Here is a 57,671-nt window from a genome sequence, read left to right as displayed (position 1 = left end):
AAGGAATCCGTTCTCTGCTAATATATGCAGATACTCTGCCGGCAATGCACGGTCTTGGAGCTACCTGCGTTTTGACATTTCAAGACATCACCAACCTCAAGCGGGTAGAAAAAGCGCTTTCATTAGGTTATAAAAGGCTTCAGCTTTTATTTGGCACCGCTAGCGATTTACTATCGAGCCAAGAACCAGTAACACTGCTTGATGGTTTATTCCAAAAACTTGCCGAGCAAATTGGTTTAGATGCTTATTTTAACTATTTAGTTGAAGAAAACGAATTAGTCTTGCGGCTAGCTTCTTATAGTGGTATTTCTGAGGAACTTGCTAAAGATATTGAGTGGTTGGAGTTTGGGCAAGCGGTATGCGGTACAGTTGCAATGGAACACCGTGCAATTGCTTTAGAGAATGTGCAGCAATCAAAGGATGTGAAAACAGAAATAATTCGCGCTATTGGCATTACCGCATATTATAGTTATCCGTTGGTAGCGCGGGGACGAGTTTTAGGTACACTTTCCTTTGCCAGCCGCAGTAAAGATAGCTTTAGCCAAAATGAAATTGGGATGATGCAAGCGGTTTGCGACCAGATAGCGATCGCAATGGAAAGAGCAAGCTTGATTAGTTCTTTGCAACAGCAAACAGAGCAACTTACAGAAGCAAATCGGATGAAAGATGAGTTTCTGGCAATATTATCGCATGAATTGCGATCGCCTCTCAACGCCATTCTCGGTTGGGCACAGATGCTACGTTCTTCACGCAAGCTTACCGAAACTCAAACCGCTAAAGCTTTAGAGACAATCGAGCGCAACGCTAGAGCGCAAACACAACTAATTGAAGACTTGTTAGATATCTCGCGGATGATTAGAGGCAAATTGCGTCTCAATGTCCGCAGTTGCGATTTAGTGCCGATTATTGAATCAGCAATCGATTCTGTACGTCTAGCGGCTGATGCAAAAGAAATTCACATCGAAACTTCAATTGACCGAAATACTGAACCAATCCTTGGCGATTCTGGACGCTTGCAGCAAATTATTTGGAATCTACTATCCAACGCAATCAAGTTTACACCCCAAGGCGGGCGCGTGCAAGTTAATTTGCAGCAAATTAATTCTCATGTGGAAATTACGGTAAGCGACACAGGCATTGGTATCAAACCGGAATTTATACCTTATGTCTTCGATCGCTTTCGTCAAGCAGATAGTTCCAGCACCAGATCCCACGGCGGATTAGGATTAGGATTATCAATCGTCCGTCATCTAGTAGAACTACATGGTGGTACTGTTTGTGTAGAAAGTGCAGGTGTTGGCAAAGGCTCCAAATTCACACTTAAACTGCCACTACTCAACGCCAACCTCGGACAAACAAACACACAGAACAACACTCCCGCTCTCCCCCTCTCCCCCTCTCCCCCTGCTCCCCTCCCCCCCTCCCTAAGAGGTGTCCGCGTGCTGGTGGTAGACGACGAAGTTGATATTCGTGACTTTATCACCACCGTACTCGAACAGTGCGCTGCCGAAGTTCAGGCGGTTGCATCAGTGCAGGAAGCCCTAGAAATTATAGCACACTCTCAACCAGATGTTTTAATTAGCGATATCGGAATGCCAGAAGAAGACGGTTACTCATTGATTCGCAAAGTGCGATCGCAACCCCCAGACAAAGGCGGAAATATTCCCGCAGCAGCCCTGACAGCTTATGCTAGAGCAGAAGATAGAATGCGAGTCATACAATCTGGTTATCAGCTACATTTACCTAAACCTGTTGAACCGGCTGAGTTAGCAACAGTAGTCGCGAGTCTTGTTGGACGCACATAAAGAAATTCCAAATTTGCTCATTCCAAATCATCGTAGGGGTACAGCATTTCTCTACCCCTACTTCAATATGGCTTGTGTCATATCGCACTTGTGCCGAGATCGGCACAATCCCAAGACAAGTTGCTAGTTAGTCGTAGTGACAATTTTTTCGCCGTTGTCCACGCTGTCGGATTTAGGCGCGTTCAGTCCAGGAATACCGTTTTTAAGAGCGTTCTGGTTGTTGGACAGGAAATTATAGAAAGGCAGGTGCTGGTGGAACACGTCCAGCGTACCAGCCGCTGTAGGACGCCGCCAGTCGGCTTGCAGGTCAGCAGTGATGGCAGCCCAGTTGACGACCTTGATCCCAGCCTGTACCATCCGCATACAAGACATCATTTCCGACATCTGATCCCAGCATCCAGAACAATCGTACACAGCGTACACGTCATAGCCCTGAGCCTTTGCTTGTAGTGCTGGAAACATTAGGCATACGTCTGTGGTTACGCCTGACATAATGAGTTTCTTGCGTCCCGTCGTCTCAACCGCCTGGACAAAGTTGGGGTCGTCCCACGCGCTGATCGGACCGGGGCGATATATGGTGGGCGCATCTGGAAACATGGCGGTTAACTCCTCCATCAGTGGACCATTGGGTCCTTCGGCAAAACTAGCGGTGAGGATAGTCGGCAAGTCGTGCATCTTCGCTGTTTTTGCCAGAGCCAGCACATTGCTGCGGAACTCGGACAGTTTAATGTCTTGTACACCCAACATCGTGCCAGTCTGATGGTCAATCATCAGCATCGCGCAGTTATCCTTTGTCAGGCGATCGTAGTAGATACTATCCATCGTAGTTTCTCCTTTACAGTTACAGGGTTATCTAGTGGCGTGATTCATTCATTGCGGTATGTTCATTCTTCGGAACCCTCAAATAGAGCCGGAGCGTTGACACGGCACATCGCTTCGTTTTATCTGCTGAAAGTATTGATTTTGTGGTCAGTAAACCCTGTTGCTAGGTGATGATATGCACCCTTGGGAACGCTCCACGCTCATAAGCGCTGCGGTGTCCGGCATATTAGTCGGGTGCATACCGACCTTTTGAAACAGCGTCATAATCTGTTCTTATGTAGATCGCTGCTGCCAAGCTATTGGTATTTCATGTCCGTTTCTCTTTCTGGTAAGAAGCAACACTCTTAGCCAGCAGGCGTTGCAATTTTGTCTTATCCATTTTTTTGCAGTAATAAGCGTCACATCTACTTTTTACGCAACCATAATACCTTAGGCTGTTGACACCTGTAAAGGAATAGTTTTCCAGTAATTAAAGGAGTAGATTTGGAATTTTCAGAGTTGCAGTTTCACAGAGCTAGAAGTTTAGGTTGATTTTAGCCAACATGGTACACACTACTTTCACCATTTCACTTTGGGAAAATGTTCAAAAATTGATAAATATATGAATTACGTGCTTATTTATTGGCGATCGCCCTTTTGGGAAAAGTTTGCGATCTGCTGAATGTAGAGACGTTCCACACAGAAACGTCTCTACGACGGTAGGTATGTTTTTATTACAGCTATTTTCAGCTTACTTAGACCACAGGTTCAAATAAATGAAAACTGCTGTAATGTTAATTCGACGGACTTGATACAACTCAGGGTGCATATGTTTATGCAAATCAAACTACTAAATAAATAGTGTTTTGATTGAAGCATTTATTATGATAAGCATAACAAACACATTAGCACCAACAGCCGTTGAATCACCAGAGCTAAATAATGCTAATTTGAAAACAAAACAACTAGATTTTTTACAAAAAGTAATTGAAGGCTTACAAGATGGCATCTTAATCTTGACGGAGATAGGAGAAATCGTTCATGCTAACGCATCTGCGAGAAGCATTTGTGGTCAAATAAGTCAAGGCATTTCTCAGGCTAACTTTGTACCACCAGCCATTTGGCATCATTGCAAATCGTTGATTGATTGGAGTTTATTTCCCAACCAACACGTCATTCTCTCTGATGAGATTGTGCTTAATAAGTTTAATATTTTTCGCTTGCGGGTAAGATGGCTAGATGTAGATCCGTTACAACGTCCTTGCTTGTTGGTGACAATCGAAAATAAATGTGAGACGTTAAAAAATGTAGCGATCGCTGAAGTCAAAAAATACGACTTAACACCACGAGAAGCTGAAATTTGGCTTCTTTATCGCTGCAACTACAGCTACAAAGAAATTGCCGTCCAGCTTTATATTAGCCTGAATACGGTCAAGAAGCACATGAAAAACATTCACGCCAAGCGACAAGCAAATATTCACACCCAGAACTAAGGAAATTCGACAATCCGAATTGATTAGTGAAATGTAATTATTCACTGCTTTGAGGAGCGAATTTCACGAATCAATTAAGATTGATATATTTGCAATGCCGAAAAAAATAACTCTACATTTAACCCCTCTGCGCTTGTATGAGGGGTTTTGCCGCAATTGTGCGTAATGCAGCAAACATCAAATTAAATACTGATATATTTATATACAAATTTATTGTTATGTCAGCGATAATTACAAATAGTTACACTTAAGTAATTTTTCATACAAACATACTTATCACTAGTAGCGCTATGAGTGCGATCGCACTCTTGATCATCAATTGCCTTCAGTGGGGAACAAGTAGTTAATTAAAAAAGTCACTAATTATTATTTACTATTAAATAATAAATATTTTTCCCCTGAATAAATCCAGGGGTACTAGTATGTAATCAGATAATTTTTAATTGTTACGAAAAATTTACTTAGAAAAACTAAGGTTTTTTTTGCAAATCGAGTAGTGTATTGTAAACTTCATCTTTTAATTTTTGATTACTTTGTAAGTCTCTAGTAATCTTGTTAAAATTATCAATGCTGAGACCATTTTGTTCAACTATTTGTTGCGAGCGATTACAATAATTTACCGCAAGTTCTCGCGCTTTGTTTGGCAAACCGTTGAGGCTGTTGGGGTTGCTACAAACAATCTGGGGAATTTCCCCGCCACCAATAAGTTTTTTAATTCCCTCAAATGTTCGGCGTCGCTCTGGCTCCATCGCTAAGACAGCTTTAGCATAATTTCTAATTTCAGTTGGAGTTTGGGCATCAACTTGGTAACTGAAAGCAAAAGCGCTAGAAGCAAGACCCACAGCGGCTAGAGCGCCAAATAAAAACGATTTTTCAAGCATTAGTTGCTTTCTTGATCCAAAAAAGAAATAGGATATAATTTTCATATGCGGTCTGACACGGAAACACAGTAGGGATATCTTAAGAACTTTGAATTATTTTAGAAGTTAGAAGTTCCAAGAAAAGGATAATCTATTGTCAGCTTTATCGGTATAACTGACAAAGTTCGATAACTTTAGTTTGCAGTGTTGATATCTCGGAAGCTCCTTGCTTGAGACTAACTTCTAACTCTAATAGTACGGGTAAAGTAGAAATAAGTTGTGGCAAAGAAACAGACTTTATTTCTTGCTGTAAAAAGTAAATGCGCTTAGGATTGCCTATCTCAGCAGCTTGAGCGATCGCTTGTTGATTTCGCTCTCCACTTTCAATCATAATTTTTACCCACAACCATGTGCGAAATCGACTAATCAGTGTAGCCACTATCCGCAAACCAGGTTCAGAAGCATTCATCAAATCCGCTAAGGTTGTTAAAGCTTTTGCCGTATCTCCCATAATGATTGCATCCGCCAATTGAAAGCTGTTTTGTGTGGTGTTTCTGACTAGCCGAGCAACTACGTCAACCTCTAAAGGCTGATTGCTGCCTTCAGTATAAAGCCGTAACTTCTCCAACTCATTGTATAACAGACGTGTATCATTACCTACAGACTCTGCTAAAAGTTCCGCACATTTGGGACTCAGCTTCACACCAACAATTTCAGCCGCTTGATTAACTGATTGCAGCAGCAAGTCTGTCTTCCAAGTTGGTATTAGCGGAAATTCCCGGAATTCTTTAGCATATTGTTTCAGTAATTTTGTCGATTTCAGGCGTTCATCTGGTTTATTGCGACTAGTGAGCAATAAAAATGAATCTTCGGGAATTACTGGCAGCGTTCTCTGTAATTCTGTTAATACATTCTCTGGGCAGTTCTGACTGATAGTAGTATTCATCAGCCATACCAAGCGTCCACCAGCACCAAAAATTGGTGTCATAACTTGATTTAGCGCTATTATCGCCGCATCGGGTTGATCTGGGGAAATAGAAGTGTAGTTAAAACCGATCCAATTGGGGTCGAGGATGCGATCGCGCAAAAGAGCGATCGCCTTTTCGATAGAAAAATCATCTTCACCCCAGTAAACGTAAACTGGCATAGAGCAACCTCAACTGAAAATATCATCGCTTCTTCAGCGCAAGAAAAGCTAAATACTTTTTAAATCACGATAAATTTCCCTAAAATCAATAAACGTGAGCGCGGGAGGCATTAAAGATTGGACGACAACTATCAAACTTACTTAAATCGGGTAGCAAGAATGACGCTGCCAGAAGCTTATAGATCCCAAATCCAGCATATCCAGGAATCGTCTAAGTTTCAGCCGCATGTTCAGGGACTTAGACAAGCTGTACCCTTTCCTGGATATACGATAATTACCCCACCGTGGGAGGATGAATCGGAAAACTCTGCTTTCTATACCAAATTACAAACTTACCAACAAGAACTGTTGCAGCTGCCAAAAAACGGTAATTTGATTATTCCCGTACCTTCTAGCAGCTTTCATCTAACTTTGGCAGATTTAATTTGGGACGATGCTTACCGCGATGCCTGCGAAAAAAATCCCGAATTTGAACAAGAGTTACGCTCTTGCATTGCCCAAATCTTTCAGCAATATCAACAATCCATCACAAAGGGAAATAATCTGATTTGCTGGCAGATGTTAGGACTAATTATAATGCCAAGAGCTATAGGCGTTTGTTTAGTACCCCAAGATGAAAGCTGTTACGAGCAGATTATTAACTTACGCCGGACAATTTATCAAAATCCCCAGCTAGTTGCTTTAGGCATTGAACAGCATTATCACTTTACAGCACACATTACATTAGGCTATTTTGGCGAGATATCGCCCGATTTAGACCGCACAAGCTTAAGTACAATGCTTTCTGAATTAAATCAACAATGGTTGGGAAATTCACCCGAATTTTTGGTAAATCGTGCCGAATTGCGAAAGTTTGACGACATGACCCGCTATTATCGCCAACCAGACTCGCCAGTTTTAGTTATTAGTCCGGGATAGTATTTAGGGACAAGGGAGACAAGGGGGAAAGAAGAGGGGGAAAGGGGAAGGGGGAAGGGGGAAAGGGAAGAAAAAGAAAGTTCTTTATTCCTTTACCCTTTTCCCTTTAACCTTTTCCCCTCTTTAAAAACCCCATTACCCATTACCCATTACCCAGCCTTAGGAATTGCATACTCTAAAATATTTAAAACTCTTCCACTTAAATTTGTCTTCTTATATTCTCTAATAATTTTGCCACCAAGCTTTTCAGGAATTCGACGACTGGGAATATTTGCTTTATCGGCACAATAGACAAGATATTGAAAATCTAAGTTTTCCTCAGCCCATGTTTTCAGAGCGATGATAGTCTCTAATCCATAACCTTTGCCATGTGCTGATTTCTTCAACCAAATACCCAGTTCTGGCTGATTACTATTTATTTGGTGGATTCCCGTACAACCCAAAAACTTGAAAGAATTATTATTTAAAATAACAAGTACAAGATTTTCACCTTTTTTTATTTCGCTGAGTGAGTTATTAATAAAATCTTCTGTCTCCGAAATATGTTTCGGAGGTTTGGTATACATATAAGTAGTAATTTCTTGATTAAATTCTTTAAAAATATCCTCTTGATATTTCATAGATATTGTTTGTAATAATAAACGACTAGTAGATATTTCTAACTCTAATAGTTCCATCTTTTCTATTTTTATTGCCTGATGTTATTGAGTTTACTAATTGATAAAATCATTTATACGCGAGTATAAGGTGATGTAATTTTTACTTAAAAAATTTTCCGTATTGCATTGTACCAAATCATGCTAGACATTCATCGAATCTTCAAAAAGAAAAAGTCATCAATCAGCTAAAGTTTTGTTAAGATGCAAATGTTAGTAGTTTCTTAACGAAAAACATCAATCAGGATGTGAAGAAAGAAATAGCACTAACACACATAGAGTTCGGAAGATAAAGCAATGAACACCTACATTTTTTTTAACGAAGCCCTCCAAATGCTTGTCAACGCTTACTTAGTATCAGCTGTACTGCTAATCGCAGCTTCTGGTATTGGGTTAGCAGTCATCGAAACGATTGAAAAATCAGGTCAACGCTAACCCCAACCTTAGTTGTAGACTTGTTTTCCACATCTTTGAGGTGCAAGTGTTCAATACTGAGAATTCTTGGGAACACTAAAAGCACTAAGGTCAAAGGAGTTATTTAAATTACCTAAGTATTACGTAAAGAACAGGTAACGACATCACTACTAAGACCTAAATGATGGAGCAAACTACAATGGGTTTAGTCGATAAAATGTTTAGCGCACATACTCAAGTCCAAGAAGCATTCAGTCCAGCAGAAGCCTTTGCTGCTATTACTCTAGCGGCATACGCCTCCGACGGTTATCTTTCTGAAGAAGAAACAAGAGAGTTCACGGCTACTCTGTCTCGGATGAAGCTTTTCAGAAGTTATCCCAATGATGTAATCAACAGGCTGTTTGACAAACTCCTAGGAATTCTCCAGCGGGATGGTATCAATACTTTATTTGATACAGCTAAAGAATCTCTGCCCCCCGACTTACGGGAAGCGGCTTTTGCGGTAACGGCGGATTTAATATTAGCCTCGGGTATCTTTACTGAAGAAGAAAATAGTTTTTTAAACGATTTATATCAAGCTTTAGGTATATCAAGGGACATTGCCATACAAGTTGTGCAGGTGATGATGATAAAAAACCGGGGATAAAGATAGAAAATCAGTTATAACTTATAAACTAAGTGTGCCAAAGGAGCGATCGCTTCTTTGGCATTGTTTTTGGTGTCAATGCCAATTTTATTGTACAGACGTTCCACACCGAACGTCTCTACGACTTCCGGAAGAGGTATTTCTCTCCAGAAGTTAATAAACGTATCGTTTGGAATACAAAAGTAGTAATATGCCCTGTTCTGCCACCTTAACTCAACTGGTTGAAGTTCTTTCTGCCCAGCCTGTAAACTTATCTGAAGCTGCGTTAACACAATTGGGTAGCGCCATTCAAACGGATACCCGTTTTTTGCAACCGGGTGAAGTATTTGTGGCTTTACGAGGGGAAAAGTTTGATGGACACGAGTTTGTACCAATGGCGATCGCCAAAAATGCAATCGCTGCGATCGTTGATTTTGAATACGAAAATCCGGGATTTCCTGTCTTGCAGGTAAAAGATACCCTCAAAGCATATCAACAAATCGCTTCTTGGTGGCGCGATCGCTTTCATATACCTGTAATTGGGGTAACAGGTTCTGTAGGTAAAACTACCACCAAGGAACTCATCGCCGCTGTTTTAGGAACTCGTGGACGAGTTCACAAAACTTATGGAAATTATAACAATGAAATCGGTGTCCCAAAAACTCTTCTAGAACTCAGTTCAGAACATGATTATGCCGTAATTGAAATGGCAATGCGCGGTAAAGGACAAATCGCCGAACTGACAGAAATTGCCCGTCCGACGATTGCTGTAATTACTAATGTGGGAACCGCGCATATTGAGTTACTCGGTTCCACGGAAGCGATCGCCGAAGCAAAATGTGAGTTATTAGCGCAAATGCCCTCATCTGGTGTAGCAATTCTCAACCACGATAACCCATTATTAATGGCAACGGCGGCGAAAGTTTGGCAAGGCGAAACTTTGACTTATGGCTTGTCTGGAGGCGATATCCACGGGCTTTTAATTGATAACCAGACTGTGAAAGTCGGGGAAATCCAACTTCCTTTACCTTTACCCGGACGCCATAATGCGACTAATTTTATGGCAGCTTTGGCAGTAGCGCAAGCTGTAAATATTGATTGGTCGTGCTTGAAAGCGGGTGTTGTCGTTGATATGCCTTCCGGACGATCGCAACGTTTTGCTTTGCCCAATGATGTGATAATATTAGATGAAACATACAATGCTGCACCAGAAGCTATGATGGCAGCGTTGCAATTATTAGCAGATACACCCGGAAAACGGAAGATTGCCGTATTGGGTGCAATGAAAGAATTAGGAGAGCGATCGCACTCCTTACACTCCTCAGTAGGAGAAATGGTGCGAAAGTTGAATTTAGATAATTTGCTAGTCTTGGTTGACGGACAAGATGCAGAAGCGATCGCCCATTACGCCAAAGGTATTCCATCCGAGTGCTTTGCAACTCATGCCGATTTGCTTGCTCGATTGAAAGAATTTGTCACAGAAGGCGATCGTTTACTTTTCAAAGCCGCACATTCCGTAGGTTTGGATCGCGTTGTCAATCAGTTTCGCGCCGAATTTAGTAATTGATACTAAGTACAAATTAAACGCAGAGTTTTTTGGAATTTAATTGGTTACTTTCTTTGTGCAAAGCTGTAGCTAGCTGCGACTAAAGCGCGATCGCCTAATTTAAGCCTGACCCAACTTTTTCCCGTTGCTCAAATAACTTGACGAAGCCAAGATTCGCTTTCCATCCGCTTGGCGATAGGATGTTTTGTCGTTGATCCAGGCTTAGATGTATCACGATGCCATCCTTGCCAAGTTTGGGCAGCGAGTTGAGAAAACTCACCTCGCACTTGGAACCAGGTAGGATTATCTTCTCTACTCCATAGGCTACAGAGCAAATCTAAAACTTTCTCGGAGGTGTGGTTACTCATTGGATTCAGTTTACCTTTGTTTGATTCAGTTAACTGATCTTCTTCCTTGAAGACCCTGCTAAGTCCTTCCTTAGTGCTGAAGTTGCCTAGCTTCTTTGAGCACCTCGAAATATTGAAGAGCGCATCACAAATCCGACGGTTCAAGCCTAAATATACAGACCCCTTAAGTGCCTTTAAAAAACACTCTAAAGCATTGGTCGGGTCATTTTGAATTAAGAGCAAATATTCTCCATCAAGCAAAGAAATTTCTGAGAGAACTGCTTGGCAAAAATTATGACTGTGACCAACTGTTAAATCAGTTTTAGCAAGTTGATCGGCAAATTTGGATGCCTGTTTTGGCAAATTATCATCTCCAAGTCTGACCCAAACTCGTCCTGCTAAAGCTAGCCATCGAGACATTCGCTGAGTTAAACCAATACGTGATGCATAGTAAGCTGCTCTAAGAAAATATTCTGCGGCTTTTGAGAGCGTACTTCTCTCATCGCAAAGGTAGAACTCTATCCGCGCAACATTTCCATAAATTTCAGACAAGGCTTGATAAATATCCAAACCAGGATCTTTGTAACAAGATTCTGGTTGAATTGCATCTCTAATTCTATCGTCCCATTCTTTCAATCCCAGCCACTTGCTCCTCTTGCTAGATTCAAATAAATCTGAATTATGCCCGCAGGAAAGCTCATATAAATAGACTTCTGACTGAATTAGAGCCTGGATAGGAACAAGTTCTTTTTTTACTTCTTCGTCTTCCTCAAGGACTTGTTTAATTTCTTGAATAAGCAATCGTGCGTTACTTATATTGCCTTGAGCATTGGATAGCCTTAGCTCTAGTCGTTTTGCGAGAAAATAGCAGCGGTAGAAGTTGAGTCGATATGAAAAGTAAATCTCGTCCTTGGGAATTTTCTTCAATTCATCCCTAGCTGTATCAGCAATCCTCTTAATTTCAGCGAGATTGCACTCTTCGCCAAGAAACTGAAATTTTTGAAAAGCCTTTCTTGCTTTAGTTAATTGCATTCTCAACTCAGAGAGAGCTTTAAATGCTGAATTGTAGATTTCTAAATTGAGTTCGCCACTCCAGTTTTTATCTGCTAGCCATGACTTTGCAGCACAGACTATCGCTTGCAGAATAGCGATCATTGAGTCGCGGTCAACCCAAATGCCTTGATAATGTTGTTGATTTCCCAGAATTACCGCTGTTTCAACTAAAGAATCAATACTGCTATCCAGAGTTTTTGTTGATAGGGTTATTTTAGCTACCTTCTTAGTTAAGCCCATGTGCAGGCTACAAGCACCGATAGCATTCTCCACCATTGTGTTGCTAGAGGTATACATCCATTCAAGAAATTCGCTCTTTTTGTCATCAGGGCTAAAGCTACAAGTTACTACAGCCATAATTACTGGACTAAGGGAGTCAAGAGACTGTACCTCTAATTGGGTTGTTAAGCCTACACCTGGATTTTTCAGAGCGCACTCTGCCTGATTAGCAATCTTTACGAATTTATCGTAAACTGAGTTATATTCTGCTTCTTTAGTAATAGACAGGGATAAAGTTCTAAATTCTAACTTTTCAACTCTTAAATGAAGGTTCGCTGGATATTTGGGCATTTGCTCTTTGATAGCAATGCTCAGGAAGAGTCCGATCGCCTCTTTTTGGGTGAAGTTTCTCTTTCCTCCAGCTTTAAGTCTTTTCCAGGTTCGTTGTAGTTTGTCAGTTACTTCCAGTCTCAGTTTTAAGCCCAGGGTTGGGTAAGATTTTTGTAGGTTCTCAATCAAGTATTCTAGAAAGTCATTCTCTTGATACTCAGAATACTCCCCAAAAAGCTTTTTACTGGCAATTGCTATCTTATTAGTGGCGATCGCTAAGAATTCTTGGGTTGTGGGCAGAAAATCTTCATAATCCAAAAACTCAAGCAATGCAACTACTTGAGCAACTTGAAAAAACTTTTCTCGGGTTACTCTAATAATACTAGTGTTCTCTGGCAAGAAACCAGCAGACTCCAGTAGTTCGTCAGCTCCAATCTCTCCCAATAACTTTCGTAGTTCGTCAGGATTAGATTCTATTTCTTGTGTTGTTTTTTTTACCTCTGTTTTTGATTTCCTTTTGGATATCCTACGGCTTTGAAGACTGTTGCACAGTTCGATCAAGCTTTTACGGTCAATCGGCAACCGTTGTTTCTTGTCTTTATTCAAAAAATTAATCACAACTGGTCGGCTAATACCCATCCCTTCTGAGAGTTCCACCTGCGTTGCTCCCATTTTGTCTAAGAAGAAGTGGAGCATGTCCCGTAGTTCTTCTTGATCTCCAGTGCTTTCTTTGTTCATAGCTTTTATTCTACGCATCGCCTACATGTAAATCATATTGACATTAAAATGCGACGCCTGTTAAGTTTTTGTGGTTGCTTATACAAAATTTTGCTAATCATGGCTTTCTTAAATAGCCCTTCAGGACCATATTTTACATGATTTTAGAAAAATAACTGCTTTTTGTAGCATATATTACAGTTTATTCAATAAATAAAATGTTTTTATGATTGACATGTATCTGAAATTTACAGTGTATGAATAATTTATGCCTCCCAAAGCGGTAGAGCAAATCCTCGACTCCTGCGAACAACAGATAGCTAGATTTCAGCAATTTAATAACACTGGACTTATGGAAATCCGGTGCTACCCTAATCAAGGTCAGTACAAAGTCGATTGCTGGTGTGGAAATTTTCAAAGTTTCCTGATTATGCCAGAAGACCTAGCTGTCTGGGAAACAAATCCGCTGTCTAGACAGCGGGAAAACCTAGAAACCGTGGAACAGGTTCTAGCTAAACTCGATAGCGCATTGTTTGAGACTTTTCGTCTACAGCAAGGTTATGCGACTATTGTGATACGGCATCGCGGACACGACAGTCGATACGGGTTCGAGTTTTCGCCATCAATAATCCACGGAATAAAGCGTTGTTAATCTTAGAGGTGATGACAGTAAAGTTCCACCTCATGAATTTTTGAAATGAATCTCGTGTGAGAGTGATTCTGAACAACTTAATAAATTTCTGCTAACACATCATCGAATCGATGGGAATAACCACGACGGATGCTGCTGAAGCTTCAGCTTCGCACATCCGTTTTTTGGTTTTTGATAACTAATACCATTTTAGATTTTAGATTTTGGATTTTGGATTGTGAAATGGTGATTGCATCTTTGTTTCAATAATCCATCTTCAAGATTCTATTTTCGCTCTTGGTACAACAAAACAAATTAATCACTTGGAGAGGAAAAAATGAATCTATCAAACTACAACTTTAAGTATTTTGCCTATTTAGCTTTGCTGACTATCCTTTTAGGCATACTTGCAAAGTTTGATGGAACTGTTACTGTGCAAGTTACGCCTTTAGGCTTACAAGTGCAAGTGAACAATCATTCTGCTGGGTGTCCAATTGACCCGCAACTGCTAGAGATCCAGCCTAAGCTTGAGCAGGAATTAGCTTAATACAGTATTTCACAAGTTCGTAACAGTGCTACTCACTGGGCTTTAAAAACGCTACGAATTTATGAAATGCTGTAGGAAAAAATAAGCGTGCTGCTACTAGGCAAAGTAAAAACCAAAACAATGGAGTTCATAGCCATGACAACAAATCAGTATAGTCGTCTGTTCAAATTGACTGCTAAGTTCCTCAAATATTTCTTGCTAGCAATATTCGGGTTTGCGATCGCCTATATTCTATCAATGAGTTTTGGGGCTTTGAATATTGTCGCAGTGCTGCTGCCCTTTGCAGGAAATTGGTTTTCTAAGCTGGGAATTCTCCTGTTGTGTTTGATGACAACAACAATAATCATAGAATCCCTGCGTTGAATTTGGCTGGAAGGATAATTTTGCCGCATCCACGTAGCTGCGATCGCTCCCTTGCTAAACTTATAGAGGAAAAAGCGGGCGATCGCTTATCATTCCCAGACAAATTTATCTGTGATTCGATTTCCCTACCCAAAACTGCTGCAACGACTGAAAAAGTTTCACAAACTTCTCCTCCAACCAAAGCAACGCTGCATCAAGCCATGCTAAAATTTGCTCTAAAGGATGCTTTTCATACCCGATTGATGTTGCTTTGGTTTCTATCCAATCTGGTTTAGCCTCAATTTCAGTTGTTTGCAAACGCTGCTTTTGAGAAGTTTCCATTTTGTTACTTTCAACCTGGGAAATCTTGGATTCACTTGATTTTATAGCAGCGACTTTTCCAGATGCTTTTTCAGTTCGAGTTAAATCGGTGGTTGGTTTTTGCTGTTTGACCAATTTGGAAGCTGGTTTTTTGGGGATATTTTGGTAACTATTAAGCCAGTTTTGTACTACATATTCTGGTGATTGATTGGCAGGCAAAGCCGGATTTGCTGTTTGTGTAACTTCTGACTCAATCGGTTCAAAATCGCCAAACAAATCATCCCAACTCAGCCAAGGATCTGCGACTAAATCTTGATTTTGCGATTGACGGCTAATAGGTAAAGCTGGGGAAACCTTACTTGCTGGTGGGGATGCGTCGAGTTTTTTGCCAGTGCGTCCAAAAAAGTAATTTACCGCAGCTTCGATTATTGCTTTAATTCGCAAGCGATCGCTTTGAATCTCTTCACCACGAACTGTTAATTCTTTCCCGTAAAGAAATATGTTTAACTGAGTTTGGGCAACTTTGATAATTTCCCGACTGCGTTGTTGTACAGTTAATGTGGCGCGAGACAAAGGAGTTAAAGCATTTGATTCTAACTTCGCCACAGATGCATCGAGAAATGCTAGCACTTCCTCAGACTTAACTAAAGCTTGTGTTTCCGTTTCTTCGGGTAGCGCAGGCGTTATAATACCATTACCTGTTAACTTTGTCAACAAGCGCTCAATTTCTGGTAAGACTTCTGTTTCTTTTTCTGTAGCCAACTGCCAATAATGCCAGTAATCTGCAATTTCGCCAATAATTCTATCTTGTAATTTTTCCTGTTGCTGGCGTGTTAAAATGTCGAGAATTTGATTATCGGCGGTGACAAGTACCAAATTGCGATTTTCCAGTTGGCTGGCTATTCCCTGCACTGTGGTCAGATGACGCTTGGGAATGTCTGTAACTGTTGAATCGGAAGTCAGACTAGATGCGCTGGGTTGATTTGGAAAAAATTTAAACCCCCAAAATCCTAAGAAGCTTGTATTTACATTCCCCTTGTCTGGTTGTCTCGCTGTCTCGAAGGGGTCTTCTAGCGCTTGTAACACTCGTTGAATTGGAGTATCAGCGGCTGGGGGAGTTTCTAGTTGAGAACGGATATTATTTGCTTCTAAATGTAACCTGTTTTGCGGCGTTTGGGGGTGCAGTTGTTTACCGACTGATTCGACTGCTTGTTGCACCAATATAACTACTGAATAAAGCAGTGCTTGTAATGACCATTTTGTAGCGACTTGCAGATGGCGAAAAGTGCTATTTAAGCGATCGCCTAAACGTCGCGATTGCCGATGGACAAAGTTAAATAGTCTGCTTTGATAACGATTGGAGGAAGCAGAAGGCATAATGATGAACTTTTATTGAGCGCTTTGTTATTTATTGGACTTGCGTCAAACAATAAAACGACAAGCTGTTAATTATAGTAATTGCCATCATCTTAGCGAAAATATGACCCCTCCTGTACTTTCATCTGATACTAAATTGATTGTCCAAGCAATTGAGGAATTGCGCTCTTGTTCTCAAGTGAATGTTCAGTCTACTTGGCTGTATAGTGAAGCTGATTTAACTGTTGCGGATATTACGGCATCTAATTTGTCTGTTTGGACACCTGTTGAGTTGAATGAGAAAGGACATGTTGCTTGGGGTGGGGGGCGAAAAGTGTTATGGTTGGCGCAAAAGTTGATAGTTCCTGAGAATTTACAAGGCTATCCTTTGGCTGGTTTGTGTTTGCGATTGGCGTTGACTTGGTGGGCGGATTCTGCTGAGGTTTATGTTAATGGTGAGTTGGCGGTTGAAGGTGATTTGTTTGATTGTTCGCCGAGGGTGTTACTGAGTCGTGAGGTGATGCCGGGGGAGGAGTTTTTTGTTGCTGTACGGTTGACAATTCCTGGACATTGTGATGGGGCTTTGATGCGATCGCTTTTGGTGTATGAGTCTGATAATGATTTAGATCCGGGTTTTGTGGCTGATGAGTTGGCTGTGTTGTTGTGTTTTTTGGAAAGGTTTGCGCCGGATAAGTTGGGTGTTTTGGCAAAGGTAACGAACCGCAGAGGCGCAGAGGACGCAGAGGAAGAGTTAGAGAGAAGACTTTTGGCGATGCGTCAAAGTCTTGTTGAATCCAAAATCGAAAATCTAAAATCCAAAATCTATTTGTTGGGTCATGCTCATTTGGATTTAGCATGGTTGTGGCGAGTGAGTGAAACTTGGCGGGTTGCACAAAGTACTTTTGAGTCGGTTTTGAGGTTGCAGGAGGATTTTCCGGAGTTGATTTTTTGTCATTCGACTCCAGCGCTTTATGCTTGGCTTGAAGAATATCGTCCTGATTTGTTTGCAGCGATTCAAAAAGCGGTTGCGGCTGGACGTTGGGAGGTTTTGGGAGGGTTTTGGGTTGAACCGGAACTTAATTTGATTTCGGGTGAAGCGATCGCTCGTCAGTTACTATATGGTCAACGCTATGTGTTGGAAAAGTTTGGCAAGGTTTCGACTATAGTTTGGGTTCCGGATAGTTTTGGTTTCTGTGCAACTTTACCGCAGTTTTTGGCTTTGGCTGGAATTGAGTTTTTTGTGACTCAGAAGTTGCGCTGGAATGATACGACTAAGTTTGATTATGGCGCTTTTTGGTGGCGATCGCCTGATGGTAGTGAAGTATTCAGTTACATGTCTGCGCTTATCGGGGAAGGCATCGATCCGGTTAAAATGGCATCATATGCTTGTGAATGGCAAATTCAAACTGGTTTAGAAGATTGTCTCTGGCTTCCGGGTGTCGGCGACCACGGCGGCGGTCCGACTCGTGATATGTTAGAAACTGCCCGACGCTTTTCAAAATCACCTTTCTTCCCCCAGTTAGAATTCACGACAGCAGAGAAATATTTGCAGCAGATTCGGGGACAAGGACGACTTGGAGGACAAGGAGGACAAGATGAATTTTCTTCTCCCTCATCTCCCTCATCTCCCTCATCTCCCTCATCTCCCCCCACTCCCCACTCCCCACTCCCCACTCCCTTCCCTACTTGGAATGACGAACTTTATCTAGAATTCCATCGCGGATGCTATACCACTCACGCGGATCAAAAACGTTGGAATCGCCGTTGTGAAGGTTTGTTGTATGAAGCTGAACTTTTTGCGGCTTTGGCGACAATCATCTGTAAAGCTACGTATCCGAAAGCGGAGATAGAAGCGGCTTGGAAAAAAATGTTATTTAACCAGTTTCACGATATTTTGCCCGGTTCTTCGATTCCGGAAGTTTATACGGATGCACTTCCTACTTGGGAGGAAGTCCAACAAGTGGGAACGGAGATACTGCAAAATTCATTGAGTGCGATCGCATCTCAGATTACTCTACCTGAACCACCACACCCTGACAGTTTACCGATTTTCGTCTTTAACTCCCTTAATTGGCAGCGTTCTGAGGTAGTTGTTGTTGATTTACCTGATTCTTTTCTAGACGCTTGCGTATACAATTTGGCTGGCGTTGCCTTGCCTTGTCAATTTAGGGAACCGTCTGAGCTTATTTTCCTTGCTGGGGATATCCCCTCTCTTGGCTATCGCATTTTCTGGCTCTGTCCTGCCAAACATAAAAATGACCATAGCAGTGCACATCCTGATGATAGCAAAACGGGTTTGCAAAAGCAAGAACATTTTTACCCAAAAAGTAGAGACGCGATTAATCGCGTCTTTACTTTAGAAAATGAGTTTTTGAGAGTCATTGTTGATGAAGAAAATGGTGATTTATCGAGTATTTTTGACAAGGTTAATCATCGAGAAGTTCTTTCTCAAACAGGTGGTAATCAATTGCAAGCTTTCCAAGATAGCGGACAATATTGGGATGCTTGGAATATTGATCCAAATTATGCCCAGCATCCTTTACCACCAACGCAGCTTAAATCTATTCAATGGTTAGAACAAGGTGTAGTCCAAAATCGCCTGCGGGTGGTGCGTCAAATAGGACAATCTGAATTTTGTCAAGATTATATCTTACAAGCTGGTTCACCTTTACTCAAAATTGCCACCACTGTTAATTGGCAAGAAAGTCAAGTTTTGGTGAAAGCTGCTTTTCCTCTGAATGTGAAAGCCGATTTTGCTACCTTTGAAATTCCTTGTGGTGCAATTCGCCGCCCAACCAAACGCGAAACCCCAGCAGAACAAGCAAAATGGGAAGTTCCGGCTTTACGTTGGGCTGATTTGACCGAGGAACAAGATGAGTGTATTTACGGTGTAAGTTTGCTGAATGATTGTAAATATGGTTACGATAGTCAACCGCAGCAATTACGGCTAACGCTATTACGCAGTCCCAAATGGCCCGACCCAGAAGCTGACCGAGGCTTTCATGAATTTACTTATGCCTTATATCCCCACGCTGGTAGTTGGGAATCTGCTCATACGGTAAGACGCGGGTATGAATTGAATACCCCATTGAAAGTTGTCTTAAACCCAGCCAGAACTGCAAATTCAAAACTCAGCAGGGCTGAAAGCATGAGTTTCTTGAATTTATCCGCTGAGAATTTGATTTTAATGGCGTTTAAGCAAGGCGAAGATGACCAACAGTGGATTCTCCGGTGTTATGAATGTCACGGAGAAACCGCTGAGTTAACTTTGACAAGCGATTTGAAGTTAAGTTTGGCAGATTCAGTGGATTTGTTGGAACGCTATTTGTCCACCGCTGAATCGTCATCTCATAGCATAAAGCCTTGGAAAATCTTAAGTTTCAAAGTTATTTGTGAGTTTTGATGTGTTCGTAGTAAGCGCTTCAGCGCTGAAGCGCCAACTACGAATGATTCTAATCTTCGTGGTCTTCAAAAGGATCGCTTAATTGCTTGCTTGGAGGACCAAAAGAAGTATAAATCGATGCTATGGTGATGGCGATCACCCCAGCACATACAGAAATGATAAGAACTGTTGCGGGTTCCATAATCAAAAAATAAATTATGAGTGCTATTCTTATAGAATATTACAGAAGATTAAAAAAAGATGAGTGCAACTCTAATTTAAAGGTGAATTATGGCACAACGGACTAGGTTGGGAGATGTCCTCAGACCTCTGAACTCTGAGTATGGTAAAGTAGCCCCTGGTTGGGGTACGACTCCTGTGATGGCTATTTTTATGCTGTTATTTTTCGTGTTTTTGCTGATTATTCTCCAAGTTTACAACTCCTCACTACTAATTCAGGATGTAAATGTAGATTGGCGGAGTTTAGGCAGCTAAGGAATGCGACATGACAAAGCTTGCACTACGCAAGCGATCGCACCCCCCGGCTTGTCCGGGTTTTTTTATAATTGGTTATTAGTGGGCATTGGGAATTGGGCATTGGGCATTGGGCATTGGTAATAATTCTTTTTCCAGTCCCCAGTCCAAGCGTCGCTTGTCCCCCTTGTCCCCTCTTCAAATTCCCACTATCCACGCTCCCAATATCCACTAACTATTTACTAAACTACATATGTGTGCCTCTGGAGCGATTTTTAAATTAACAGGAGAAAAATCATGAATATATTTGGTATTGGTTTGCCAGAAATGGGTCTAATTATGGTAGTAGCGCTGTTAATCTTTGGTCCAAAGAAGCTGCCAGAAATTGGACGTAGTATGGGTAAGGCAATTCGTGGCTTTCAAGAAGCTTCTTCGGAGTTTCAAAATGAGTTTAAGCAGGAAGCTGAAAAATTACAAGAAGCTGTGAAAACTACTGCTGAACTTGAACCGAAGCAAATTGAGGCGTCTTCAACACAGAAGGATACTGCTAGTTCTTCACAACAAAGCTAAAGGCAAAATGACAGAAGCTGTGACGATGGTAATTCCCCAACTAATTGTCGGTTTGGGGAATCCAGAACCTAAGTACGATAAAACACGCCATAATATCGGCTTTGCAGCTGTGGATGCGCTATCTCGTTCTTGGAAGATTCCTTTGGCAGAAAATCGTAAGTTTCAGGGTGAATTTGGCGAAGGAATTGCACCAAATAGAGAGAAAATCCGGTTGCTGAAGCCACTTACTTATATGAATCTCTCCGGACAGTCAATGCAAGCGGTGACAAGTTGGTATAAATTGCCGCCTGAGTCGGTGCTGGTGATTTATGATGATATGGATTTACCTTTAGGAAAAACTCGCTTGCGCTTATCTGGTTCCGCTGGGGGACATAATGGAATGAAAAGCGCGATCGCTCATCTTAGTACTCAAAACTTCCCCCGTTTGCGAATCGGCATTGGTAAACCAAAAAATGCTGAGAGTAGCGATGATTCCAATACTGTATCCCACGTTCTGGGGCGATTTTCTGCCAGCGAAACTAAATTGATGTCTGAGGTACTCGAATTCGTGGTTGAGTGTGTAGAACTCAGCCTAAAGCAAGGAGTAGAAAAGGCGATGAATCGCTGTAATAGCTATACTATCAGCAATTTGTGAATCTTGAGTTATTAATACTAGGTTGAGCTACTAGCAACAAAAATCTTGATGTGTTGGGTTTGGTTCCTCAAACGCCAGTCACTTCAACCAAGGAAATTTTTCAGGGGGCGCTAATCCAACCTATATAATTATGACTTACTTTATCTAACCATAATCACAATGAATGATACTTTTTGTACATCGCTGGTTTCAACGCACTCACACCCCTTTGAAGGGGTGCGATCGCGAAAGTTTGTTTAAAAATGATATTGAATGCGCTGTGGCTTGTTTAACAGAATGTTATCAAGCAACCCCAGCACAAAATAGGTTTATTTAAAACGGCGTTTGCGTCTAGCTGCTACTGCTTTACGTTTGCGCTTTTCTATGGGTGTTTCAAAGTGGCGATGATACTTGACATCGGCTAAGATTCCAGCTTTGGAAACCTGGCGTTTAAAGCGACGTAGAGCCGAATCTATGCCTTCGTTGTCTCCTAAAACCACTTGGGTCATTCTGACTAGTTCCTCATTATGAATAATTTCCATTGTAATAGTAGCCTCAATTTGATTGAAACTGCTTTTTTCATAATGATGATTAGACACAACTTATTGTGCCCAAGTCAGTTTTATGCACTTACTGGTAGTAAAATTACTACTCAGTTACATATCAGTCTTTATCGGATGTTGGAGAAAATCTACTTTAATCCTAAATTGGTGATTCTTCTCCACCGATTATGTCTTGTTCTATGATATCAGTCTCTTCGTCAAATGTTTTGATGGCAAGAGCGAGTTGATAAAGATGGCGACGGGGTAAGGATGTAACTTTTGCTAACTGACGGCTAGCTTGCGATCGCGATATTCCCTGATTCATAATCGCGATTAATTCTGCTTTTAGTTCGGCTTCGCTCAGTTGCGGTTTGTCGGGTGGAATTCCTGCCACTACTAAGGTATACTCGCCAATTGGTTCGCGATTTTGATAATGGGCGATCGCTTCGCCAATTGTAAAGCGCAAAAATTCTTCGTGTAATTTAGTTAACTCTCGCGCAAACACGATTTGGCGATTACTTCCGAAACTTTCTGCTAAATTTTGTAAAGTCTCTTGCAATCGGTGCGGCGATTCGTAGAAAATCAAAGTGCGAGATTCTGTCTGTAGAGATTCTAAATGTTCTTGCCGTTGTTGAGCTTTGGCTGGCAAAAAGCCTTCAAAGACAAATCTATCTGTAGGCAATCCGGCTGCACTCAAAGCTGTAATTGCAGCATTAGCACCAGGAATTGGTACTACTGCTATCTTCGCGTCAATACAAGCTTTCACCAATTCATAGCCCGGATCGGAAATTAAAGGGATACCTGCATCTGTGACTAGAGCGATCGCTTGAGCATTCTTTAAATGCTCTAATAATTCCGGGATGCGACTTTGACGATTATGCTCGTGGTAACTTATCTGGGGTGTTTTAACTTGAAAATGTTGTAACAGTTTACCAGTATGGCGCGTATCTTCTGCCGCAATTATATCTACAGTTTGCAAAATTCGCACCGCCCGGAAAGTTATATCTTCCAGGTTGCCAATTGGTGTCCCGACAATGTAAAGTGTTCCTGGTTTAGAATCTGTTTGCATTATTCATTTCTTTGGTTGATGGTTGATGGGCATTGGGCATTGGGGAGGCAGTGCGTTGGACGGGTTCCCCGGCTTGAAGCACCTGCCGTCATTGGGCATAGGTAATGGGTAATAGAATAAATTCTTCCTTGTCCCCTTGTCCCCTTGTCCCCTTGTCGGGTGTTGGGTGTCAAAAAATATTAATTATTTGGGATTGCTATATTTCTGTCATAAGGTAATAGAGGTTCCAAATCTTTGCAAAAACTCGGCTTGCCTTTTTTGAAGTCATTAAGCTCATATTTATAAAGCATTCCATGTTTGGCAAAGACTAAATTACCCAAAAAATCCCAAGTTACCCAGTCTACATTATAATCAAGCAGTTCAGGATACTCATCTATAGTAAACTTAAAAGTGTATCCAGATTGATTACCAAAATATCCTTGATAATACATTCTTAGTGTCGGATGTTTTTTAGTTGGTTGACAATACCAACCATCATCGCCAAGGCATTCAACAATATAGTTTTTAGAATTCTTAACTTTTCTATTTTCGCCGTAATTTTCGCCGCTTCTTTTCCAGCCATCCCGCTCTAAACGAGGATATAATACACCTAAATCTTCTCCCCCAAACTGAGAATTTAAGTTACCTAGTTGAAAAGGAATGCTTTTATTGGGTTCTGCCCAAGAACCATTTAATAATAGTTCTTTTTCAGTTTTCCAATAACCACCTCCAAACCAAGTTCCACAGTTTTCTCCTTCGAGGTAGGTTTTCAACCAAGGTAACTGACAAACTCCATTCCAAGTGTTACCTTTTGCACCCATAGCTAAATAAACCATCCATTGTCCATCAAAAGAGATATCACATCTTTTTGGATATAATTGACCTTTAAACCAAGAACCGTATTCCAGATTATCGTTTTGTGTATTCCAACGAATTATATGAAAAATTTTTGATGGCTTTCGTCGGATTACAGCAACATAGGGTGAACCTTTAGCTGGTAATAGATGTATTCTAGCTGGAATTTCCATTAACTTAAGTTTTCGATTTACCCAAGCGCTTAACTAATGACTAATTGTGGTTTATTTGTCGGTTTAGTAACTTTGGATTTGATTTACCTTGCCGAGTCTGCTCCGAAGAATAATCAGAAAATTGTTGCTGCTGATTATACTGTAGCAGCAGGGGGACCCGCAACCAATGCGGCTGTTACTTTCGGTTATTTAGGTAATGACGCTACGGTGTTGGGAATGCTGGGTTCTCACCCGATGACGCAGTTAATAAAAGGAGATTTAGAAGCATTAAAAGTAGCGATCGCTGACCTTGATAACAACGCTACCGAACCACCCCCCGTCTCTTCAATTATTGTCACGAAATCTACAGGCGATCGCGCTGTAATTTCGATTAATGCTGTGAAAGCTGAAGCAAACTGCGAATCTATTCCACCAGATATTTTACAAAATGTCGATATTGTGCTGATTGATGGACATCAAATGAAAAGTGGTAAAGCGATCGCGCAAATTGCTAAATCTGAGAATATCCCAGTTGTAATTGATGGTGGTAGCTGGAAACCTGGTTTTGAGGAACTTTTACCTTTTGTAGATTACGCGATTTGTTCAGCTAATTTTTATCCTCCTGGTTGTCATACAAGTCAAGAAGTTTTTGCATATCTTAATAAAATTAATATTCCCTACATTGCCATTACCCACGGGGAAAAACCAATAGAATATCTCTGGGAGGGGAAAACTGGGACTGTAGAAGTACCGAATATTCAACCAAAAGATACACTAGGAGCCGGAGATATTTTTCACGGTGCTTTCTGTAATTATATTTTACGAGAAAGTTTTGCCGATGCACTTGCACAGGCGGCTAATATCGCTGCTTATTCATGTCAATTTTTTGGTACACGTCGCTGGATGAATTCACACTAAGAATCGTGTATTTTTACGTGATTATTTATAAAAGAGAAATAAATGAAAGACATACAAGAAATATTAGCGATCGCTTGTTCTGTTGGTTGGGGGGCAGCCGATATACTACAATCTTATTACCACGGAACTGCAAAAAACTTCGATTTAGAAGTGCAATATAAGCAAAATGAGCCTGTAACTGTTGCAGATGTAGCTGTGAGTCAATACATTTTAGAGAAGCTACAAGCGAGTTTGGGTAATGAAGATTTTGGTTATATTAGCGAAGAAACTTATAAAGTACAAGCAGCGCTGACTCAAGAATTAGTATGGATAATCGATCCTTTAGATGGTACGCGAGATTTTATCCAAAAAACTGGTGAATATGCAGTTCACATCGCTTTGGTGAAAGAAAAACGCCCAATTTTAGCAGTAGTAGCTGTGCCGGAAGCAGAAAAATTGTATTATGCAATAAAAGGTAGCGGTGCATTTGTAGAAACACGCCAACGTCAAAGTAAAAAAATACAAGTTTCATCACGCGAAAACATCCAAGATTTAACTGTAGTAGTCAGTCGCAGTCACCGCAATCAAAGATTAGATTATCTGCTGCAAAAACTGCCCTTTGCTAATCAGAAAGCTGTTGGTAGTGTCGGTTGCAAAATCGCTACCATCGTTGAACAAAACGCAGATGTTTATATTTCCCTTTCGGGAAAATCTGCACCCAAAGATTGGGATATAGCTGCCCCAGAATTGATTCTCACAGAAGCTGGTGGAAAGTACACCCACTTCGACGGTACACCATTGCAATATAACACAGGTGATATTAATCAATGGGGTGGTTTACTAGCAAGCAACGGTCAATTTCATGAAGAACTTTGCCAACAAGCTGAAGCTATTTTAGGAGAATTTGATAAATTTAAAAATTGATTTATCCAGCTTTTAAAACTCAATATATTCACTCCTAATAACCCTCTTCTTCTCTTTCCTCTGCGCTCTCTGCGTCTGGAGCGGTAGCCTGCGGCAACGCCAAGGGCGAACGTTTCATATTATTTCAATCATCATTTGCAAAACTTGAGCATGAAAATCCCAAAATAAATTATCAACAGTTAAACTTTGCACACCCGTAATTCCATCTACAGCTAAACCTGCATTTACAATTGTTTCTAAAATGTGAAACTCAACATCTGGATTTAATCCCTCAAAAATTCCCGCTTTCCATTCCGGACGCAATAAAGAAATAGCCCCTAACAAAGCAGTTGCACCCCAATTAGAAACACCACAAACAATCAGATAATTGCAACTTGTTACGCAAGCAATTCGTTCTCCATAACGAATATTTTCCTTGATAACTTCTCTGGAAATATTTCCCATCCCTATTTCATTACCACCATCTCCAATTCCGATAGAGATAAATTTTGGATTATTAAATAAAAGATGCAAAAAAGCAGTATGATCCGTTATATCTTGTCCTTTCATATTGCGGATAATTCCATCGTCAGCAAGACCCGCTCTTTCAATCGAAATTATATGATAAACAGGCTTTTCTAGAGATGACCAGAAATTTAAAATGGAAGCGATCGCATCATTTGAGTTATCTGCAACAGGTACAATATCAAAAGGAACATTCGCCGGAACTCCAGCAGCAAAAACGGCAACTTTTACTGCATGAAAGCACATAGAATCTGTGACAATTCTCACAGGAATTCCAACGCGATGCAGTCCCGCAGCCAATTGAGCGCAACCTATCGGACCATCAGTTTCAGCAGCGGGTGGATTTCCATAAGGCATGAAAAAGCCGGTGATAATTGCGACATGAGGTGATGAATGTTCGGCGAGCGATCGCGCTTTCATCTCCCAAATGCACCGGCGCACCATGAGATTTGGGAAAACGACTCATAATGTCTACAGCGCGAATTGCATCGGCAGGTAACAAAGGACGCATCGAAACCACTAACGGACTAGAAAAAACGCCGGCAGACATGCAAGAAAGGTTAGTCTTATACATCGGCACATTTTTCTTTTCCTCAATATGTCTAACCGGTACACCAGCACTCAGCAACGCGGTTTCAAAAGAGAACGAACAGCCAATCAAAAACGCGACAAAATCATCACGCCACAATTGTTTAATATCCGTAACTTCCTCTATTAATTCACCGTGACGAAAAACACAGTAGCGAGGTAAATCAGTTCTCAAATCAGATCCAGGTGCAACCATTCGCGGTTCGGCATCGCCAACCTCAGTCACATCCAGTAAAGGACAAGGTTTGGGGTTGCGGTGACAAAACAGCAGAAAGTCAAATGCGACAGACTTTGGTAAAACGACTAAATTAGCTTGCACATATCCAGACGCAAAGCCAGGAGTGGGACTTTGAAATTTACCTTGACGACACAGTTGACGAATTTCTTTATGTGTGAATGAGTTCATGGTTGATCGCATATTGCAATCGTGCTTTAATTTTCAGACTTATATTGTCTCTTAATTAGTTGGAAAAATGCATTTTTGTTTTTTTTGTTAAAGTTCAAGGGAAAAATATATAAGTGCGATCGCATACATTCAAGACGGGCTTTTAGAAATTGCTATTATTAGCAAGCAATTTTTGTAAAAACTATTTTATGATTTATCTAAATGATAAGAATACTGATGAGTGGAAGCCAGAAACTTGAGAAAGTAAATTCACTGATAACCAGGTAATAATTAGTGATATTTTGGTTTGATGCGATCGCTTTTTCCTCTGAAAATAAAGACAATAAGCCATGTTTACTACATGCTCCAAAATCATACAGTAAGCGGCTTTCACCCAAGTAAGGGTCTAGGTCTTTTTCATCTTTATACAAAGTTTACAAACAATGTCTATATTGAACTTTGTGTTATAGTAGTGCATATAAGGATTATTTTCGGTTGGGAATTCGTTTTAAAGTTTTAAAAGGTCTCTCCGAATCTAACTCTCTACATTCTCTGGTTTGGGAGACAGCCAAATGTCAATTTACGTAGGTAACTTATCCTATCAGGTAACTGAAGAAGATCTTAAGCTTGCCTTTGCAGAATACGGAACTGTTAATCGAGTTCAGTTACCCACAGATCGCGAAACCGGTCGTCCTCGTGGCTTTGCATTCGTAGAAATGCAAACAGAGGCACAAGAGACAGCCGCAATTGAAGCACTCGATGGCGCCGAATGGATGGGACGCGATCTCAAAGTCAACAAGGCTAAACCCAAGGAAGACAGACCCCGTGGTGGTGGTGGTAGTTGGGGAAATAATACCCGTGGTGGTAATCGCCGTTATTAAGCTATTAGGTTAAAAATTTAAAATTTTAGAGTCTCCAGCAGATAAAGGCAAATGCTTGACTCTGCTGGAATATTTTATTTGTGCTATAACTTGCAACTATTGATTCATATATAGGAGGAATAAGCATGACGCAAGTAGTCTTAGGAGAAAACGAAGGAATTGAATCAGCTTTGCGAAGATTTAAGCGCGAAGTTTCTAAAGCAGGAATTTTCCAAGATATGCGAAAGAAGCGTCACTTTGAGACGCCATTAGAAAAAGAAAAGCGTAAAGCAATTGCAAGACACAAGCAACGTCGCAGACAACGTTCTCGCTATTAGGTAAGAAGGAAAAGGTAAATAAGTGCTTTTGGGAAATAAAACCAGCATCTCTTCATTACCCAATTAAAACGTTCTTTGTGGCGAGTCTCCCTTCCATAAAGTGCCAATACTCGTCAAAGGGCGGAAATGTTAAATTACAGGCGCTGGTTAAATTATTTTACCAGATTTACCTTGCTTCAAGAGGGCGCTAATAAGTATAGCTAACCCTCTTGTCTGATAAATAGAATAAGTTTGGTGTCTCAAGAACGAAGAATTAGATGAGAATAAAGCAGGCGATCGCTCTTTAATCTGCTACACATTTCAATTAAATAGCCCTGCTATTGAATCAAGCCAATTTCAGGGCAAAATCAGTATTAAGTAGACAGAAGAAAATCGATGCTAAATAACTGCTAACAGCATTTGCTCGTTCAGGTAAATCAGAAAACTCTCTAAACAATTTTATAAGTTATTGCACCAGTACTCTGATGATTGCCTATTTCTAGCAAACCTTCGGCACATAAACTTTCAAGAGTCTTCTTAATTTCTGGAATAGGTTTTCCAGTAGCTATCACGCAATCTGTAACAGATATATCCCCACCATTGTCTTTAGCTAATTGTAGAATTATCTGAATATCAGACTTGGCAGCGATTGACTTGTTATCGCTGACTTTTGGAGCAATGTGGTCAGCTACGTTAATGACAACTTGTTGAGTATTTGAGATATTATTCTGATTAGGACTCCCATAAAGCATTTTATATTTTAGATTTTTATCCTCAACCATTCCTGGTATGAGAGCCAAATCTATAAGCTGACCAATCCCAAATAACCCAAATGTAAACAACCACACAACTCCACTAAAATACTTACCAGTATAGAAGCGGTGGATTCCAGCAAATCCAAAAATAACAGTGAACCAAAGAAGGTAAGCGGCTCCTGTATTCCTCATATTCAGAATTCCTTTTTTATTTGCAGAGTTATTTTGTGTTTTTTTTAACCACAATTAACTCCAATATGTATTACGTATTAATTAATCTACAACTGTATTAATACTTACTTTTTGAGATTCTATCGCTCCCTTTATGGAGTATTAACACTAAAGCCTGCGCTCGTCTAGCTTCGTTCGTATAGCCCCACTGCCCTTCTAGGGTGAGGGCATCTTATACAATTACCTCTTTATTTGCCTTTTCAATCCAGAGATTTCAGCAACTAACTCTGAGGCTTTACTCATTAATTTAGTGTTAATATCAACTTGATAATTCCCCTGTTGTAAAACCCCCGTCACAACATCTTCTAAATCTGCATTTCCCTTTCTCGCACCCAAACCATTAATTGCACATTCAATTTGCCTGACGCCACAATTTAAGGCAATCAGGGAATTATTCACTGCCAAGCCTAAATCATCATGACAGTGAACTGAAACCACAGCTTGATCAATATTTGGCACGCGATTAAAAATCATTTGCAGAAGTTGCGAAAATTCTGATGGTGATGCCAAACCTAAACTATCAGGAATATTAATTGTGGTAGCACCACTCTTGATTGCAGTTTCAATAGCTTGACACAAAAAATCCGGCTCACTTCTTAAAGCATCAAACGCGCTCCATTCGATGTCATCGCAGTAATTTCGTGCCAGAGATACACTATCTTTAATTGTTGCTAATACTTGTGCACTGATAGATTGATTCTTAATATTTACCAAACTATAAGTATGAATTCTGCCTTGTTTTGCTGTTTTAATCGCTTCAGCAAGAGTGATTATTTCATCTTCATTTGCGCTTGCTAATCCGCAAATAATAGAGTTTTTAATGATTTGAGAAATCTGCAAAACTTCCTCAAAATCTTTTTGATAACTCCCTGGATAACCAACTTCAATAATATCTATTCCCATGTTTTCCAACAGTTGGGAAATGCTGATTTTTTGTTGCAAATTCATTTTGACACCAGGGGTAAGTTCTCCATCACGCATGGTGGTGTCAAAAATTAGCACTTTAGTCATTAGTTGTTAATTGTCAACAAATAAAATTTACCTATTACCTTTATGACTGTAGTGGGCACTTAAGTGCCCTTCCTAAGCGTTGAAACGCTTACTACGAGTAATGTGCTTTCGTTTACTCATCTTAATTCGCTGCTGATTGCGCTTCTTGATAAATTATTTCCTGAAACTGAATTACGTCTTTTTGCGGATCGGCGTGGCTCACTTTCACTAATATCTGTTCGCCTAAATTTACTGATCGCTTGAAAGACATGGGCAATTGCAAGCCTAAATCTTCTAAAAGAATTAATGCTAAATTGCTATCTTCTCTCAACCACATCAAAACGGTAACTTGCCAAACTTGCTGCGGATGACGCCGCAAATACTCTAAAGCCCAATATCTATTAGTTTGCCTTTCCACCATCGTTAATTCTTGAGTGATGGCAGTCACTGTCATCATCACTTCTTTGAGTTGATCTGCTGTGAAGGGCAGAACTTCACCGCGCAGGTGTGCCTTCAGCTGAAAGTGCGTGAGTAAGTCGCTGTAACGACGGATCGGGGAAGTCGCTTGAGTGTAGGTATCTAATCCCAAACCGGCATGACGCAACGGGTTGATGCTCATTTCACTTTTGGGCATACAGCGACGCATAGCGCAAGCGCGGACAAATCCGGCTGGTAGCAGTAGCAATTCTTGTTCGGGGGGCAATTCTGGCTGTGGCTGACCGCGAAAAGGCAGGGGAATGTTATTAGTTTTACCGTAGTGAGCCGCAACTTCACCGGCAAGAATCATCATTTCGGCTACGAGTTGGCGCGATTTGGAATCATCTAATATGTCGATGCTGATTTCGTCATTTTTGACTTTAATCATCGCTTCCGGCATGTTGATGCTGATTGCTCCTTGAGCATAGCGCCATTGTTTGCGTCTTGTTGCTCCGTTGGCGATCGCTTCGATTTCTGGTTCTGCGCCCAATTCAAGCATTTCATCGACATCTTCGTAAGTCAGCCGATAGGTGGGTTTAATTAAACTCGCATGTATGCTATAATCTTCTACTCCCCCAGCTTGATTTAAAATTATCCCAAAGCTGAGAGCGCAACACACCTTACCCTGAATTAAGCTCATGGGTCCGGTTGCTAATAACTCTGGGAACATGGGAATCATTCCCGTAGGCAGATAAACTGTACTACCGCGCTTTCTGGCTTCTAGGTCTAATTCATCTTCTGGCTCTAACCAGCGTGTGGGATCGGCGATATGTACCCACCAGCGTTCTCGTCCATCTGAAAGTCTTTCCCAACTCAGACCATCGTCTATTTCAGTGGTGCTTTCATCATCAATTGTGTAGACTTTCAAATGTGTGAGATCCAGGCGATCGCTATCTAAGTCAGCCGGCGGAAAATCCAAACGCTGTTGCGCCACTTCTAATACCTTGCTAGGAAACTGAACCTGAATTGACGATCGACGTAGGAATAAGTTCTCATGAGGACTCCACCAACCCAAATCAATCAATAGTTGAAAGGCTCCTTGGGGGGTGGCAGGACGCCCTAGCATCGTCATGGTTTCCAATACTGGAGCCGGGGGGGGATATGCGCGAGCCACTGTGTCATAATTTACACCCCCACGCACGATATCCGCAAGTAGAGCCGCATATTTTTCTACTGCTTCTATTCTATGGCGATCGTGCCGCCCCCACTCTACCGATTCACCTTTGAGCGCTTGTTCTACACGATCTAAAAATTCCTGCTGTCCCTTTGCTCTGAGTGCTTCTACTTCTAGCTGGTGTTTGCGTTCTGCAACAGCCGCAGCGCTTCTAGGTTCGTAAGCTTCTCCCTTTTGCTTGAAATACATTTTATCATCTGATAACAAGCAATGAGCCGCGTAACACAAAGTCGCATCTGAATCGGAAAACAGCAAATTCGCCAATTCTTTAGGAGTGACTGTTTCTCCATCCTCAACCAGTAATTCCCAAGCGATCTCCAAGCTTGATGGATCTAAATAATCCTTAACTTGTTCTTGAAAGCTTTTAATTTCTGTGGGCTTGTAGGTTTGCCCGCTAACAGTGTAAGTGATTTGTCTTGGCGCGAGGCTGTGTGACTGACTACGTTCATCTACCACAAACCAACGGGTTTTGCCGTCTGGTTTTTCTACTACACCCAGACGGCGATCGCCTTGAACTCTAAATTCAACTAGCGTCCCCTTCTCCACAATCGCATCTTATTAGTGAATAATTTAAATAGTTAAGAGTTCGGAAAAAAGTTAGGAGTGAAAAGTTAGGAGTGAGGAGTTTTTAACTCATAACTCATAACTCATAACTCATAACTCTTTTTAGCCTTCTGCATTGATAAAAGGCATCAATGCCACAATCCGGGAGCGTTTGATCGCTAATGTTAACTCTCGCTGTTGCTGAGAAGTCAGTCCGGTAATTCTACGTGGAAGTATTTTACCTCTTTCGGTGACGAATTTACGCAATAAATCGACATCTTTATAATCGATTGGTTCTCCAGGCTTAATCGGAGACAGACGACGGCGAAAATAACTCATGTTTTACTTGATTTCCTTGTGAACGGTATGTTTGTTGCAGTGGGTGCAGAACTTGCTCAGTTCTAGCCGATTGGTTGTGTTGCGACGGTTCTTAGTGCTGGTATAACGTGAAACACCAGCAGAACGCTTATCTGGATTTGACCGACACTCGGTACACTCTAGTGTCACAATTATGCGAGCACCTTTACTTTTAGCCATAATCTTACAAACAGTAAAGCCTGAAGAGAATTAACACAAATAACTATTTTCTCACATTACGTCGTGTCTTTTCAACTAATCGCTTGATTTTTATATCCAGCGAATAGCCTCGACGCGACGAAACTATCATAGTACCAGATACGCGATCGTGCAAAGCCTGCCGCATCTGGGTATCTGATAACGCAGCCCCACAGTCTATTGCCAGAGGAATCACTAGCACTATAGCAGTCGGGTTTCTAATAATGTTGCCGAGGGCAATTGATATTAAAAGCGCACCAAAACAGATTATAGCTTCTCTTTTGAGAAGAGACTGCAAATCTGGAATTCTGCCTACTACTTGTCCATCTTGGACTTCTAGCAGCTTCATGTCGAAAGCCCAACGTCCTAGACTCTGCCCCTGATTGTTGTACACTACCACCACTCGCGTTATTGCCCAAGCGATCGCAAAAACTAGTATTTGCACAACTTGAATGCCAATTTCACCGCTACCGAATACCGAACTGAGTAACCAGACACCAAGGAAATCGATTCCCAATGCCATACCGCGTCGCCCGATGTCAACTTTGGGATAATGTTTTTGGGGTACTCGGTCGATAGTCATAAAAATAAATATTTATATAAGGGTTGGGAGATGGTGTGCGTGTTTTTCCTCTATCTCAATTTTAAGGAACTCCCCTTAGTTTAGGGGATTGACGTTGTGAGTCGTTGTTCAATGACTAAGTTGTCTTGCATGTCTTCTGAGTAGAGAATATTGGCATTCACAGATAACGCACTCTTCACAATCAAATTATCCCAAAATGAAAAGCCGTATCGAGTTCGTAAACTAGACGCGCTCATAAGTATGTCACGATTTACCTCGACTACCATAACTCGGTTGCAGAAGGATTGTATAACTTGCCCAATTTGCTTTTCAGTAAATGCTGCTTTTCTATTTTGTGCGTAAGAGTGATCCATAAAAATAAATGCCCAGCCGTGTATTGAAATTATTCGTGGGTATCGAGGATCTAGGTTTGACGGCTGGGCATTTATTTCTTGGCAGTATGCTAAGTCCTGTTTTAATAAGACACGTATCTTTTCACTGTAATATATAAAACTAAAAGGGTTATTATACTTGGTTGTGAATTGATGCGAAATCCATGTTATGTTTTTTTAGTGAATTTTTAACTGGGATTTTACCCAGAGTTTAATTAAATCGCCGAACTGCATCAACAATTGTACTAATGTTAGATATCAAGCTACCAATTCACGAAACTTTTCAGAGTACAGTTCAAGGTGAAGGATACTGGACTGGTTCTTTGGTAGACTTTATTCGCTTATCTGGGTGTCCGGTGGGCTGCCCTTGGTGCGACACTGGTTATGCTGATGGTGGTGCCAAATTACCGCGAAAGGAACGCTTTATCCAGGAACTTTTAGCGGAGCTAAAATCTCCCAGAGTCGTAATCACTGGTGGAGAGCCATTCATTCACAAGCATTTACCTGACTTAGTGCAAGCTCTCTTGGCAGCAGGCAAGGAAGTCAGTATTGAAACCTCTGGAGCTTTTTGGCAAGAAATCTCTCCTGCGGCTTGGATTACTTTATCTCCCAAGGAACACGTTAACCCTAAATACCCAGTCCAAAAGCAGTTTTGGAGCCGGATAAATGAAGTGAAGATAGTGATAGAAACTGGAACAGAAGTTGACTTCTACCAAGAACATCTATCTGCTCAATCTAACCTGCCTGTTTACTTGCAACCAGAATGGAACAATTCAGCAAAAACCCTACCTCTAATTTTACAATTGCTACAACAAAAACCTCACTACAGGCTTTCTTTGCAAACACATAAATATATCGGAGTCCAATGACAAATAATCCCGGAAACGCTTCATTACTGTTTCTAACTCTGTAAAAGTCAGGATCGCCATGTTGTCAGTCAGTGATGCAGAAGCAATTATTTTAAATTTGGTGCAACCGCTGCACAATCAGCAGGATACAGAAGTTGTCGATTTACTTGCAGATAATCGCATTCTGGCTTCACCTGTCGTAAGTAAGTTAGATTTTCCCCATTGGGATAATTCGGCGATGGATGGTTACGCTGTGCGTTATGAAGATGTGCAGCATTCTAGCGAGGAAGCACCAGCGGTTTTGGAAATTGTTGAAGAAATTCCCGCCGGGTATCAGCCTCAGTGTACAATTAAGCTGGGGCAAGCTGCGCGAATTTTCACCGGTGCGGTCATGCCGGCAGATGCGGATACGGTAGTTATGCAGGAAAAAACTCGCTTGGAAGATAACCGCGTTTTTATCCTGACTGCACCCAAGGCGCAAGAATTTGTCCGACATAAAGCATCTTATTATCAAGCTGGGACAGAATTACTACCCGCCGGCATTGTCTTGAATGCGCCGGAAATTGCCGTTTTAGCTGCTGCTCAATGTACCCAATTACGTGTTTACCGCAAATTGCGTGTAGCTATATTTTCGACAGGTAATGAATTGGTAACGCCTGACAAACCGCTGCAACCCGGACAAATTGTGGATTCCAATCAGTATGCGATCGCCTCTTTAATTAGGCAAACCGGGGCAGAAGTGTTAATGTTAGGAATTGTTAAGGACGATCCAGAAGTTTTAAAACAAACGATTACATACGCCATAGCTAACGCCGATATAATTATCTCTTCTGGTGGGGTTTCGGTGGGAGATTATGACTACGTTGAGCAAATTCTCGAATCCTTAAGCGCAAAAATTCACATTCGATCTGTGGGAATGAAACCAGGTAAACCGCTTACTTTCGCTACTTTCCCAAATCAGAATTCCTGTTTATATTTTGGTTTACCAGGAAATCCGGCTGCGGTTTTGGTGACATTTTGGCGGTTTGTGCAACCGGCTATGAGAAAGATGTCAGGACTTGCAGACAATTGGCTAAGTTTTGTGAAAGTGCGATCGCATCATGAATTGCGATCGGATGGCAAGCGAGAAACTTACCTTTGGGGTAAGTTGCATTTAATTGATGGATTTTACCACTTTCATGTAGCTGGTGGTAGTCACAGTTCGGGAAACTTAATAAATTTAGCGCAAACCAATGCTTTAGCTATTTTACCTGTGGGTAAAACCTTAATTTCTCCTGGCGAGGAAGTGCAAGTTTTGCAAGTTGTTGGTTGATAGTTGTTGGTTGTTGGTTGATAGTGGGTATTGGGCATTGGGCATTTCCCCTTTGCCCTTTTCCCCTCTTCAAATTCCCACTATCCACTAACCACTATCCACTAACCACTATCCACTAACCACTAACTCTTCCCATTCCGATTAATCCAAATACCTCTGAGTCCAACTGCTTTGGCACCGTGATAATCTTCTTTAATGCTGTCGCCGATGTGCCATGCTAATTCAGGTGGACAGTTATGTTTTTCTAAAGCGGTAAGAAAAATTTGGCGATCGGGTTTAGCTGCACCTACTTGGGTGGATATTGTAATCGAACTAAAAAACTCTCTTAGTTGCAAATCTTGCAATACTGAATAAAGACGAGAATCGAAATTAGAAATTATCCCTAGTTGAATTCCCAACCCTTTCCAATTTATTAATGATGCTAAAACATCAGGATAAACAAACCAGGGATCGGCTGTACCAAAGTGAATATAAAGTTCGCTAAAAAAAGCTGAAAAGTCAGAAAATTGTGCAAGAACACCTGCGCGTTCAAATGTGTGACAAGCTATTTGCAACCACCAATCAAACTCGCGCTGGGGGATATCTTGTTGTTCTGCACCGGGAAATATAGGTGGTGAAGCTGCTTTAAAGCTTTGGATAAATGCTTTATTTAAAGTATCGGGGGGAACTTGGACACCAAATTCCTGCGCTATCTGACTATAAATTTCACCCACACTGCCTTTGACTCCGAAGAGTGTACCAACAGCATCTAAAAAAATAACTTTAGGTCGTTCCATAGTGATGCAGCAACCGTCGTAGAGACGTTCTGGACCGAACGTCTCTACAATATGTGTGAACTGCTAATTCTATCACATGAAAGTCTCTACGACGAAAGTGCTTCGATGATAGGACGGGCTAACCAGTTAAAACCAACTTTTAGCTGATGATCTAAAGTTGGCATCCGATAGAGGTAAGCTAGACGACGAGCGATCGCTGCCAAAGAACCATCTAATTTAACTCCTAAACCGGTGAGGGTAGCGTTGTCTATCCCTAGTGTCATCATTTCCCCTAACTGCTGGTAGCGGAAGGGAAGTAAAGGGCGATCGCTTAAAGTTGCCCAGATATTCCATGCGGTATAATCAGCTTGTTGAAAAGCAGCTTGGGCGGTTGCGGGGACTTGCTGACCTTCGATATCATGAGAGTCTGCTAAGTCTCCTAAAGCAAAGATTTCTGGATGGTCAATTACTTGCAGTGTTGGTGTAGTGGTAATTTGACCGCGCTGATTTTGCTTCAGGGGAAGATTTTTCACTACCGGACTAACTCGCGTTCCCACTGTCCAGATTACCAAATCTACGGGAATTGTATCAACCTGATTTTTATAATCTAGGGAAATGCTATCTTGAGTAATTGATTCAACTTTGGTTTCTAAATCAATAAAAACACCTCGCGCTTCTAAAGCTTTGCGTGCAGCTTCGCGGTTATATTCTGGGGAAGTTCGCAAAATTTGATCGCTGAGTTCAACTAAACGAAAGCGTCCTCTTTCACCTAACCTGTCTGCAAGTTTGCAAGCTAACTCTACACCACTGTAACCACCACCAACAATTGCGACGCGGATTTTGTCTGCTGGTGATTCTTCTAAAACGCGCAGACGTTCTTCTAGATTATACGCATCAGCAACGCTGCGGAAGGGGTAAGCGTGGGATGAAGCACCCGAAACTAAATCTAAAGGTGTTTCTCCACCCAGCGCTAAAACTAAGCGATCGTAGGGAATTTCCTGACTATTCTGTAAGTGTACTCTTTGCTGGTCTATGTCAATTTCCGATACGAGTGATTGACAAAAACGTATACCTGTGTTTTGTAGAAGTTCTTCAAAAGGTGGGGCAATTTCCCAAGTTTGTAGTTCCCCGGTGAGAAGTTCGTAGAGTAGGGGGGAGAAGAGGAAGCGATCGCTTTGATCTACCAGAACAATTTCCGGTTTTTGCGTAGCCCAAGGTAACTGACTTAAACGTAAGGCAGTGTGAAGACCACCAAAGCCTCCACCTAGTATACAGATTCTAGCAGGTTGTTGAGTCATCGGTCTTTAAGTCGGCATAGCGAGGGAGTTCTTTTAGTTTAATGATTTATTTCTATCTCTGACCATTAACCAGCTATCTTGATATTTTCCTTCATGTAGTTCATGTTTGGGCAAAATTTTCACTTTTTCAAAGCCACATTTCTCGTAGCAGCGGATAGCACGAGTATTCCTCACATGTGGATCGATGACAATTTTTTCAGCGTGTAATTCTGCAAAAAGATAGTTGACAAGCGTTGATAATATTTTCGTACCAATTCCTTGATTCCAATAATTCGTTTCACCGATAAACAAGTCAATTGCATAAACATTATTTGTTTCATTTAAACAATACGTTTGTCTGTCGTTTTCCGATAAGTCATCAAGCAAGCAATATTGAATATAACCAATAGGTAGTTTGTCATAATAAACCAGACAAGGGATAACCGGGTCATCTCCCATGACTTGGGGTTTGTATGCTTCGATAATTCTTTCTAAAGGAAAAGGATTATCTCTTCCTTCGTAAAATTCTAAAACTTTATCATCAGTCAGCCATTTTGCCATTAACTGATAGTCGTGCGTTTCGTCTTGCATTTTACGAATCATGATTTTATCGTTTTTGATTATCATCTCAAGTCAAAATTATTTTTTCAATTTCGAAGACTTAACTTGTCATCCCAATGACAAAATAAAAATATAAAAAGTCCCAAAAGTCAGGGCGATCGCATAAATTAATCAAATTAAAAAGCATAATTAACGGTATATCTTGCCTGTAATGACCTATTGCAATTATAAAACTTAAAAAACGAACCGCGAAGACACGAAGGACACGAAGAAAGAAAGATGTTTATAGGACTTATGCAAAAACCCTCTCGCTCCTCTTATTCCTTTGTGTCCTTCGCGTCTTCGCGGTTCGTTATCTCTATGCTTGCCACCCTTATAGACCAACAAAAGAAGGATACCAAATAAAATCTTTTTAATTCGGTGGATCTAACCTATTCACAAACGTTGCCCAAATAATCATCGGTGAACCCACGGCAAGACAGAACAACCACTGTTGAAAACTCAAAGGTGCAGTTGAAAATACCTGATTAATCAAAGGCACATGTGAAAAGACAATTTGCAAAGCGATCGCTCCCACAATTCCCAATCCAATTGCCGGAATATCAACATTTTCTTTAATCGTTCCATCCATCTTCGCAATTAAATTCGGTACTAATTGACTAATACTCAGCATGTAAAAAATCCGCCCCGCAATCAAGGAATTTATCGACATTGTTCGAGCTAAATCTATATTTCCCGTAGTTTGACGAATATATTCAAATACTCCGAAAATCACCAACCAGTTAAACAAAGAGATTGCTAAAATCCGCTTTACCCGACTGCCAGAAAGTAACGGTTCGTTGGGATGACGTGGTGGTTGTGTCATCACGTTTGCTGCTTTAGGTTCAAAGGCTAAAGGTACAGTCATTGTGATGGAATTGAGCATGTTTAACCAGAGAACTTGTAACGATAAAATCGGTAAGTCTCTTGATAATAAAGTGCTGAGTAAAATTGTCATCGATTCTCCACCGTTGACAGGGAGAATAAAGCAAATTGCTTTTAGAAGATTCTTATAAACTGCCCGTCCTTCTTCTATAGCAGCTTCAATGGAAGCGAAATTATCATCAGTTAGCAGCATATCTGCTGCTTCTTTGGCGACTTCCGTACCTGCACCACCCATCGCAATGCCGATATCTGCTTGTTTTAATGCGGGTGCGTCGTTGACACCATCTCCCGTCATTGCGACAACTTCACCTTTTGACTGCAAAGCTTCAACTAAACGCAGTTTCTGTTCGGGTGCGACACGGGCAAATACTACACCTTCTTCAGCGACTTGTGCAAGTTCGGTGGGATTCATTTGCGCTAGTTCTGCACCGCTAAAAGCGAGAACTGAACCATTTTTATTGATTCCCATGCGTCGAGCGATCGCTTGTGCTGTGACTGCATGATCGCCTGTAATCATCTTTACCTGAATTCCGGCATTTTGACAAGCTTCTACGGCTTTAATCGCACTTTCACGCGGTGGATCGATCATTCCCTGCAAACCGAGGAAAATCAATCCTGTCTCTATATCATTATGATCCACCGTCGTTTGCTCATTTGACATCGGCTTTTTCGCCAAAGCTAGCACCCGCAAGCCTTGCCGTGCCATAATATTCACTTCCCGCTCAATCGTGGTTTGGCGTAAGGTTTCTACACAATCCATCGGACGTGTCTGTCCATCGCTATTTAGCATCAAGGTACAGCGTTGGAGAATCGCTTCCACCGAACCTTTGACGTAAATCGTCTTTCCCTTTGCAGTTACGTGCAAAGTCGCCATGTACTGGAAATCTGACTCAAAAGGAATCGCATCTAGTTTGGGCATTTGCTTGGCAAGCATCGACTGGCTAAAACCAGCTTTTTCCGCAGATGCAATCAACGCGCCTTCTGTCGGGTCTCCCAATACTACCCACTTCCCATTCTTCTTTTCTAAATGCGAGTCATTGCACAACAAACCTGCAATCAGACATTCTTGCAATCCGCGCTGGCGATTTAAGTCAACAATGTCATCACTTAGAATCTCCCCTTCTGGATTATAACCGACCCCAGTTAAATTATATTGATGTCCTCCCGCATAAATTGCTTGCACCGTCATTTGATTTTCCGTCAAAGTGCCTGTTTTATCAGAACAAATCACAGTTGCACTTCCTAAAGTCTCCACCGCTGGCAATTTGCGGATAATTGCGTGTCGCTTTGCCATTCGCGAAACGCCGATCGCTAGTGTGACTGTAACTACGGCTGGTAAACCTTCAGGAATCGCACTCACAGTTAAAGTGACGGCTGCTTCTAAAGCATCTTGAAAATTTCTGTAACTCAGTCCAACTACAAAGGTGAGGGTTGCTAATCCCAACACCATATACAACCAATTTTGACTGAATTTGTCGAATTTACGAGTTAAGGGAGTAGAAACATCTGTATGTTGTTCCATTAACTGCGAAATTCGCCCAGTTTCGGTATTGTTACCCGTCGCAACTACAATACCCATTCCCTGCCCAAAGGTGACGAAACCACCTGCATACGCCATGTTTTTTCGTTCGGCAAGGGGTGTGTCTGTTTTTAAAGGTTGGGTAATTTTCTCAATCGCTACAGATTCACCTGTCAGCGCTGATTCATCAATTTGGAGATTTTTGACTTGAATTAACCGTAAATCTGCTGGGACTTTATCGCCAGAGGTAAGCAGCACCACATCCCCAGGAACTAATTGTTGCGAAGGAATGCGTAATTTTTCACCATCGCGTAGAACTACGGTTTCTGTAGTTATCGCTTTCGCTAAAGCAGCGATCGCTCCTTCGGCTTTTGATTCCTGCACGAAACCAATAATTGCATTGGTTGTGGTGACACCCCAAATCACTCCCGCATTCACAAAGCTGCCAGATAGTGCTTTTACTAATCCCGCACACAGCAAGATGATTAGTAAAGGCTGGTTAAATTGCAAAAGAAACTTCAACCACCAAGCTTTGCTTTTCTTCGCCGTAAGTTCGTTTGCGCCATATTTCGCTAAACGCTGTTTAACTACGGCATCACTCAATCCGGTTGTTGGATCGGTTTCTAATAAAGCGATCGCTTCCTTCATTTCCCAAGAATGGCAAACTGGGGTTTGTTCTGATGACCCTACCGCAGATGTTGTTACTTGCATGACTGTAGATATTTGAGAGTGTTATATATGTTTTAGCACTAGTAAATAGTGTTATAAAAATTTAAACACTAATTTTTTTGATGCAGACAATAGTTCCTTTCAATGGTCTATGCTTGCACTAGCGGTGAGGACTCGATAAAGGCGAAAAGCGTGTAATGTCTACTTCATTAGAATTGATTGGGCGATCGGCGGAATTTCAGCGGATAGTCGATGCGCTGGCTGAAGATGGTGACTTGCTGATTGTGGGTGTAGCTGGAAGTGGACGACGTACCTTAGTGCGAAGTGCGGCAAAAGCAGTGAAAGCGATCGTTTTAGAGGTAGACTGTATACGCGCTACTGATGGTGAAAGATTTTTGCAATTATTGGCTGAGACGATTAGTCAAAGCTTTGAAGCAGCAGAAATTAACGCTTGGTTAGACAACACAGCTAGAGAACTTTTTGCTTTTCATCCCCAAGACGGTAAACTTAAGCTGCTGCGTTCTCTCAACCAAAAACAGCTATGGCAAGCATTTGAAATATTGATTTTGTTACCACAACAATTAGTTACAGGTTCAGAACAACGTGTAATCTTGATTTTACAGAGTTTCCCTCACATTCGTTCTTGGGATCGTAATAATTTATGGGAAGCGACACTGCGACGAGAAATTAAACGGCAAGATAGAGTAAGTTACATTTTAATTGCCACGATTGCGGAAACAAGTAACCAAACTGATTATCCTTTAGAAACGGTGCAATTAGCTCCTTTAGCAAATGAAGTTTTGGCACTATGGACAAGAGAAATTTTGCAAACCCAAGAATTAACATTTGATTTCCGTTCCAAAGCATTGCAATTATTCATAAATGCCGTGCAAGGACACATCGGTGATGCAATGGCATTGATTCGTCGTCTAGAAATTTTGCGTTGTCCAGATGGGATAATTACAGAACAAGAAGTAGAACAAGCAATTAGCGGATTGCTGAAAGATTTATCGATTACTTTTGAGTCTTTACTGATGTTACTTCCGGCAAATCAAGTGCATCTTTTAGAATGTTTGGCAATAGATCCGACTGATAAACCTCAACGTCGAGAATACATTCAAAAACATGGTCTTTCTCGTGGTGGAAGTTTGCAAGGTGCTTTAACTGGACTTCAGCATAAAGGTTTAATTTATGATGCTGAACATGGTTATAAATTGGCGTTACCGTTACTTGCTTTGTGGTTGCGTCAGCGATTAAGTTAATGTAGTAAGGGCTTTAGCCCTTTTATTGAGCGATAAATCGCTCACTACGAATTAAATTTTACGAACACTGTTTTTCTTGGGTTTTAATTTTCTCTAATTTCTTTGGCGGTAAGCCGATTTTGGCATTCTTATAAAGACGTTCAAATTCTCGCATATAATGAGCCGCAACTACAGGATTTTCGATTATTAAAAGTGTTTCGTCATTACCATTATTTGCCGCTTCTGACCAATTGTGAGAACCTGTAATTACGATTTGTCCATCTATGACAGCAAATTTATGATGCAATAAATCACCTTTGGGTAATAAAGGTACACCAACTGTGGTAATGGGATTTTGCCAAGGATGATTATTCAGTTCATATTTACATTTGTTTCTGAAAGCAATACCCATCATATCTAATGCTTCACTATATGAACGATAAGCGAATTGAGGTTCAATCAAAGCGCGAATTTTCACACTTTCTTGATGACGATTTTCTAAGATATTAGCAAGATGCTGTTCGGAAAAGACAAATAATGCCATATCGACGTTATTTGTCGCGGAAGTTAAAGTTTTGCCGATTAAACCGTTACTGCTTTTACTCCAAGGTTGAGTTGGGGAAGTTGGTGAAAACTGCACGGTAATTTTGCTTGCACCCAAGCTGATTTTTTCAGGTAAGCGTAATGGTTTTTTCAAGCCAAATTTACTATCTGATTTTCCTGCTTGTCCATCGCCCCACATGATGTTAAACTCTTTGGTGAATAAAGCCGCTAATTCTGGGCTGTCGATATTCAATAAATTATTGGCGTTACCTAAAGTGGTATTATTAGAATAATCTCCATGAATGTCACTCAAGGTAAAATTAGCCGAAGTAACAATCACAATGCGATTATCGACAATCACAAATTTATGATGCATCAAATCGCTACCTCGTGAATTATCTGCTCTATCATCAACTATAGGGACTTTCGCATTACGCAAAATCGCCAAAGCATCTCTTTGGTTGATTTCCTCTGAACTAAGTTGATTATCTTTGTTAATGTCTACAAATTGCCGAAATTCTTGATATCTTTCCTTTTCTCTCAACTCTTGCTTACCAACTTCTGCCGCAGTGAAACTACTCCAAGCACGACTATAAGTGTTTTCCAAAATTAATCTCACCTTAACTCCAGCTTTTTGTCTATCAACCAACGCTTGTGCAACTTTGGGTAGACGCAATTCTTGTACTGCTACATCTACTGTTGATTTAGCTTGGTAAATTGCATCAACAATCTGTTTTTCTAAATCATCCCCAAGACGGGTTTGCTGTCGGTAAGGTTCTTTATATTCTGAAGACTCGGAATGGTTAAAGTAAACTTTGACTAATAAATCTTGCGGTAGCGGTTGAAGACGTTTACTGTCAGACTGGACTCGCTGACAACCAGCGAGAGTAAGTATCAGTAAAAAGATAAAATAAAAATGTCTTTGGGTAGAAAAAATTTGCACCTTAGTCTGCTAATCGTTGGGTGAACAAATTTATAATTCCCAAATAAGAAAGTTTTTCAACGCAGAATTAGCCAAATGTCAAAAGTTGCCAGCGTGTGTTCTCCCGCAATATAATATGCAAATTTATTTAGATTACAGTGCGACTACTCCCACTCGTTCTGAAGCGATCGCCACAATGCAAGCAATCCTCACTCAACAGTGGGGCAATCCTTCCAGCTTACACGAGTGGGGACAGCGAGCAGCAACAATTGTCGAACAAGCGAGAATGCAGGTTGCCGGATTAATAAACGCAGTCGATCCGCAATCGATTATCTTTACCTCTGGGGGTACGGAAGCTGATAATCTGGCAATTATGGGTATCGCCCGTTTGTACGCGGTTCCCCAACATATGATAATATCCAGTGTGGAACATTCTGCGATTTCTGAACCTGCGCGATTATTGGAAATGTGGGGTTGGCAAATAACCCGCTTGCCGGTGGATGCGAAAGGTACAGTAAATCCTGTAGATTTAGAAGCAGCGTTGCAACCTAACACCGTGCTGATTTCCGTGATTTACGGTCAAAGTGAAGTTGGAACAGTCCAACCAATAGCCGAATTAGGAAATATTGCGCGATCGCACAACGTCATATTCCACACAGATGCTGTGCAAGTTGCCGGACGCTTGCCAATAAACGTACAAACACTCGCTGTAGATTTACTTAGTCTATCCAGCCATAAAATCTATGGATGCCAAGGTGCAGGAGCGCTGTATGTCCGTCCTGGTGTAGATTTAGCGCCTTTGTTGAGTGGTGGAGGGCAAGAAATGCGACTGCGTTCAGGTACGCAAGCAGTGCCAAATATTGCCGGATTTGGTGTGGCAGCGGAATTAGCAACGCAAGAAATAGTAACGGAAACACCACGTTTAATTAAATTACGCGATCGCTTGTTTTCCCAATTAGCCGATATTCCTGGTTTAATACCTACAGGCGATATGATTTACCGCTTACCTCATCATGTCAGTTTCTGTCTGCAATACGCTGATGGGGAAAAACTCAGCGGTAAAACTTTAGTACGAATGATGAATTTAGCTGGCATTGGTATTAGTGCAGGTGCTGCTTGTAATAGTGGTAAACTTAGTCCAAGTCCGATATTGTTAGCGATGGGTTATTCAGAAAAAGCTGCATTAGGAGCAATTCGCATGAGTTTAGGACGCGAAACCACTTCCGCTGATGTAGATTGGGTAGCGATGGTGTTCAAGCAAATTTTGCAAAGGTTGACCAAATAATTATTAATTTATAATTCATAATTCATAATTTCACAGACAGAGCTACTCAATTCATTGATGGTAACAAATCAATTTATTCTTTATAAAACCTAAAATCGTTTAAAATGGCTGAACTTCCTAATACTTTAGAAGACGCGATCGCTCAAGCACAAGTCGCTACCCAAGCTGCGCTAACAGATGGTTATAAACGTCTGCAAGTTGAGTTAGTCTTCCCAGAACTCAAACATATGTCAGTCGCGGAGCAATTTTTACCAGCTTTTCAATCATATGATTCTCGTCTGAAAATATTCTTTACCGATGCGGGTGCTGCGGCTCTTGCCCGTCGCGACTGGGCAGATGTACCATTTAAAATTGAAGATATTGGCAGTGGTAGAGTTGCTTCCCTAGAATCAAAAATTCAGCCAGAAGACGAAATTTTCTTATTTATCGCTCCCACTTCTGTAGAAGTGCCACAGCTGGAAAAACTATGTGAATATATAGGCGATCGCCCTTTTGTCCTTTTAAATCCTCGCTTAGATGATGCTGGAGTTGTGGGTATCGGTTATGCAGCAAGACAAGTCCGCGATCGCTTCATTAGCACCCTTGAATCATGTTACTACCTGCGTCCTGTAGATGATGAAACAGGTGTATTTCGCTGCTACCCTCAACAGTGGGAAGTCTGGGTACAAAAAAGCGGTAATTACGAAAAAATAGCCGATTTACCCAATAAACCAGCCGGTGACGAGGTGGATCTGATTCTAGCAAAAAAATCGCAAACCTCAACTGATGGTACACGCACGAAAAAGCCCAGTATATTCAAGAATTTGCAACGTTTCCTCAAAGCGTTGAGTAGTTAAATTTTATTAACAGGAATATGTAATGGAACGTTCAAAAATAGTGGCAATTATTACAGGTGCAATTTCGATAATTTTAGCGATCGCCTACCTAATTCTTGTCCAGTTGCTAGACTTTCGGGGAGAAATGAAACCTGCCCCCATTAGCCAACTTAACCAATCAGCAGTCATTACTTATCATCATCCAGCTGATGACAAGGAGATAAAACTAGTATATATATCTTAAAAATCTAAATTCTTCAGATACCCGACTTCTTAAAGAAGTCGGGTATCTTGTTTTTCACGATTCCTAAACGGATTGCTATATAGAGTTGTTAACCGATAAAAAATAAATTTGGAAAATTCTTCAAGGATAAAGGCTGCCTAAGCAGCCCATCAACTGGACTTTAGACTACTTATTTAAGCGCGAGAAGTGTAAGTATCTACACTGTTGATTTCAAACTCACACGCTCTAGAAACTACTTCTGGAGGTAATTCATCAAAACTGACTAATGGTAAATAAGAAGGGTTTGCCATTAGTTCTTTTGCCAATAAAAATCCAGTAATAGTCCAGGTTTGAAATTTCCTGGCTTGCTTACCCATCAGTCGTCCTTTTTTCCCATCATAATATTCGGGCCATTCATCATCACTCAAACGTGCTTCGGCAATTTCAATCGCCATTTGTGCGAGATTTGTTCTGTTAGTTTTTACCGCTGCTGCTGCCAACATCCACATTAAAACGGGCCAGCTGCCACCGTTATGATAAGACCAAGGAATATTTTTGGGGTCACATCCAGTTACAGTTCTGTATTCATCATTTTCCAAAGCGGGGAAACAGATTTTCATCGGCATATCTCCCACTAAATCGTCCCATCGTTTCTCAATGAGATTCATAATCGCTTGCGATTGCTCAACGCTTGCCAGATCGGAAACGATCGCCATCAAGTTTCCGACTGAAAAAAAGCGAGTATCTAGCTGCGAGGGTCCAACATTACCTGCTAGATAACCACCTTTTTTTGGCAACCACTTATCTAATTCATAATAGGGAAGAGAATCTGCATATACATTGAAAAGATTAACCGCTGTTTTGCCATATTCTTCACCCTTAAAGCGATAAATTGCATTTAGGCGATTGATATCTATCCAATAATGCTGACGAATATGAGCGCATAATAGAGGTAAGCGGTTATCAATTGCTTCGACAATATCTTGATTGCCTTTACAAATTAATAACTCGCGAGCCGCACGCAATGCAGCATAAAATAGAGTTTGAATTTCTAAAGGATGCCCGTAGATACCTAGACGACGGTCAATCATACAAGCACCATCTGGAACTAACAGCGTTGGATACATATCAAAGCGAGTTGCCAAGCAAAGTTCCATAATTAACCTGATACCTTTTTGGAATTCAGGTTGATAAGCTAGAGAAAAATCTTTGGTAGAGATGACATAAGCACGCAATAAAATCATCCACCACAGACAAGAATCAACAGGTGTCACTCTGGCGATCGCGTGTTCGCCGAAATCAGCTTCTAAATATTCTTCTCCTTTGTGAGATACAACTTTGAAGCTAGCTGGAATCAAACCCCTACCTGGCTTATAAGCATCTAATTCTCTTTCTTTCGGCTGTAACTTTAAGGTTTCTTCGAGAAAATTACGCACAATTTCTGCTCTGCCTTTAATCAGAAAAAGTAACGCAGAAGAAACAAAATCTCGAATAAAACACTGGTCATAATTGAGCGCTTCTACTGATACATCATAGGCGGCTACCGTGCCCACGGGACGCCCTTGATAGTAAAGAATCGATTTCTCTAGTGCTTCCCATGCTTCTTGGTCTACACTTTTAATTGTTACTAATTCGTTTAGTTGCATCGCTCTTTATATCTCCGTTTAGATTTTGTACTTATATTGTGTCTTGTGGTAGATGTGCCCTGATTATTATTTTTGCTATTCCGATCATAACAAAGACAATTTTTTGAGCAGCAATACAATCAGCTAATAATTTATCCAAAAATAGCAGATAAAGCTGCTTTTTGAGCAGCTTATCTAAAATTTTTGGTTATTTTGATAAATTGTATTTATACTGAATTAAATCATTTATTTTTTCATGTAAGTAGTATTAACATAATCGTTTCTAAAAGTGCAGTCAAATATACTTTTCAATGAGGATTTTTTCTGTTTCACATTCGGAATAATTACTTGAAAAACATAACTATACCTCATGCGCTGTTTCGGCTTCACATTAAATTAAAGCTGAAACAGCGTATTTACTTAAATTTGATTTAGCTTTTTACACTACAAATTAAATTATTCCCCTATTAGTTAATAATTTATAACGAATTTTCAGAAGATGCAATATAGTTTTAAAATTTTCGTCATCATTTTTTCATAAAAGCCGAATATTTTAACATACATATCTTTTCGTTCACATGTGTTATTATCCAGTTCAAAAGCCAGAGTGCAGCTAGAGAAAGGCATACAGGCTTTACACGATCAACCAGAAAACTTGCACGCAGACAAAATGAAAAAAGATGGAGACAAGATAAAGTGATTTTTGAAACAACAATAAAATTTCTACTGCTTGAACTTAAGTAATATTATCGATGCGGTCAGAGGATTCAAGACTTTTTTCTACTGAAGTTCCTCAAACAGCGATAGCATTCGATACATAATAATAAAAGCAAATTACTCAGTTATTTATAGACTAAGAAAGCGAAAATTTCTAATGTACGTAATTCATAACAAGATTTGTTGCTAGATCCGGCAATAAAACAAGCGTTTGCTACTCTCTCCACAAAAACAGCAATACGAACTATCGCATAAAGTATGTTTGTTGGATAGTTCTTTTTCTTATGCTGTTAAGATTTAAAACTTATCGTTTGAAATTAATTGCTATTTTGTAACTATTGTTACTGACGCACTAGTAAATATAATATACCCATTTGCAGGAGGCAACGGGTACGGATCGGCAAGAATTTGTAAAATCTTCCGGATGAATCTTAAAGTTAGTGTAAACTACAATTTTAATCAGGTTGCGTCCAGAAGCTAAAGCACTACCAACTGAAGGAGCGCTCGCCCAACTTTGGCGGTTGGCATGAGTAGATTTGCTTACGCACGTTTTTGTAAAAGCGATCGCTCCGACATAGCAATCTTTATATTGGCTCAGAAGTAATCTAACTTAATTAATATGTAGTAATTATACTTGATATTATGCAGGGCGTAATTATATGAATAATCTACAGAAAGTTAATTAATCAAGTTTAGTCAGGAAAAATTTATGTTAAAAACCTCTCAACCTGTGAAAACTCCCACGGTTGACCGTTTGCTCAATCTTTGGGCACAGCGCTACACAGTTGATTTATCCTCTCTATCTTTAGAAAACGGAGCATCCGCTGAAGAGTTGCTCAAAGCCTCATCCCCAGAGGGTCGAGCCTTAACTGCTACCAAGTTAAAGGATAACGTATTAGATATCAACTGCAACATGGCATGGATACAAACAAAAACCCTTTACTCTTATATTCCTAACATTTTAGATTTGAACGAGGCAAAGCGCATAACTCAATTTGCCTTTAGGGTGTATAGAAAAGTACTAGAAATTTATCAAAAACAGTCAATAAATACTGGCTCAGTTTCGGTTGAAAGTAAAGATAATTCCCTTACTTTATGGGCAATTCCAGCAATTGAGGAACTAGCATACGCTCTTGAACCAATATTATTGGTGTTTCAAGAACAACACATTGCATCTAAGGATTGGCGTGCCCTAGGTTTTTTGACAACGCAGTTGAATTTTAGCAATAGTTTAATTCTGAAAAAACTTACACCATGTGAAAAAATATTGCTTGCTTCTTACTTAAACTTTGTCGAAGAGCAAGTTGCGATGCCGTGGCAGCGAGTCTGCAATCAAAGTGCTAAATATAAATTCAATTCGCCTGAGTTTATGATTGTAGAGCAAATGTTACCAGCAGCTAGGGATATTGCTCAAAGTGTTTATAATCGACTTGTAGAATTATTGCCCAATCATCGCAGCCGTCGGGGAAAATTGAATGATTCTGGTGTAACACACTCTTGCCTTCGTGACTTAAATATGTTTCAGGCATATTTATGGTTGTGTTTTTTAGAGGGTAGTATGGCATCATTTGAAGAAGAATTGCTTCCTTTATGTGAGATGGTTGTCGAGGGAGTAGAAATCAAATGGGAAATGACAGAAAAATGGTGTCAAGTATTAGGGGATGAAATTATTAGGCGTGTGAATCCAGAACAAAAAGCTTTGTTGCTGCCTTATACTGAGCGAATGCAGGAAATATTTTTGCAAAAGCGATCGCGCTTGGGTTTTCGAGAGGAATCTGTTGAGAGTGCTGTTTGATTAAGCAAGGTCTCACGCAGAGGCAAGCCAGCGCCGTGCGGGGGTGGAGGAGTGAGGCGACTGGCGCGCAGAGACGCAAAGGAAGAGGGAAAATAGTGAAAGCCCTTCGGTGAGTTCACTGAAGGGCTATTTCCGATAATTAAAGATTTTGTACGTTATTTTAAGCTACGCGCACCTTTGCCACGATTGCACTTGAAACACAGCGTTCGCAAGTTGCTAATGTCGTTTGTACCTCCTTGAGAAAACGGTTCTTTATGATCGACTTCTAGAGTGACTTCTGGGGGAGTTTTACCACAAGATACACATTTATGATTGTCTCTTTGGAGAACTGTAAAACGAACTGATAGGGGAATGTAACGCGATCGCTTGTTTGCTTGTTGCTTTGGCTGAGATTGAGATTTGGTAACAGGATATTTTTTCGCTTTTGCCTTCTTTACTTTCTCAGGCTTTGGCTCATTTACCAAAACTGCAAAATCCCGAATCACCCCTCGTACAAGTTTTTGCAGTGAATTAGTAGTTTTTCTTGACATTGTTAAGCCCACCCATAGTTTGAGTCGGCTTCTGCTTTAACTTGGGCAATTGTCTTTTCAATAAACCTTAAGTCATTTTCGAGACTGTTTATTACTGTGATTAACTGCTCAAGCTGATTTTTCAGGCTATCAGCAGAATGCTGGTGAGTATGCTTACGAGTCAAAGCTTCACGAGCCAAATCTTCACGTTCTTTTTTCATAGCTAATAAAGCTATTTGATGCCACTCTTGGACTTTATTTTCAGCTTGGTTGTAATTTGCTTGTACTTGTTCTCTGTTACGTTTAGCAAGATGAATATTCTGTAGTATGCTGAATTTTGTTTGGTTAAGAGATTCAACAACTTTGTTTGGGTCATTAGTATCTTGACTACCATCAAGCAACTTCAACAAACCATAACCACCAAGTCCAACAACTGCACCAGCAGCAGCTACAGGAGCCATACCAATGCTAAAACCGCTTCCGGCTGCAAGTAATCCCATCTTTCCAACAGTGGCAGAAACTCCAGCACCACCAACCGCTCCTAGTGCAGCTGCACCCAAAGCTAAGGGATCTTGGTTTTCTATTCCTTTCTTAGCTCCATAAGCAGCCATACCCGTAACCGCTCCCGCAGCCATCAAATGCGGCGCACCAATACCTACAGCTGTTCCTGCGGCTGCTAATCCCATACCACCGACTGTATGAGAAATAGCAGCACCAGTGGCGACTCCTCCAGCAATAAATGCTGCACTTTCTCCTGGTTTGAAATTACCTGCTATATCGTTAAGGTTTGCTTTGACTATGCGGCTGATGCGATTATTTAGTCCCATATTTCTGTCTTTTATTTCCTGGTTATTACTTGGTTAAAAGTGATAGATAATACTATGTTTAGTTTAAGCTGAGTAAGCTTTTGCAACCTCGTTAGAATCAGTGAAATCTTGCTTTTTATTTTTAAATTTTGTGTAAAGTGCAGCCTTGAGCTATCTTAGGTTTTTAGTTAATAAATGATGCTTAACGTGACTTTAGAATTTTCCGCAAAGAGTAACGAACCTTTCTAGGCGCAGAGGAAGCAGAGGAAGAGAGAAGAGAGATTTTTGAAATAGTGAAAGCCCTTCGGTGAAGTTCACTGAAGGGCTAAAAAGAAGATTTTTCAAAAGGTGCTGTGTGTTGATTACCTATCAGCTATTCAATTGCGCTAAAAACTCTTTATAAGCCTGATTAATTGCTTGCATTGAGGCTTTTGCAGTTGCAGAACTGTTGACATCGGGATGATATTGTCTTGCTAATTGAAGGTAGGCTTGTTTGATATCACTGCGATGATTGCCCGGATTTACGCCTAAGATTTCCCACCATTCCCCAGATAGTATTGGGTTAAGTACGGATTCATTAAAGTTTTGTTTTTGAGACCAAATCTTGATGCTTCCACCGTTACCACCACTTACCAACATTTTGCCATCAGGACTGAAGGCAACAGGATTACGCCCAGAAAGAGTTTGTAATACTTCCCCAGTTTGTAGGTTCCAAAGTTTGATGATGCCGTCTCTGCTGCTACTAGCGAGGGTTTGTCCATCTGGGCTGATAGCAACAGATAAAACCGCTGTTGAGTGTCCAGTCAGGGTGTGGAGTAGTTCCTCAGTGTGGAGATTCCACAGCTTAATGGTGGTGTCTGTACTCCCACTAATAAGAGTTTGACCATTAGGACTGATGGCAAGTGTATTAACTGCTGCCAAATGTCCGGTAAGAATACAGCGCTGTTCCCAAGTTTTTACATCCCAAAGTCTAATAGTTTTATCGGCACTGCCACTAGTAAAAATTTTAGCGTCGGGACTGAAAGCAACAGACAAAACTGCATCTAAATGTCCATTAAAGGTACGTTTTACTGTTCCTGTATAGCGTCCCCAAAGTCTAATAGTTTTATCAGCACTACCACTAGCAAGAATTTTTCCATCAGGGCTAAAAGCAACTGAGCAAACAAAGCCATTATGACTGTAGGGAGAATTTAAATAAGAGAGTGTCCTGATAAATTTTCTTGTATCTAGCTGCCAACTGCTGATTTTGCGATCTACACTACCACTGACAATCTGCTGTCCATCAGGGCTGATGGCAACACATAAAACTGCCTCTGCTTGTCCGGAGAAAGTATAAAGCCATTTTCCTGTTTTCAAGTCCCACAGGTTAACTTGTCTGTCATCACTGCCACTAACAAAGGTATTACCATCGGGACTAATAGCGATCGCATTAACTGCGGCTGAGTGACAATGAAGTGTTTGTACACATCTCCAAGTTTCAGATGCTTGGGTGTTGAGGGATATTACTTCTTCTGTATTGAAAGCAGAGGTTTCCGGGGTTATAGATGGCGAGGAATTTGATATTGTAGGATTATGTCTTTCCGCCTTGAGCGCTTGTAACTCATCTTCGACTTCCAAGGCTGCAAATTGTTGGTTGAGATCCTCCCCAGATAAAAATAAATCTAACTCGATAACTGCTGCGGAATAAAAATCCATCTGCAAGACTTTTTCTTCCATTCGCTCAAAAAGCTGTGCGGGAGTTTCACTAATTCCAGATTCGTCTAACAGTTTGGCAATACCATAGGCTGCAAGTCCAACCACTGCACCAACTCCTGCCATCGGTACTGTACCAATACCAAATGCCAAACCTATTTTTGGTGCTACTAATCCCATACCACCAATAACGTTAGAAACGCCAGCACCGCCGATTGCACCAATTCCCATTGCACCGAAAGCCGCAGCATCTCCCTGTGCGATCGCATTAATTACACCATAAGCAGCTGCACCAGCAACAGCGCCGGCACCAACTACAGGAACTATTCCAATTCCAACTGCTCCAAATCCTCCAGCTAATCCCATCCCACCGACAGATGCGGAAACACCAGCACCTCCTACGGCTCCTCCTGCAATAAATACTGCACCTGTTCGAGAAGTTTGTGTCACTTGTTTGAATTTTAAGTAATATTAGTTACTTACAGCTTATACTTGGTAAATTTTTGCGAGTTCAGAGAAATCAATGAAATCTTGCTTTTTATTCTTAAATTTTGTGTAAAGTGCAGCCTTCCGCTATCTTAGGTTTTTAGTTAACAAACTGCGCTTAACATGACTTCAGTTTCTCCTCACAAAAAAGCCAAGGCTCTCAAACCCTCTAGCCGTCGTCCTGCTAAAGAACTTTGTAGCGAGTGCGGACTGTGCGATACATATTACATTCACTATGTCAAGGAAGCCTGCGCTTTTATTAATCAGCAAATAGGCGAACTTGAAGAAGAAACACACGATCGCTCTCGCAATCTCGACAACCCGGATGAACTATATTTTGGTGTTCATCAACACATGACCGCAGCACGAAAAACTCAACCAATCGAAGGAGCGCAATGGACGGGTATTGTTAGCAGCATTGCCATTGAAATGCTCAATCGCGGCATAGTTGAAGGTGTTGTTTGCGTGCAAAACACCAAAGAAGACCGCTTTCAACCGATGCCAATCATCGCCCGAACCGCAGAAGAAATACTAGCGGCACGAGTAAACAAACCAACACTATCACCTAATCTTTCCGTCTTGGAACAGATAGAAAAATCGGGGATGAAGCGACTGTTAGTAATTGGGGTTGGTTGCCAAATTCAAGCATTACGAGCCGTCGAAAAACAACTTGGCTTAGAAAAGCTTTATGTTTTAGGAACACCTTGTGTAGATAACGTTAACCGTGCCGGACTGCAAAAATTCTTAGAAACCACCAGCCGATCGCCTGAGACAGTCGTACATTACGAATTTATGCAAGACTTCCGAGTTCACTTTAAACATGAAGATGGCTCAACAGAAACCGTACCTTTCTTTGGCTTAAAAACCAACAAACTCAAAGATGTTTTTGCCCCTTCTTGCATGAGTTGCTTTGATTACGTCAATTCTCTGGCAGATTTGGTAGTCGGTTATATGGGCGCACCCTTCGGTTGGCAGTGGATTGTAGTTAGAAATGATACAGGCAAACAAATGCTGGATTTAGTGAAAGACCAGCTAGAAACCCAGCCGGTGATGTCGCAGGGAAACCGGAAAGAAGCCGTACAACAAAGCATTCCCGCTTACGATAAAGGCGTTACCCTGCCCATGTGGGCGGCAAAATTGATGGGTGTCGTGATTGAAAAAATTGGTCCCAAAGGATTGGAATATGCGCGTTTCTCGATTGATTCTCACTTTACTCGTAACTATTTATACGTGAAGCGCAATCATCCAGAGAAGTTAGATGCACATGTTCCGGACTTTGCCAAGCGTATTGTCGGGCAGTATAAATTGCCAGAATAATACTTGTTTGCTGTGAGTAAATTAGAGACGCTTTTCAGTTATTTGTTGGGACACGATAATATCGTGTCCCTATTTTTTATCTTAAGAAATGAGAATTTTTATCAATATAAAATTTTGAATATTGCTTCTTAAAACATAGTTAACACCGAGATTAACTGAGCTTAACTTTAAAAGTATATTCTTTGGTTGCATTAACTTAGTTGAGTAGTTGTGGTAACAAAAAATTTTTCGGCAAAAAATTGAGAAATTTTACGTGTTTTAATTATGCTCAAGAGTCAGCTTCGGCGTGAAAAAGCCAGAAATATTTCTCTTGTAGAAATTTATAACACAGCCTAAATATTGCACAACATCTACTAATTTTTACAGACAAATAAAAGAATTATCAGTAAACTATGGCTTTCTCACGAAGACAATTTTTTACTATTGCAGGTGCAACTGCTGCAACTCTTGTTGTTGGAGATACTTTAAAAGCTGTTTATGCTAAAGCCGCTCAAGGAAAATCGCTCACAGGTTCAGGCTATGGTCCGCTCAACCCAGATCCTGATGGCTTGTTAGACTTACCAGACGGATTTAAATACCGAGCATTTTCGCGGACAGGGGATATCATGGCTGATGGTAATCCCGTGCCTGGTGGTCATGATGGCATGGCTACTTTCGCTGGACCAAATCGCTCGGTTATCTTAGTTCGCAACCACGAACTTAGTCCAAACTCCTCAACGCAAGTCATTGGACAAAAGTATGACGAGCTTTGTAAAGGTGGCACAAGTACATTAATCGTTAGCCCAAAGCGTGAACTGATTAGAGATTATGCCTCACTAGCGGGAACTTACCGTAACTGTGCTGGTGGTCTAACTCCTTGGGGGTCATGGATTAGTTGTGAAGAAAACACCTCCACTCCAGAAACAACTCCTGAGACGATAGAACAGCCAGCAAATTCTGGTATCTTCGTACCCAATCCGAACAGAGTTTCTAAACGCCACGGTTATAACTTTGAAGTTCCAGCGCTTCGCAAACCCAAAAAGGGTACTGTTGACCCGGTACCATTAATAGAAATGGGTCGGTTCAACCATGAAGCCGTTGCCATAGACCCCAGAACAGGAATTGTCTATGAGACAGAAGACTCCGGAGATAGCCTTTTTTATCGCTTCATCCCCAATAAACCAGGCAAGTTAGAGGCAGGTGGTATCCTTGAGGCTCTCAAAATTAAGGATATGCCTCAAGCCATAACCAAAACTAATTTCCCTGTAAATGAACCAAAGGAAGTAGAGTGGGTTCGCATTGAAGATTACGATCCCGAAAAAGACACAGTGCGGAAAGAAGGCTTTGAGAAAGGAGCCGCACAATTTGCTCGCGGTGAAGGAATATGGTATGGCAACGGAGAGTTTTACTTTTGTTGTACAAGTGGGGGTGCTAATAGTGGGGGTCAGGTTTGGCGTTACATTCCTGGCAGAAATAAAAGAGAAGGTGGCACCATCGAACTATTTGTTGAGCCAAACGATAGAACCATACTAGATATGCCCGATAACATAGTCGTCGCTCCCTTTGGCGACCTCATACTTTGTGAAGATGGCGACGGCGATAATTTCCTTGTCGGGGTTACTCCTGGTGGGGAACTGTACCAATTTGCTCGTAACGCTCTTAACGATAACGAGTTTGCTGGTGCTTGTTTCTCTCCAGATGGTCAGACGTTGTTCGTGAATATCCAAACCCCCGGAATCACTTTTGCTATTTGGGGACCTTGGAATAAAAAATAGGGAGTGGGAGATGGGGAGATGGGGAGATGGGGGAGTGGAAAGTTAGCAATTAACTATAAAACATCGGCTTGCATTGTTAATGCATCGGCTTGCATTGTTAATGCATCGGCTTGCATTGTTAATGCATCGGCTTGCATTGTTAATGCATCGGCTTGCAT

Annotated in this window: 56 protein-coding genes (1 of these 56 running past the window's edge); 26 read left to right on the top strand and 30 right to left on the bottom strand. The window is 41.0% G+C overall.

Features of this window, described 5'->3' with window-relative positions; genetic code table 11:
* On the top strand, window positions 1–1,805 hold the 3' end of the coding sequence (locus PI95_RS15735) for a PAS domain-containing hybrid sensor histidine kinase/response regulator (RefSeq protein ID WP_039739646.1). Its footprint begins 2,026 nt before the window's first position; only the last 1,805 of its 3,831 coding nucleotides appear in the window; the start codon falls outside the window, past its left edge; it ends in the stop codon at window positions 1,803–1,805.
* 123 nt (window positions 1,806–1,928) lie between these two features.
* On the opposite strand, the gene PI95_RS15730 is transcribed toward PI95_RS15735, so the two are convergent.
* Entirely contained in the window at window positions 1,929–2,627 is a 699-nt protein-coding gene (locus PI95_RS15730) for an isochorismatase family protein (protein ID WP_052324787.1), read from the bottom strand.
* A gap of 863 nt (window positions 2,628–3,490) precedes the next feature.
* Between PI95_RS15730 and PI95_RS15725 the strand changes: the two genes are divergently transcribed.
* The gene (locus tag PI95_RS15725; RefSeq protein WP_039739650.1) at window positions 3,491–4,099 is read left to right on the top strand and encodes a helix-turn-helix transcriptional regulator; all 609 of its coding nucleotides are present in this window, start codon (window positions 3,491–3,493) and stop codon (window positions 4,097–4,099) included.
* Window positions 4,100–4,569: 470 nt separating this feature from the next.
* On the opposite strand, the gene PI95_RS15720 is transcribed toward PI95_RS15725, so the two are convergent.
* Window positions 4,570–4,980 carry a DUF4168 domain-containing protein gene (locus PI95_RS15720; RefSeq protein ID WP_236117076.1) on the bottom strand — a complete coding sequence of 137 codons (411 nt, stop codon included), beginning with the start codon at window positions 4,978–4,980 and terminating at the stop codon, window positions 4,570–4,572.
* A 142-nt stretch (window positions 4,981–5,122) separates the two neighbouring features.
* Window positions 5,123–6,106, bottom strand: a complete 984-nt coding sequence (gene holA, locus PI95_RS15715) for a DNA polymerase III subunit delta (RefSeq protein WP_163518928.1) — start codon at window positions 6,104–6,106, stop codon at window positions 5,123–5,125.
* A 117-nt stretch (window positions 6,107–6,223) separates the two neighbouring features.
* On the opposite strand from holA, the gene PI95_RS15710 reads away from it, so the two are divergent.
* Entirely contained in the window at window positions 6,224–7,024 is an 801-nt protein-coding gene (locus tag PI95_RS15710) for a DUF1868 domain-containing protein (protein ID WP_201280463.1), read from the top strand.
* Window positions 7,025–7,173: 149 nt separating this feature from the next.
* On the opposite strand, the gene PI95_RS15705 is transcribed toward PI95_RS15710, so the two are convergent.
* The gene (locus PI95_RS15705; RefSeq protein WP_039739659.1) at window positions 7,174–7,701 is read right to left on the bottom strand and encodes a GNAT family N-acetyltransferase; all 528 of its coding nucleotides are present in this window, start codon (window positions 7,699–7,701) and stop codon (window positions 7,174–7,176) included.
* A 276-nt stretch (window positions 7,702–7,977) separates the two neighbouring features.
* On the opposite strand from PI95_RS15705, the gene PI95_RS35240 reads away from it, so the two are divergent.
* From PI95_RS35240 to PI95_RS15695, 3 genes are all read left to right on the top strand, one after another.
* A complete protein-coding gene (locus PI95_RS35240) occupies window positions 7,978–8,115 on the top strand; it encodes a hypothetical protein (RefSeq protein WP_039739662.1) in 138 nt (45 codons plus the stop codon).
* A gap of 178 nt (window positions 8,116–8,293) precedes the next feature.
* Complete coding sequence (locus PI95_RS15700; RefSeq protein WP_039740603.1) at window positions 8,294–8,740, top strand: tellurite resistance TerB family protein; 447 nt, start codon at window positions 8,294–8,296, stop codon at window positions 8,738–8,740.
* 190 nt (window positions 8,741–8,930) lie between these two features.
* Window positions 8,931–10,286 carry a UDP-N-acetylmuramoyl-tripeptide--D-alanyl-D-alanine ligase gene (locus PI95_RS15695; RefSeq protein WP_039739665.1) on the top strand — a complete coding sequence of 452 codons (1,356 nt, stop codon included), beginning with the start codon at window positions 8,931–8,933 and terminating at the stop codon, window positions 10,284–10,286.
* Window positions 10,287–10,414: 128 nt separating this feature from the next.
* Here PI95_RS15695 and PI95_RS15690 read toward each other — a convergent pair whose 3' ends face one another.
* The gene (locus tag PI95_RS15690; RefSeq protein ID WP_039739667.1) at window positions 10,415–12,952 is read right to left on the bottom strand and encodes a hypothetical protein; all 2,538 of its coding nucleotides are present in this window, start codon (window positions 12,950–12,952) and stop codon (window positions 10,415–10,417) included.
* 247 nt (window positions 12,953–13,199) lie between these two features.
* Between PI95_RS15690 and PI95_RS15685 the strand changes: the two genes are divergently transcribed.
* From PI95_RS15685 to PI95_RS15675, 3 genes are all read left to right on the top strand, one after another.
* The gene (locus tag PI95_RS15685; protein WP_039739669.1) at window positions 13,200–13,583 is read left to right on the top strand and encodes a hypothetical protein; all 384 of its coding nucleotides are present in this window, start codon (window positions 13,200–13,202) and stop codon (window positions 13,581–13,583) included.
* Between the two features lie 316 nt (window positions 13,584–13,899).
* A complete protein-coding gene (locus PI95_RS15680) occupies window positions 13,900–14,109 on the top strand; it encodes a hypothetical protein (protein WP_039739671.1) in 210 nt (69 codons plus the stop codon).
* A 135-nt stretch (window positions 14,110–14,244) separates the two neighbouring features.
* A complete protein-coding gene (locus PI95_RS15675) occupies window positions 14,245–14,472 on the top strand; it encodes a hypothetical protein (protein ID WP_039740605.1) in 228 nt (75 codons plus the stop codon).
* Window positions 14,473–14,577: 105 nt separating this feature from the next.
* Here the strand turns inward: PI95_RS15675 and PI95_RS15670 are convergent, their stop codons facing one another.
* Window positions 14,578–16,149 (bottom strand): hypothetical protein, encoded by a 1,572-nt coding sequence (locus PI95_RS15670; protein ID WP_039739672.1) that lies wholly within the window; start codon window positions 16,147–16,149, stop codon window positions 14,578–14,580.
* A 103-nt stretch (window positions 16,150–16,252) separates the two neighbouring features.
* Between PI95_RS15670 and PI95_RS15665 the strand changes: the two genes are divergently transcribed.
* A complete protein-coding gene (locus tag PI95_RS15665) occupies window positions 16,253–19,531 on the top strand; it encodes an alpha-mannosidase (RefSeq protein ID WP_039739674.1) in 3,279 nt (1,092 codons plus the stop codon).
* A 49-nt stretch (window positions 19,532–19,580) separates the two neighbouring features.
* Here PI95_RS15665 and psbN read toward each other — a convergent pair whose 3' ends face one another.
* Window positions 19,581–19,712 carry a photosystem II reaction center protein PsbN gene (gene psbN / locus PI95_RS15660; protein WP_039739677.1) on the bottom strand — a complete coding sequence of 44 codons (132 nt, stop codon included), beginning with the start codon at window positions 19,710–19,712 and terminating at the stop codon, window positions 19,581–19,583.
* Window positions 19,713–19,801: 89 nt separating this feature from the next.
* Here psbN and psbH point away from each other — a divergent pair, with 89 nt between their 5' ends.
* Window positions 19,802–20,005 carry a photosystem II reaction center phosphoprotein PsbH gene (gene psbH, locus PI95_RS15655; RefSeq protein ID WP_039739678.1) on the top strand — a complete coding sequence of 68 codons (204 nt, stop codon included), beginning with the start codon at window positions 19,802–19,804 and terminating at the stop codon, window positions 20,003–20,005.
* Window positions 20,006–20,030: 25 nt separating this feature from the next.
* On the opposite strand, the gene PI95_RS15650 is transcribed toward psbH, so the two are convergent.
* Entirely contained in the window at window positions 20,031–20,201 is a 171-nt protein-coding gene (locus PI95_RS15650; protein WP_163518927.1) for a hypothetical protein, read from the bottom strand.
* Between the two features lie 80 nt (window positions 20,202–20,281).
* On the opposite strand from PI95_RS15650, the gene PI95_RS15645 reads away from it, so the two are divergent.
* Window positions 20,282–20,554 carry a TatA/E family twin arginine-targeting protein translocase gene (locus tag PI95_RS15645; protein ID WP_039739679.1) on the top strand — a complete coding sequence of 91 codons (273 nt, stop codon included), beginning with the start codon at window positions 20,282–20,284 and terminating at the stop codon, window positions 20,552–20,554.
* A 7-nt stretch (window positions 20,555–20,561) separates the two neighbouring features.
* Window positions 20,562–21,188, top strand: a complete 627-nt coding sequence (gene pth, locus PI95_RS15640; protein ID WP_039739680.1) for an aminoacyl-tRNA hydrolase — start codon at window positions 20,562–20,564, stop codon at window positions 21,186–21,188.
* 308 nt (window positions 21,189–21,496) lie between these two features.
* On the opposite strand, the gene rpsU (PI95_RS15635) is transcribed toward pth, so the two are convergent.
* The 4 genes from rpsU (PI95_RS15635) to PI95_RS15620 form a co-directional block, all read right to left on the bottom strand.
* A complete protein-coding gene (gene rpsU / locus PI95_RS15635; protein ID WP_029637478.1) occupies window positions 21,497–21,676 on the bottom strand; it encodes a 30S ribosomal protein S21 in 180 nt (59 codons plus the stop codon).
* A gap of 193 nt (window positions 21,677–21,869) precedes the next feature.
* Window positions 21,870–22,778, bottom strand: coding sequence for a 16S rRNA (cytidine(1402)-2'-O)-methyltransferase (rsmI, locus tag PI95_RS15630; protein ID WP_052324788.1), 909 nt, complete (start codon window positions 22,776–22,778; stop codon window positions 21,870–21,872).
* Window positions 22,778–22,951 carry a hypothetical protein gene (locus PI95_RS15625; protein WP_163518926.1) on the bottom strand — a complete coding sequence of 58 codons (174 nt, stop codon included), beginning with the start codon at window positions 22,949–22,951 and terminating at the stop codon, window positions 22,778–22,780. Before PI95_RS15625 ends, rsmI begins: the two co-directional genes overlap by 1 nt.
* A gap of 6 nt (window positions 22,952–22,957) precedes the next feature.
* Window positions 22,958–23,785 (bottom strand): hypothetical protein, encoded by an 828-nt coding sequence (locus tag PI95_RS15620; protein ID WP_039739681.1) that lies wholly within the window; start codon window positions 23,783–23,785, stop codon window positions 22,958–22,960.
* Between the two features lie 36 nt (window positions 23,786–23,821).
* Between PI95_RS15620 and PI95_RS15615 the strand changes: the two genes are divergently transcribed.
* Entirely contained in the window at window positions 23,822–24,682 is an 861-nt protein-coding gene (locus PI95_RS15615) for a sugar kinase (RefSeq protein WP_039739691.1), read from the top strand.
* Window positions 24,683–24,724: 42 nt separating this feature from the next.
* Window positions 24,725–25,585: a 3'(2'),5'-bisphosphate nucleotidase CysQ family protein gene (locus PI95_RS15610; RefSeq protein ID WP_039739697.1), complete on the top strand. Its 861-nt coding sequence runs from the start codon at window positions 24,725–24,727 to the stop codon at window positions 25,583–25,585.
* 114 nt (window positions 25,586–25,699) lie between these two features.
* Here the strand turns inward: PI95_RS15610 and PI95_RS15605 are convergent, their stop codons facing one another.
* Complete coding sequence (locus tag PI95_RS15605; RefSeq protein ID WP_163518925.1) at window positions 25,700–26,509, bottom strand: DUF4392 domain-containing protein; 810 nt, start codon at window positions 26,507–26,509, stop codon at window positions 25,700–25,702.
* Window positions 26,418–27,083, bottom strand: a complete 666-nt coding sequence (locus PI95_RS15600; RefSeq protein ID WP_163518924.1) for a putative hydro-lyase — start codon at window positions 27,081–27,083, stop codon at window positions 26,418–26,420. Before PI95_RS15600 ends, PI95_RS15605 begins: the two co-directional genes overlap by 92 nt.
* A gap of 551 nt (window positions 27,084–27,634) precedes the next feature.
* On the opposite strand from PI95_RS15600, the gene rbp reads away from it, so the two are divergent.
* The gene (gene rbp, locus PI95_RS15595; protein ID WP_039739700.1) at window positions 27,635–27,943 is read left to right on the top strand and encodes an RNA-binding regulator; all 309 of its coding nucleotides are present in this window, start codon (window positions 27,635–27,637) and stop codon (window positions 27,941–27,943) included.
* Window positions 27,944–28,068: 125 nt separating this feature from the next.
* Entirely contained in the window at window positions 28,069–28,260 is a 192-nt protein-coding gene (gene rpsU / locus PI95_RS15590) for a 30S ribosomal protein S21 (RefSeq protein WP_039739703.1), read from the top strand.
* Window positions 28,261–28,688: 428 nt separating this feature from the next.
* Here rpsU (PI95_RS15590) and PI95_RS15585 read toward each other — a convergent pair whose 3' ends face one another.
* The 7 genes from PI95_RS15585 to PI95_RS15555 form a co-directional block, all read right to left on the bottom strand.
* Entirely contained in the window at window positions 28,689–29,186 is a 498-nt protein-coding gene (locus PI95_RS15585) for an NINE protein (RefSeq protein ID WP_039739706.1), read from the bottom strand.
* Between the two features lie 219 nt (window positions 29,187–29,405).
* Window positions 29,406–30,236: a hydroxymethylglutaryl-CoA lyase-like TIM-barrel protein gene (locus tag PI95_RS15580; protein WP_039739711.1), complete on the bottom strand. Its 831-nt coding sequence runs from the start codon at window positions 30,234–30,236 to the stop codon at window positions 29,406–29,408.
* Between the two features lie 121 nt (window positions 30,237–30,357).
* Entirely contained in the window at window positions 30,358–32,412 is a 2,055-nt protein-coding gene (locus tag PI95_RS15575) for an RNB domain-containing ribonuclease (RefSeq protein WP_039739713.1), read from the bottom strand.
* A 120-nt stretch (window positions 32,413–32,532) separates the two neighbouring features.
* Complete coding sequence (gene rpsR, locus PI95_RS15570; protein WP_029634024.1) at window positions 32,533–32,748, bottom strand: 30S ribosomal protein S18; 216 nt, start codon at window positions 32,746–32,748, stop codon at window positions 32,533–32,535.
* Window positions 32,749–32,751: 3 nt separating this feature from the next.
* Window positions 32,752–32,946: a 50S ribosomal protein L33 gene (gene rpmG, locus PI95_RS15565; RefSeq protein WP_163518923.1), complete on the bottom strand. Its 195-nt coding sequence runs from the start codon at window positions 32,944–32,946 to the stop codon at window positions 32,752–32,754.
* Between the two features lie 43 nt (window positions 32,947–32,989).
* Window positions 32,990–33,547: an RDD family protein gene (locus PI95_RS15560; protein WP_039739718.1), complete on the bottom strand. Its 558-nt coding sequence runs from the start codon at window positions 33,545–33,547 to the stop codon at window positions 32,990–32,992.
* An 80-nt stretch (window positions 33,548–33,627) separates the two neighbouring features.
* Entirely contained in the window at window positions 33,628–33,900 is a 273-nt protein-coding gene (locus tag PI95_RS15555) for a PIN domain-containing protein (RefSeq protein ID WP_201280462.1), read from the bottom strand.
* 266 nt (window positions 33,901–34,166) lie between these two features.
* Here PI95_RS15555 and PI95_RS15550 point away from each other — a divergent pair, with 266 nt between their 5' ends.
* Window positions 34,167–34,787 carry a 7-carboxy-7-deazaguanine synthase QueE gene (locus tag PI95_RS15550; protein WP_039739721.1) on the top strand — a complete coding sequence of 207 codons (621 nt, stop codon included), beginning with the start codon at window positions 34,167–34,169 and terminating at the stop codon, window positions 34,785–34,787.
* 58 nt (window positions 34,788–34,845) lie between these two features.
* Window positions 34,846–36,078 carry a molybdopterin molybdotransferase MoeA gene (locus tag PI95_RS15545; RefSeq protein ID WP_039739726.1) on the top strand — a complete coding sequence of 411 codons (1,233 nt, stop codon included), beginning with the start codon at window positions 34,846–34,848 and terminating at the stop codon, window positions 36,076–36,078.
* Between the two features lie 122 nt (window positions 36,079–36,200).
* Here PI95_RS15545 and PI95_RS15540 read toward each other — a convergent pair whose 3' ends face one another.
* The 4 genes from PI95_RS15540 to PI95_RS15525 all read right to left on the bottom strand — a co-directional run bounded on the left by PI95_RS15540 (window position 36,201) and on the right by PI95_RS15525 (window position 41,825).
* A complete protein-coding gene (locus PI95_RS15540; protein WP_039739729.1) occupies window positions 36,201–36,854 on the bottom strand; it encodes an HAD-IA family hydrolase in 654 nt (217 codons plus the stop codon).
* Between the two features lie 86 nt (window positions 36,855–36,940).
* Window positions 36,941–38,131 carry an NAD(P)/FAD-dependent oxidoreductase gene (locus PI95_RS15535; protein WP_039739736.1) on the bottom strand — a complete coding sequence of 397 codons (1,191 nt, stop codon included), beginning with the start codon at window positions 38,129–38,131 and terminating at the stop codon, window positions 36,941–36,943.
* Between the two features lie 33 nt (window positions 38,132–38,164).
* Window positions 38,165–38,737: a GNAT family N-acetyltransferase gene (locus PI95_RS15530; protein ID WP_039739737.1), complete on the bottom strand. Its 573-nt coding sequence runs from the start codon at window positions 38,735–38,737 to the stop codon at window positions 38,165–38,167.
* 346 nt (window positions 38,738–39,083) lie between these two features.
* Window positions 39,084–41,825 (bottom strand): cation-transporting P-type ATPase, encoded by a 2,742-nt coding sequence (locus PI95_RS15525; RefSeq protein WP_039739738.1) that lies wholly within the window; start codon window positions 41,823–41,825, stop codon window positions 39,084–39,086.
* Window positions 41,826–41,980: 155 nt separating this feature from the next.
* Between PI95_RS15525 and PI95_RS15520 the strand changes: the two genes are divergently transcribed.
* Window positions 41,981–43,045 (top strand): AAA family ATPase, encoded by a 1,065-nt coding sequence (locus tag PI95_RS15520; protein WP_039739741.1) that lies wholly within the window; start codon window positions 41,981–41,983, stop codon window positions 43,043–43,045.
* 58 nt (window positions 43,046–43,103) lie between these two features.
* Here the strand turns inward: PI95_RS15520 and PI95_RS15515 are convergent, their stop codons facing one another.
* Window positions 43,104–44,510: a phospholipase D-like domain-containing protein gene (locus PI95_RS15515; RefSeq protein WP_039739744.1), complete on the bottom strand. Its 1,407-nt coding sequence runs from the start codon at window positions 44,508–44,510 to the stop codon at window positions 43,104–43,106.
* Between the two features lie 115 nt (window positions 44,511–44,625).
* Here PI95_RS15515 and PI95_RS15510 point away from each other — a divergent pair, with 115 nt between their 5' ends.
* From PI95_RS15510 to PI95_RS15500, 3 genes are all read left to right on the top strand, one after another.
* Window positions 44,626–45,774: a cysteine desulfurase family protein gene (locus PI95_RS15510; protein WP_039739756.1), complete on the top strand. Its 1,149-nt coding sequence runs from the start codon at window positions 44,626–44,628 to the stop codon at window positions 45,772–45,774.
* A 104-nt stretch (window positions 45,775–45,878) separates the two neighbouring features.
* Entirely contained in the window at window positions 45,879–46,610 is a 732-nt protein-coding gene (locus PI95_RS15505; protein WP_039739760.1) for a DUF1995 family protein, read from the top strand.
* A gap of 22 nt (window positions 46,611–46,632) precedes the next feature.
* Window positions 46,633–46,833: a hypothetical protein gene (locus PI95_RS15500; protein ID WP_039739761.1), complete on the top strand. Its 201-nt coding sequence runs from the start codon at window positions 46,633–46,635 to the stop codon at window positions 46,831–46,833.
* A 173-nt stretch (window positions 46,834–47,006) separates the two neighbouring features.
* Here the strand turns inward: PI95_RS15500 and PI95_RS15495 are convergent, their stop codons facing one another.
* Entirely contained in the window at window positions 47,007–48,458 is a 1,452-nt protein-coding gene (locus tag PI95_RS15495; protein WP_039739763.1) for a glycoside hydrolase 100 family protein, read from the bottom strand.
* 1,405 nt (window positions 48,459–49,863) lie between these two features.
* Between PI95_RS15495 and PI95_RS15490 the strand changes: the two genes are divergently transcribed.
* Complete coding sequence (locus PI95_RS15490) at window positions 49,864–50,949, top strand: hypothetical protein (protein WP_039739766.1); 1,086 nt, start codon at window positions 49,864–49,866, stop codon at window positions 50,947–50,949.
* 155 nt (window positions 50,950–51,104) lie between these two features.
* Here the strand turns inward: PI95_RS15490 and PI95_RS37175 are convergent, their stop codons facing one another.
* The 3 genes from PI95_RS37175 to PI95_RS15475 form a co-directional block, all read right to left on the bottom strand.
* On the bottom strand, window positions 51,105–51,479 hold the full coding sequence (locus PI95_RS37175; RefSeq protein WP_163518922.1) for an HNH endonuclease: 375 nt from the start codon (window positions 51,477–51,479) through the stop codon (window positions 51,105–51,107).
* Window positions 51,480–51,481: 2 nt separating this feature from the next.
* The gene (locus PI95_RS15480) at window positions 51,482–52,285 is read right to left on the bottom strand and encodes a PspA/IM30 family protein (protein ID WP_063842309.1); all 804 of its coding nucleotides are present in this window, start codon (window positions 52,283–52,285) and stop codon (window positions 51,482–51,484) included.
* A 348-nt stretch (window positions 52,286–52,633) separates the two neighbouring features.
* The gene (locus tag PI95_RS15475) at window positions 52,634–54,406 is read right to left on the bottom strand and encodes a DnaJ domain-containing protein (protein ID WP_039739768.1); all 1,773 of its coding nucleotides are present in this window, start codon (window positions 54,404–54,406) and stop codon (window positions 52,634–52,636) included.
* Window positions 54,407–54,565: 159 nt separating this feature from the next.
* Here PI95_RS15475 and PI95_RS15470 point away from each other — a divergent pair, with 159 nt between their 5' ends.
* Window positions 54,566–55,759, top strand: coding sequence for a Coenzyme F420 hydrogenase/dehydrogenase, beta subunit C-terminal domain (locus tag PI95_RS15470; RefSeq protein ID WP_039739783.1), 1,194 nt, complete (start codon window positions 54,566–54,568; stop codon window positions 55,757–55,759).
* 392 nt (window positions 55,760–56,151) lie between these two features.
* Entirely contained in the window at window positions 56,152–57,513 is a 1,362-nt protein-coding gene (locus tag PI95_RS15465) for an alkaline phosphatase PhoX (protein WP_039739786.1), read from the top strand.
* The last annotated feature ends 158 nt before the right edge of the window (window positions 57,514–57,671 follow it).

Origin of the sequence: Hassallia byssoidea VB512170, from assembly GCF_000817785.2 — a bacterium.
GTDB classification, from domain to species: Bacteria; Cyanobacteriota; Cyanobacteriia; order Cyanobacteriales; family Nostocaceae; genus Hassallia; species Hassallia carrinoi.
The sequence above is the reverse complement of the archived record's forward strand: the minus strand, read 5'-3'. Positions and strand labels throughout refer to the sequence as shown.

Excerpts from the sequence above, each read along its gene's own strand:
- PI95_RS15730 (WP_052324787.1), bottom strand. The coding sequence starts at position 2,627 with ATGGATAGTATCTACTACGATCGCCTGACAAAGGATAACTGCGCGATG.
- PI95_RS15725 (WP_039739650.1), top strand. The coding sequence starts at position 3,491 with ATGATAAGCATAACAAACACATTAGCACCAACAGCCGTTGAATCACCA.
- PI95_RS15720 (WP_236117076.1), bottom strand. The coding sequence starts at position 4,980 with ATGCTTGAAAAATCGTTTTTATTTGGCGCTCTAGCCGCTGTGGGTCTT.
- holA (WP_163518928.1), bottom strand. The coding sequence starts at position 6,106 with ATGCCAGTTTACGTTTACTGGGGTGAAGATGATTTTTCTATCGAAAAG.
- PI95_RS15705 (WP_039739659.1), bottom strand. The coding sequence starts at position 7,701 with ATGGAACTATTAGAGTTAGAAATATCTACTAGTCGTTTATTATTACAA.
- PI95_RS35240 (WP_039739662.1), top strand. The coding sequence starts at position 7,978 with ATGAACACCTACATTTTTTTTAACGAAGCCCTCCAAATGCTTGTCAAC.
- PI95_RS15700 (WP_039740603.1), top strand. The coding sequence starts at position 8,294 with ATGGGTTTAGTCGATAAAATGTTTAGCGCACATACTCAAGTCCAAGAA.
- PI95_RS15695 (WP_039739665.1), top strand. The coding sequence starts at position 8,931 with ATGCCCTGTTCTGCCACCTTAACTCAACTGGTTGAAGTTCTTTCTGCC.
- PI95_RS15690 (WP_039739667.1), bottom strand. The coding sequence starts at position 12,952 with ATGAACAAAGAAAGCACTGGAGATCAAGAAGAACTACGGGACATGCTC.
- PI95_RS15685 (WP_039739669.1), top strand. The coding sequence starts at position 13,200 with ATGCCTCCCAAAGCGGTAGAGCAAATCCTCGACTCCTGCGAACAACAG.
- PI95_RS15680 (WP_039739671.1), top strand. The coding sequence starts at position 13,900 with ATGAATCTATCAAACTACAACTTTAAGTATTTTGCCTATTTAGCTTTG.
- PI95_RS15675 (WP_039740605.1), top strand. The coding sequence starts at position 14,245 with ATGACAACAAATCAGTATAGTCGTCTGTTCAAATTGACTGCTAAGTTC.
- PI95_RS15670 (WP_039739672.1), bottom strand. The coding sequence starts at position 16,149 with ATGCCTTCTGCTTCCTCCAATCGTTATCAAAGCAGACTATTTAACTTT.
- PI95_RS15665 (WP_039739674.1), top strand. The coding sequence starts at position 16,253 with ATGACCCCTCCTGTACTTTCATCTGATACTAAATTGATTGTCCAAGCA.
- psbN (WP_039739677.1), bottom strand. The coding sequence starts at position 19,712 with ATGGAACCCGCAACAGTTCTTATCATTTCTGTATGTGCTGGGGTGATC.
- psbH (WP_039739678.1), top strand. The coding sequence starts at position 19,802 with ATGGCACAACGGACTAGGTTGGGAGATGTCCTCAGACCTCTGAACTCT.
- PI95_RS15645 (WP_039739679.1), top strand. The coding sequence starts at position 20,282 with ATGAATATATTTGGTATTGGTTTGCCAGAAATGGGTCTAATTATGGTA.
- pth (WP_039739680.1), top strand. The coding sequence starts at position 20,562 with ATGACAGAAGCTGTGACGATGGTAATTCCCCAACTAATTGTCGGTTTG.
- rpsU (WP_029637478.1), bottom strand. The coding sequence starts at position 21,676 with ATGACCCAAGTGGTTTTAGGAGACAACGAAGGCATAGATTCGGCTCTA.
- rsmI (WP_052324788.1), bottom strand. The coding sequence starts at position 22,778 with ATGCAAACAGATTCTAAACCAGGAACACTTTACATTGTCGGGACACCA.
- PI95_RS15620 (WP_039739681.1), bottom strand. The coding sequence starts at position 23,785 with ATGGAAATTCCAGCTAGAATACATCTATTACCAGCTAAAGGTTCACCC.
- PI95_RS15615 (WP_039739691.1), top strand. The coding sequence starts at position 23,822 with ATGACTAATTGTGGTTTATTTGTCGGTTTAGTAACTTTGGATTTGATT.
- PI95_RS15610 (WP_039739697.1), top strand. The coding sequence starts at position 24,725 with ATGAAAGACATACAAGAAATATTAGCGATCGCTTGTTCTGTTGGTTGG.
- PI95_RS15605 (WP_163518925.1), bottom strand. The coding sequence starts at position 26,509 with ATGAAAGCGCGATCGCTCGCCGAACATTCATCACCTCATGTCGCAATT.
- PI95_RS15600 (WP_163518924.1), bottom strand. The coding sequence starts at position 27,083 with ATGAACTCATTCACACATAAAGAAATTCGTCAACTGTGTCGTCAAGGT.
- rbp (WP_039739700.1), top strand. The coding sequence starts at position 27,635 with ATGTCAATTTACGTAGGTAACTTATCCTATCAGGTAACTGAAGAAGAT.
- rpsU (WP_039739703.1), top strand. The coding sequence starts at position 28,069 with ATGACGCAAGTAGTCTTAGGAGAAAACGAAGGAATTGAATCAGCTTTG.
- PI95_RS15585 (WP_039739706.1), bottom strand. The coding sequence starts at position 29,186 with ATGAGGAATACAGGAGCCGCTTACCTTCTTTGGTTCACTGTTATTTTT.
- PI95_RS15580 (WP_039739711.1), bottom strand. The coding sequence starts at position 30,236 with ATGACTAAAGTGCTAATTTTTGACACCACCATGCGTGATGGAGAACTT.
- rpsR (WP_029634024.1), bottom strand. The coding sequence starts at position 32,748 with ATGAGTTATTTTCGCCGTCGTCTGTCTCCGATTAAGCCTGGAGAACCA.
- rpmG (WP_163518923.1), bottom strand. The coding sequence starts at position 32,946 with ATGGCTAAAAGTAAAGGTGCTCGCATAATTGTGACACTAGAGTGTACC.
- PI95_RS15560 (WP_039739718.1), bottom strand. The coding sequence starts at position 33,547 with ATGACTATCGACCGAGTACCCCAAAAACATTATCCCAAAGTTGACATC.
- PI95_RS15555 (WP_201280462.1), bottom strand. The coding sequence starts at position 33,900 with ATGGATCACTCTTACGCACAAAATAGAAAAGCAGCATTTACTGAAAAG.
- PI95_RS15550 (WP_039739721.1), top strand. The coding sequence starts at position 34,167 with ATGTTAGATATCAAGCTACCAATTCACGAAACTTTTCAGAGTACAGTT.
- PI95_RS15545 (WP_039739726.1), top strand. The coding sequence starts at position 34,846 with ATGTTGTCAGTCAGTGATGCAGAAGCAATTATTTTAAATTTGGTGCAA.
- PI95_RS15540 (WP_039739729.1), bottom strand. The coding sequence starts at position 36,854 with ATGGAACGACCTAAAGTTATTTTTTTAGATGCTGTTGGTACACTCTTC.
- PI95_RS15535 (WP_039739736.1), bottom strand. The coding sequence starts at position 38,131 with ATGACTCAACAACCTGCTAGAATCTGTATACTAGGTGGAGGCTTTGGT.
- PI95_RS15530 (WP_039739737.1), bottom strand. The coding sequence starts at position 38,737 with ATGATAATCAAAAACGATAAAATCATGATTCGTAAAATGCAAGACGAA.
- PI95_RS15525 (WP_039739738.1), bottom strand. The coding sequence starts at position 41,825 with ATGCAAGTAACAACATCTGCGGTAGGGTCATCAGAACAAACCCCAGTT.
- PI95_RS15520 (WP_039739741.1), top strand. The coding sequence starts at position 41,981 with ATGTCTACTTCATTAGAATTGATTGGGCGATCGGCGGAATTTCAGCGG.
- PI95_RS15510 (WP_039739756.1), top strand. The coding sequence starts at position 44,626 with ATGCAAATTTATTTAGATTACAGTGCGACTACTCCCACTCGTTCTGAA.
- PI95_RS15505 (WP_039739760.1), top strand. The coding sequence starts at position 45,879 with ATGGCTGAACTTCCTAATACTTTAGAAGACGCGATCGCTCAAGCACAA.
- PI95_RS15500 (WP_039739761.1), top strand. The coding sequence starts at position 46,633 with ATGGAACGTTCAAAAATAGTGGCAATTATTACAGGTGCAATTTCGATA.
- PI95_RS15495 (WP_039739763.1), bottom strand. The coding sequence starts at position 48,458 with ATGCAACTAAACGAATTAGTAACAATTAAAAGTGTAGACCAAGAAGCA.
- PI95_RS15490 (WP_039739766.1), top strand. The coding sequence starts at position 49,864 with ATGTTAAAAACCTCTCAACCTGTGAAAACTCCCACGGTTGACCGTTTG.
- PI95_RS37175 (WP_163518922.1), bottom strand. The coding sequence starts at position 51,479 with ATGTCAAGAAAAACTACTAATTCACTGCAAAAACTTGTACGAGGGGTG.
- PI95_RS15480 (WP_063842309.1), bottom strand. The coding sequence starts at position 52,285 with ATGGGACTAAATAATCGCATCAGCCGCATAGTCAAAGCAAACCTTAAC.
- PI95_RS15470 (WP_039739783.1), top strand. The coding sequence starts at position 54,566 with ATGACTTCAGTTTCTCCTCACAAAAAAGCCAAGGCTCTCAAACCCTCT.
- PI95_RS15465 (WP_039739786.1), top strand. The coding sequence starts at position 56,152 with ATGGCTTTCTCACGAAGACAATTTTTTACTATTGCAGGTGCAACTGCT.